Here is a 56648-nt window from a genome sequence, read left to right as displayed (position 1 = left end):
TCTACGCGTACGCGCATGCGCCGGACATGTTCCATCACCGGGCCTGGGCGGTCGTCAACCGCAAGGAGCGGGCCGGGAAGGCGCGCGGGCATGTCGGGCTGTGGCACGAGAGCTATGTCGTGCCGGAGGGGTCGTACGAGGCGATCTACGCCGACATGCCTGCCTTCGGGCTCGCGGCGGCGCACGGTCAGGTGCCGGTGGAGAAGCGGGGCAGGCGGGCCCAGGACCGGTTCGCCTACCGCTCGCCGACGGCGGACGCCGACTGACTCGTCCCTCGTCCGGGTCCGTGCCCGGACATGAAGGAGGGCCTGCCGCGGCGTTGGGGCAGGCCCTCCTCCACGTGTGGGCGGGAGTTCAACCGGTGCGGCGCAGCGCCTCGGAGAGGCGGGCGGCGGCGTCGATGACCGCCTGGGCGTGCATCCGGCCCGGGTGGCGGGTCAGCCGCTCGATGGGGCCGGAGACGGAGACGGCGGCCACCACGCGGTTCGAGGGGCCCCGGACGGGCGCGGAGACGGACGCGACTCCCGGCTCGCGCTCGCCGATGGACTGGGCCCAGCCCCTGCGCCGTACGCCGGAGAGGGCGGTCGCGGTGAAGCGGGCGCCCTGGAGGCCCCGGTGCAGACGCTCCGGCTCCTCCCAGGCCATCAGGATCTGCGCGGACGAGCCCGCCTTCATCGTCAGTGTCGAGCCGACCGGGACCGTGTCCCGCAGGCCGGAGAGGCGCTCCGCGGCGGCGACGCAGATGCGCATGTCGCCCTGGCGGCGGTAGAGCTGGGCGCTCTCGCCCGTGAGGTCGCGCAGATGGGTCAGGACCGGGCCCGCCGTGGCGAGCAGCCGGTCCTCGCCGGCGGCCGCGGCCAGCTCGGCGAGGCGGGGGCCGAGAATGAACCGGCCCTGCATGTCACGCGCCACCATGCGGTGGTGTTCCAGGGCCACGGCCAGCCGGTGGGCCGTGGGTCGAGCCAGCCCGGTCGCCGCGACCAGACCCGCGAGGGTGGCCGGACCGGACTCCAGAGCGCTCAGGACAAGGGCTGCCTTGTCCAGAACGCCGACGCCGCTACTGTTGTCCATGCAACGATACTCGCGTCTCACTCTGTGAAACGCAAGTTCAATTTCCGGGGGAACGCGCCACTCTTGAATGCACAACGGCCCGCAGTACCGACGGGCCCGGTGGCGGACGCCCGATCACAGGGGCGAGGGCGCCGCCTCCCAAAATCTCTAGATGCGCCGGCGCACCTTTGCCGGCCGGAGGGAAAGCGATGGGTAGGACACTCGCGGAGAAGGTCTGGGACGACCACGTCGTCCGGCGCGCCGAGGGCGAGCCCGACCTCCTCTTCATCGATCTGCACCTGCTGCACGAGGTGACCAGCCCGCAGGCCTTCGACGGCCTCCGTCAGGCGGGACGCCCCGTTCGGCGCCTCGACCTGACCATCGCCACCGAGGATCACAACACCCCGACCCTCGACATCGACAAGCCCATCGCCGACCCGGTCTCCCGCGCCCAGTTGGAGACCCTGCGCAAGAACTGCGCGGATTTCGGCGTGCGTCTGCACTCCCTCGGCGACGTCGAGCAGGGCGTCGTGCACGTCGTCGGCCCCCAGCTGGGTCTGACCCAGCCCGGCACGACGGTCGTGTGCGGTGACTCCCACACCTCCACCCACGGCGCCTTCGGCGCGCTCGCGTTCGGCATCGGCACCTCGCAGGTCGAGCACGTGCTGGCCACCCAGACGCTGCCGCTGGCCCGCCCCAGGACCATGGCCATCACGATCGACGGCGAACTGCCCGACGACGTCACCGCCAAGGACCTGATCCTCGCGATCATCGCCCGGATCGGCACCGGCGGCGGCCAGGGCTACATCCTGGAGTACCGGGGCTCCGCCATCGAGAAACTCTCGATGGAGGCCCGGATGACCATCTGCAACATGTCGATCGAGGCCGGTGCCCGCGCGGGCATGATCGCCCCCGACGAGACCACCTTCGCGTACCTCAAGGGCCGCGCCCACGCCCCCGAGGGCGAGGAGTGGGACGCCGCCGTCGCGTACTGGAAGACCTTGCGGTCGGACGCGGACGCGGAGTTCGACGCGGAGGTCGTCATCGACGCCGCCGCGCTCGCGCCGTTCGTCACCTGGGGCACCAACCCGGGCCAGGGCGCGCCGCTTTCGGCGACCGTCCCCGACCCCGCCTCGTACGCGGACGCCTCGGAGCGCCTCGCCGCCGAAAAGGCCCTGGAATACATGGGGTTGACCGCCGGACAGCCGCTGCGTGACATCCGGGTCGACACCGTCTTCGTGGGTTCGTGCACCAACGGCCGGATCGAGGACCTGCGGGCGGTGGCCTCGATCGTCGAGGGCCGCAAAGTCGCCGACGGCGTACGGATGCTGGTCGTGCCGGGCTCCGCGCGCGTCGGTCTCCAGGCCGTCTCCGAGGGCCTGGACGTCGTCTTCAAGGAGGCCGGCGCCGAATGGCGGCACGCGGGCTGCTCGATGTGTCTGGGCATGAACCCCGACCAACTGGCCCCCGGTGAGCGCTCCGCCTCCACCTCCAACCGCAACTTCGAGGGCAGGCAGGGCAAGGGCGGCCGTACGCACCTGGTGTCGCCGCAGGTCGCCGCCGCGACCGCCGTGCTGGGCCACCTGGCCTCGCCCGCCGACCTGTCCGACGCCCCCGTGCCCGCTGGAGTCTGAGAGTCATGGAAGCATTCACCACGCACACCGGCCGGGCCGTTCCGCTGCGCCGCGGCAACGTGGACACCGACCAGATCATCCCCGCCCACTGGCTCAAGAAGGTGACGCGGGACGGGTTCGAGGACGGGCTGTTCGAGGCCTGGCGCAAGGACCCGTCGTTCATCCTCAACCAGCCCGAGCGCGCGGGCGCCACGGTGCTGGTGGCCGGCCCCGACTTCGGTACCGGCTCCTCCCGTGAGCACGCGGTGTGGGCGCTGCAGAACTACGGCTTCAAGACCGTGATCTCGTCCCGCTTCGCCGACATCTTCCGCGGCAACTCGCTCAAGAACGGCCTGCTCACGGTGGTCCTGGAGCAGAGCGTCGTGGAGCAGCTGCAGTCCCTCACCGAGCAGGACCCGACGGCCGAGATCACCGTCGACCTGGAGACCCGCGAGGTGCGCGCCGAGGGCATCACCGCCTCCTTCGAGCTCGACGAGAACGCCCGTTGGCGGCTGCTGAACGGACTGGACGACATCTCCATCACGCTGCGGAACGAGGGTGACATCGCCGCCTACGAGGCCAAGCGCCCCTCGTACAAGCCCCGGACGGTCCAGGTCTGACCCCGGGCGGGAGGCGCCGCGAGCGTCTCCCCGGGTCGGTATCCGGCCACCGCGACACCCTGTCCGTACCCCCGATCGCCACGATTGGGGGTACAGCCATGTCCGCACCCGAACAGCCCCGCAAGGCCCGGAAGCGGCTGCCAACTTCCCATGTTAGATGGGGTGTTGACCGGGTACGCGGTGGTTGCAGGCAGGGCCTTCGACGGCGTCGGGAAGGCCGCCCGAGGGGCCAGTTGCGACCCCCGCAGGCGACAACTCGCCCCAGATGGCACAATCTGTGCATGGAACACGACGGCCAACTCAAGCTCTATGCGGCGGTCGCGGACCAGCTCAAGGAAGCGCACGCAAGGGTGCGCGCACTGCAAGTCCCGGAGGGCGTACGGATGGCGCTGGCCCGGAAGCTGCTGGTCATTACGGCCGCGGCCAAGCACGATCTCGCCGATGCGACAAGGCGGCTGGAACGGTTCACGGCAGACCTCGACGCGGGTCGATTCCCCGAAGGGGAACGCTGAACAAGTTCAGGACAGCCGAGTCCGTTGCGGCACAAGGGTGATTAGCCCGTTTCGTGTTTGATTTGCGGTATATATCTGCCTAACGTGCGAAAACGCTTGAACACTTTCGTTCTGGCAATGTCTCCGAAGGGGAAGACGTGAACAAGGCGCAGCTCGTAGAAGCGATTGCCGACAAGGTCGGTGGCCGTCAGCAGGCCGCCGAGGCGGTCGACGCGGTACTGGACGCCGTGGTCCGCGCGGTCGTCAGCGGAGACCGGGTCTCGGTCACCGGTTTCGGTTCGTTCGAGAAGGTCGACCGTCCGGCCCGTTACGCCCGCAACCCCCAGACGGGTGAGCGGGTTCGGGTCAAGAAGACCTCCGTGCCGCGCTTCCGCGCGGGCCAGGGTTTCAAGGACCTGGTGAGCGGCTCGAAGAAACTTCCGCGCGGTGGCGAGGTCGCCGTCAAGAAGGCGCCCAAGGGCAGCCTGAGCGGCGGGGCTTCGGCGACGGTCAAGAAGGCCGCGGCGAAGAAGACCACCGCCCGGAAGGCCACCGGCACCGCCAAGAAGGCCACGGCGAACAGGGCGACCGCCAAGAAGACCACCGGCACCGCCAAGAAGGCCACGGCGAACAAGGCGACCGCCAAGAAGACGTCGGCCGCGGCGAAGAAGACCACGGCGACCACCGCCACCGCCAAGAAGGCGACGGCCAAGAAGGCCCCGGCGCAGAAGGCGACGGCCAAGAAGGCCCCCGCCAAGAAGTCGACGGCGCGCAAGACCACCGCCAAGAAGGCCACCGCCCGCTAGGACAGCGGAGCACAGGGCACTCACGCGCCGGGCCGGACTCCCCACGGGAGTCCGGCCCGCGGCGCGTTCGGGGCCGTACGTGAGGCGGTCAGAAGGTCTGGAGGGTCACGAGCGTGATCCGCGGCGCGTCCTTGGGACCCTCGGTCTCGATCCGCACCCGCTGCCCCGGCCGCAACAGCCGCAGCCCGCCCGCCTCGAACGCGGGGGCGTCGAACGGCACCGCGGTGCCGTCGTCGAGCAGCACACTGCCGGTGCGCGTCCCGGCGTCGTAGGTGTAAGCGGTCGCCTGCATGCGCGCAGCCTACTGCCCGGGAATCAGCAGCCGCGCCGCCACCGCCGCCGTGCGCGGGCCCACCCCGAGGGCCAGCGCCGCCCGCAGATCGTCCCCGGTGTCCACGTCCTGCCGTACGGAATCCACGGCGTCCAGGGTGAGTTCCGCGGCGCCCGACGCCCGATGGCGCGCGCGGGAATCCGGGCCGAAAGCCGGGTGCAATTCCCGGCCCTCGTGCGCCGAAAGCAACGTGGTGCCGATATCGGCCGCGTCCGGGAGGAAAGCGCGCGGGAATTCACCGGCCGCGTCCAGCACCCGGGCCAATTCCAGGGGCCGCAGGGCCGGCAGATCGGCGTTCAGGGCGGCCACGCGGCTGTCGGGGCGCGGACCCCGCACGGCCGCCGCCGCGTGCCGCAGAGCGGCGTTCAGGCCGCCTCCCGGCTCCTCCTGGACGATGCGGGCACCCAGCGCGGCCAGCTCCCGCCGGGCCAGGACGTCGTCCGTGACGACCGCCACAGCACGCACCGCCGGGCAGGCCAGCGCCGCCGTCACGGTGTCCTGGGCGAAGGCGAGGGCGAGGCCGGGGCGCAGTCCGTCGCCGGCGGTGTCCGACAGCCTGCTCTTGGCGCGCGCCAAGGACTTCACGGGTACGACGAGGGTCCACTGCACGGGCGTTCCGCCCCTCTCTTGTCGCGGCCATTGTCACCCGGCGCCCCTGGCGGTGCGGGCGGCGGGGCGTACGGTGTTCTCGACAGACCGGCGGCCTGGGGCGACACTTGGGCGGCTCCAGGTCCAAGAGGAAGGTGTTCGCGTGCCCCGCCGCAGAATCGGCTTCTGGTACCGCTTCGCGGCGGTCCTCTGCAAACCGCCGTTGCTGGTTCTGATCAAGCGGGACTGGCGGGGAATGGAGCACATTCCGGCCGAGGGCGGGTTTATCACGGCGGTGAACCACAATTCACACGTGGATCCCCTGGCATACGGGCACTTCCAGTACAACACCGGGCGGGTTCCCCGATTTCTGGCGAAGAGCAGCCTTTTCCGTTCGGGATTCGTCGGCGCCGCGATGCGCGGCACCGGACAGATCCCGGTCTACCGCGAGACCACGGACGCGCTCAGCGCCTTCCGCGCCGCGATCGGGGCCGTGGAGCGCGGCGAGTGCGTCGCGTTCTACCCGGAGGGCACCATCACCCGGGACCCGGACCAGTGGCCCATGACCGCCAAGACCGGCGCCGCGCGCGTGGCCCTGGAGACCAAGTGCCCGGTGATCCCCGTCGCCCAGTGGGGCGCCAACGAACTGCTGCCGCCCTACGCCAGGAAGCTGCACGTCCTCCCGCGCAAGACCAGCCAGGTGCTGGCCGGCCCGCCGGTGGACCTCTCGCCTTTCTACGGGCGGGAGATGACCCCGGAGCTCCTCAAGGAGGCCACCGAGGTCATCATGGCCGCCATCACCCGCCTGCTGGAGGAGATCCGCGGCGAGAAGGCCCCCGACACCCCGTACGATCCGCGCCTGGAGCGGATCGAGCAGCGGCAGCGAACGGCCGCGCAGACACGGCAGTTGGAGCCGGGCGCCGAGCAGGAACAGGAACAGGAAGAGGAGCAGGGCACGTGAGCAAGCCGGTCAAGGCGGCGGTCTTCAGCGCCGGTTCGTGGGGCACGGCCTTCGGGATGGTGCTCGCCGACGCGGGGTGCGAGGTCACCCTGTGGGCGCGCCGTCCGGAGGTGGCCCAGGCCATCAACTCCGGCCGGACGAACCCCGATTACTTCCCCGGCGTCGAACTGCCGGAGAATCTGCGGGCCACCACCGATCCCGCCGAGGCCGCGGCCGACGCCGACTTCACGGTCCTGTCGGTCCCCTCCCAGACCCTGCGCGCCAACCTCGCCGTCTGGGCCCCGCTGCTCGCGCCGCACACCGTCCTCGTCTCCCTGATGAAGGGCGTCGAACTCGGCTCCACCATGCGGATGAGCGAGGTGATCGAGGACGTCGCCAAGGTCGGCGCCGACCGCGTCGCCGTGGTCACCGGGCCCAACCTCGCGCGGGAGATCGCCGCCCGGATGCCGGCCGCCGCCGTGGTCGCCTGCACCGACGAGGTGATCGCCCAGCGGCTCCAGGCCGCCTGCCACACGCCGTACTTCAGGCCGTACACCAACACCGACGTCGTCGGCTGCGAACTCGGCGGCGCCGTGAAGAACGTGATCGGGCTCGCCGTCGGCATCGCCGACGGCATGGGGCTCGGCGACAACGCCAAGGGCTCGCTCATCACCCGCGGCCTCGCCGAGACGACCCGGCTCGGCCTCGCGATGGGCGCCGACCCGCTGACCTTCTCCGGACTCGCCGGGCTGGGCGATCTGGTGGCGACCTGTTCCTCGCCCCTGTCGCGCAACCACACCTTCGGCACCAACCTCGGCAAGGGCATGACCCTCCAGGAGACCATCGCGGTCAGCCGGCAGACCGCCGAGGGCGTCAAGTCCTGTGAGTCCGTGCTCGATCTGGCCCGTGGCCACGGTGTCGACATGCCGATCACCGAGACGGTCGTCGGCATCGTGCACGAGGGCAAGCCCCCGGTGGTCGCCCTCAAGGAGCTGATGTCGCGCAGCGCGAAGCCCGAACGACGCTGAGCAACGCCCGTCCGCGGACGCTGCGACACGGCACTACCACCGGGTACGCTCAACGCGATATGAGCACCGAGAACCTCTCCCAGAGCCCCGAACAGCCGCCACGCAAGCCGCGTGTGGCCGTCGTGTTCGGCGGTCGCAGCTCCGAACACGGGATCTCCGTGGTCACCGCCGGCGCCGTCCTGCGAGCCATCGACCGGACCAAGTACGACGTCCTGCCGATCGGCATCACCCGCGACGGCCGCTGGGCGCTCACCGCCGACGAACCGGACCGCATGGCGATCACCGAGCGCCGTACGCCGAGCGTCGACGAGCTCGCCGAGTCGAGCGAGGGCGTCGTGGTGCTCCCCGTCGACCCCGCCAACCGCGAAGTCGTCTACAGCGAACCGGGATCGGTCCCCAAGGCCCTCGGCGAGGTCGACGTCGTCTTCCCCGTCCTGCACGGTCCCTACGGCGAGGACGGCACCCTTCAGGGGCTGCTGGAACTGTCCGGAGTGCCGTACGTGGGCGCGGGCGTGCTCGCCTCGGCCGTCGGCCAGGACAAGGAGTACATGAAGCGGGTGTTCACCTCGTTCGGTCTCAACGTGGGCCCGTACCTGGTGATCCGGCCGCGCGAGTGGCAGGGGTCCGCGCCGGACGGGGACGCCGGCGCCGCCGTCCGCGGGAAGATCGTCGACTTCGCGGGCGAGCACGGCTGGCCGCTGTTCGTGAAGCCCGCGCGCGCGGGTTCCTCGATCGGCATCACCAAGGTCGACGGCCTGGCCGGCCTCGACGAGGCGATCGCCGAGGCCCGGCTGCACGACCCCAAGATCATCGTGGAGGCCGCGCTGCGCGGGCGCGAGATCGAGTGCGGGGTGCTGGAGTTCGAGGACGGCCCGCGGGCGAGCGTGCCCGCCGAGATCCCGCCGCCCGAGGCGCACGCGTACTACGACTTCGAGGCGAAGTACATCGACTCGACACCGGGCCTGGTGCCCGCCCCGCTGACGCCGGAGGAGACCGCCGAGGTCCAGCGGCTCGCGGTCGACGCCTTCGAGGCGGCGTCCTGCGAGGGGCTCGTGCGCGCGGACTTCTTCCTCACCGAGGAAGGGGAGTTCGTCATCAACGAGATCAACACGATGCCCGGCTTCACGCCGATCTCCATGTATCCCCAGATGTGGCAGGCCACCGGCGTCCCGTACCCGGAACTGGTGGACCGCCTGATCGAGGCGGCGCTGCGCCGGCCCACCGGGCTGCGCTGATCAGAAGGCGATCCCCGCCGGGATCGCCTTCTTCACGGCGGGCGCCAGATCCACCAGCGGCGCCACCCCGTCCCCGGTACGGCTCTTGGGTATCGCCACCTCCACATACGCCTCGCGCAGCGTGGTGGTGAACCGGAAGGAGCCGTCGTCCCGTTTCTCCAGCAGCCAGCCGACCCCGTTCACGTCGACTCCGTCGGCCTCGGGGTCGGTCATCTTCGCGGGTCTGACGACACCGCAGCGCAGTATGATCGCCGGGTCCCCCCAGCCCGCGGTCAGTGTCGACGCGGGCTCGGGATCCCGGCGGCCCAGGCCGTCGACCCTGGACGGCAGCACCTTGTCCAGGTCACGGCAGAGCCCGGCCACCTTCGCGCCCGGCGAGGGAACCGCCGCCGACGCGCTGTCGTCTGCTGAGGAGCAGCCCGCGACCGTGACCAGCAGAGCCAGCACGGTCAGACCGATCGAAGTGCGGTGCCGGCGGCGGAAAGAGTTCACCGGCCAAGGGTAGACGGGGGCTACAGATGCACCACCGGGCAGGTCAGGGTGCGGGTGATCCCGTCCACTTGCTGGACTTTGGCGACCACCATGCGGCCGAGATCGTCGACCGTGTCGGCCTGGGCGCGCACGATCACGTCGTACGGTCCCGTCACGTCCTCGGCCTGGATCACTCCGAAGATCTTGCTGATCGTCTCGGCGACGGTCGACGCCTTGCCGACCTCCGTCTGGATCAGGATGTACGCCTGTACCACGGAACCTCCAGGGCGGCCACGAGGATCATGTGGGGAAAAGGAACGCCACGGTATCGCGTCGCCGCTCGCCGCGGGGAGACCTGTGAGGGACCGGGCTCGCGCGCCAGGGTGCGGGCACCGCAGAAGTTGACGGTCACCTCGACCGTACCGACCACGCCGACGGCTCGCGACCGGGCGCCGTCGGCAGGAGAAGAGGACGAACGATGAAGGGCACCGTCGGTGAGTTGGGGGAGTTCGGGCTCATCAAGGAGCTCACTTCCCGGCTCACCACCACCCCCGCGGTCCGGGTCGGCCCCGGCGACGACGCCGCGGTGGTCGCCGCGCCCGACCGCAGAGTCGTGGCGAGCACCGACATCCTGCTGGAGGGGCGCCACTTCCGCCGTGACTGGTCCACCGCGTACGACGTGGGACGCAAGGCCGCCGCGCAGAACCTCGCGGACATCGCCGCGATGGGTGCCGTACCGACGGCGCTGCTGCTCGGTCTGGTCGTGCCCGCCGAACTCCCGGTCACCTGGCCGGCCGAGATGATGGACGGGCTGCGCGACGAATGCCAGGTCGCGGGCGCCTCGGTGGTCGGCGGCGATGTCGTACGGGGCGACCTGATCATGGTGTCGATCACCGCGCTCGGCGACCTGCGCGGCCACGAGCCGGTGACCCGGGGCGGCGCGCGGCCCGGTGACGTCATCGCGGTGACCGGCTGGCTGGGCTGGTCGGCGGCCGGCTACGCGGTGCTGTCCCGTGGTTTCCGCTCGCCGCGCGCCTTCGTGGAGGCGCACCGGCGCCCCGAGCCGCCGTACCACGCGGGACCGGCGGCGGCGGCGCTCGGCGCGACCGCGATGTGCGACGTCAGCGATGGACTCATCGCCGACCTGGGGCACATCGCGGAGGCGAGCAAGGTACGGATCGACATCCGTTCCGGCGCGATCGACATCCCGACCCAGATGAACGACATCGGGCAGGCGGTCGGCGTCGACCCCATGCAGTGGGTGCTCACCGGGGGAGAGGACCACGCCATCGTGGCGACCTTCCCGCCGGAGGTGAAGCTGCCCGCCCGCTGGCGGGTGATCGGGGAGGTGCTCAACCCGTCGGCGCTGCCGCAGGTGACGGTGGACGGCGCGCCGTGGACCAGCAAGGGGGGCTGGGACCACTTCGGGGACATCGAGTCCTAGTCACGCCTACGACAAGGGGGGCGGGTGTTCCGGTGGAACGCCCGCCTGACGCGGTCCCGGCCGCGCACAGCAGAAAGCCGGCCCACACGAGGTGGACCGGCTCAATGCAGCGAACCAGCTGTGGCCGCGCGCTTAGCTAGGCGTCAGCGCGTGACCTTGCCGGCCTTGATGCACGAGGTGCAAGCGTTGACGCGCTTCGGCGTCCCGCCGACCACGGTACGAACGCGCTGGATGTTCGGGTTCCAGCGACGCGGCGTACGGCGGTGCGAGTGCGAGATGTTGTTGCCGAAGCCCGGCCCCTTGCCGCAGACGTCGCAGTTGGCAGCCACGGGTCACTCCAAAGACTTCAGATGCACAGATGCACTTACGGATGATCCCGGCATGCCGGGATCGAGATCTAGGATCTGAAGTGGCACTGCCAGGGGGGAAGAGGCCCGATCGGGATCGGGCAACCGGAGCAGCATACAACGACCGCGCCAGTACAACGAAACTACCATGCCTGGTCGAGGCCCCGCGCCCAGCCCTGATCCAGCCGGTACCGCCCCGGGGTCTACGCTGCGTCCCAGTCCAGCAGCTCAGGGAGGGGCGGGTGCCGCAGGTGCCGCAGACTTGCTTCGACGCTCTCGCGGTGCGTACCTGGTGCGGACTCGCGCTGGAGGCGCTGGGGCGGGCGCGCGAGGAGATCGACGCGATCAACGTCTACCCGGTCGCCGACGGGGACACCGGCACCAACCTGTACCTGACCGTGGAGTCCGCCGTCACGGCGGTCGAGGCGGTCTTCGCCGGGCACGGCACCCTGACCGCGGAGCGGCCGCAACTGGCCGACGCGGCCCGGGCGATGGCGCACGGCGCCCTGATCGGCGCCCGCGGCAACTCCGGGACCATCCTCGCGCAGCTGCTGCGGGGCATGGCCCAGGTGCTCGCCGCCGACGGTGAGACCGCTCACACCGACGGGGACGGCCTGCGACGGGCCCTGCGGCACGCGGCCGACTCCGCCCGCCGGGCCGTGGCCCACCCGGTCGAGGGCACCGTCCTCTCCGTCGCCTCGGCCGCCGCCGACGCGGCCGACGGCACCGGCGGCGACTGCGCAACGGTCGCGCGGGCCGCCTACGAGGGGGCGTGCGCGGCGCTGGCCGCGACCCCGGGCCAACTGGCCGTCCTGGAGCGGGCCGGCGTGGTCGACGCCGGCGGCCGGGGGCTGGTGGCGGTCCTGGCGGCGCTGGTGCAGACGTTCACCGGCGAGAACCCCGCCTTCGTCCCGCACGCGCGCGTGGACACCGGGCGACCGGGAGCCGACCCGGCCGCGTCCGCGGAGGAAGCGATCACCGTCGGCCGCGAGGACGGCGCCGCGGACCACCGCGAGAGCGCCCCCGCCTTCGAGGTGATCTACCTCCTGGAGGCCGACGACACGGCCGTCACCCGGCTGCGGAACCGGCTGGACGCCCTGGGCGACTCCCTCGTCGTGGTCGGCGGCGACGGACTGTGGAACGTCCATGTGCACGTGGACGACGCGGGCGCCGCCGTCGAGGCGGGCGTCGAGGCGGGACGGCCGCACCGCATCCGGATCACCCACTTCGGACTCGGCGACGTCCACACCACCGGCGCCGAACGTCCGCCCCGGGAGCGCGCCCAGCGCGCGGTCGTCGCCGTCGTACCGGGCGAGGGCCTGGCCGGTCTCTACGGCGAGGCCGGCGCGACCACCGTGCTCGCGCGCCCCGGGGAGCCGCCCGCCAGCGGGGAACTCGTCCAGGCCGTCCGGCGGGCCCACGCGCGCGAGGTCGTGCTGCTGCCCAACGACCCCGACCTGCGCCACACCGCGGCCGCCGCGGCCGAGCAGGCCCGCGCGGAGGGCATCCGGGTGGCTCTCATCCCGACCCGCTCGGCGGTCCAGGGCATCGCCGCGCTCGCCGTGCACCAGCCCGAGCGCCGCTTCGACGAGGACGTCGTCGCGATGACCTCGGCTGCGGGCGCCACCCGCCACGCCGAGGTGGAGATCGCCGAGCGCCAGTCCTGGACCATGGCCGGCATCTGCCAGGCCGGTGACATCCTGGGCCTCGTCGACGGCGATGTGGCGGTCATCGGGGCCGACGTCACGGCGACGGCCCGGTCCGTGCTCGACCGCATGCTGTCGGCCGGCGGCGAACTCGTCACGCTGGTTCTCGGCGACGAGACCCCCGAAAACGTCGCCGGCCACCTGGAAGCGCATGTCCGGGAGACCTATCTGGCGGTCGACACGGTGGTGTACCGGGGCGGCCGGCAAGGCGCCCTGCTGCTCATCGGCGTCGAATAGCCGGGCCCATTTACGGGGCCTGTTCCCGCTCCTCCTTGAGCTGGAGCAATTGTTCCGCCTCGGCTCGGCGGGCGGCCACGGTCTCGTCGTCCGGGCCGGCGTTCTCGTACGCCCGGAGCACCACGCGCGCGCGTGCCGCCGCCGCGTCGGGACGGCTGAGGTCCGCCTCCAGCCAGCCGGCGGCGAGTTCGGCACCGGTGCGGTGGTGGAGGGCGGCCTCGCCGAGGAGCGCGAACACGGCGGCGGCGCGGGCCGTTTGAGCCAGGGCCTCCTCGAACGCCCCCTGGATCGCCGCGTCTTGCGCTTCCTCGGTCACCGACCGCGCCAACAGCTCACCGAACTGCCGGTGTGTGTCGCCGAGTTCGCCGGTCAACCGCTCCCGGGTCTCCTCGTCACCGGCCGCGGCCAGTGCCGCCTCGCACTCGCCGATCGCGCCGGCCATCAACTCCCTTGCGCCCGCCACTCCTTCATCGCCGCGCAGCGCGAGCCAGGCGCGGGCGCGCAGCGCGCGGATCAGCCCGTGCACGTTGCCGACGGTCCGCCACAGCTCGCCGGCGCGCGCGTACGCCCGGTCCGCCTCGGCGGGCAGCCCGGCGTGGCCGAGGGACTCGGCGGCGAGATGGGCGAGCGTCGCGTGGTCGTGCTGCTCGGGCCAGTGCCGGGCGATCTCGGCGGCCTGCATCCGGCGTTCGGCGGACGCCCGGTGTTCTCCCAGCTCGCTCAGGCAGTCGCCCACCCACCACAGCGTCTGGACGACCGCGCCCTCGCCGTGCGTCTCGGCGGTCAGGTCGGGCAGCGCCGACTCGAGGACCTCGGCGGCCTCCGCCCAACGCCCCTGCCGCAGCAGGAACCCGCCGAGCTGATGCCGCGCCCAGGCGCCCAACGTCGGCCCGGCACCTGCCTCGTCGGCCCAGTGCGCGGCCTCCAGGGCGTGCTCCGCGGCCTCCTCGGCCCGGTCGAGACCCCCGACCACCTCGGCGAGCTGGAGATGCAGCTGGGCCCGCCCCGGCGCCTCCAGATACGGCCCGCCGTGCTCCAAGGCCGCCCGCAGCGCCCGCTCCGCCTCCGCCATGTCGCCCAGGTGGTGGGCGAGTCCGGCCAGCCGTGCCTCGTACTCCACCGCGAGCCACGGCAGGCCCACGGCCGCGTACATGGCCGACGCCTTCGCCAACAGCTCGGCCGCCGCCCCGGCGTCCCCGCCCTGCGCCGCCAGCTCGCCCAGCATCGCCTGCGCCTCGGCACCCCGTGCCGCCAGCCGGACATCGTCCCCGGTGTGCCCCTCGACCAGCGCCGACACCTCCCGTACGGCGGACCCGGCGTCGGCGAGGACCCCGTCGTCGCCCTCGGCCTCCTGCACCCGGCGCATCAGGATGCGCGCCCGGCTCATCAGCACGGCGGCCGTCTGCCGTATCCCCGTGCCGCCGTCGGCGTACAGGGCGAGGACCGCGTCGTAGGGTCCGGCCACGGCCGCGAGGGCCTCGTCCACCTCGCCGCCGAGCGCGCGCACGTAGGCGGCACGCGCGCGTGCCGCCAGCGCCTCGCCGGGATCGCCCGCCTCCGCGTACAGTTCGGCGGCGCGCTCGAACAGGGGGACACCCTCCGGGCCGAGGCCCATCGCCCGGTGGTCGGCGATCTCGGCACGGTCGCGGGCGGCGAGTTCGGCACCCTCGGCGGCCCGGGCGACCGCCTCCCACGCCTCCACGGCGTGCGGACGCAGGGCGTCCGACAGCCGCCGCGCCGCGGCGAGCAGGGCGTCCAGATCGGTCGGATCGGTCACGGGGGACGCCTCCGGCACGGCCGTCGGCACCGCCGGGGAAGGCGGCCGGACCGAGCGGACGCCCAGGGGCAGCCGTTCGGCCAGGGGGCGCCGGTCCATCCGCGCGCGGGCCCGGTCGCCGACGTACGGCGTGCCGTTGCGCTCGTCGAAGAGGGCGGCCAGCCGGAGGGTCTCCACGCGCGCGTGCCCGGCGAGTTCGCGCGCCGTCCACTCCCGTCCGGCCGGACCGGGCACCCGGGTCTCGCCGAGCCCCCGTTCGGTCAGCCGGTCCATCAGCAGCGCCACCACGGAGAGGAAGTCCAGCCCGCTGCGCGGATTACCGGAGTCCGTGAAGTACGCCGGCCGCTCCGCGAGCAGTTCGAGACCGCGCGCCTCGTTGCCGCTCAGGGCGCAGAACTCCACATGGTCCGCGTACGCGCCCCGCATGCTCTCCATCGGCCGTACGAGGCGGAAGCCGCGCAGGTGGTGGGCGCGCGCCTCGTCGGGACGGCCCAGGCGCAACAGCGGGAGCAGGGAGGACGCGAGAACGGTGTGCGGTTCGTGCGCGCACGTGAACTCGCCCTCCAGGACCGGCCGCCACAGCTCCAGCGCCTCCTCGTCCCGGTCCCGCTGCGCCTGCCACGCCCCCTGCGCCTGCAGCTCGCAGGCGTGACAGTCGGCCATGGCGTCCCGGTCGGCGGCCAGCCAGGCCGTGTACGCGCGCTCGGCCCGCGCCAGGTCCCCGACGTGCGCCGCCACGCTGAACTCGGCGCCGCGCACCGCCCGTTCGGAGTGGCCGGCCAGCCGGTAGCGGTGCTCCATCTCGCCGAGCCACTTCTCGATGGACGCCAGCGGCACGTGCGGCTGGCCGAGCATCCCCGCCGACATCCACTTGAAGACCCAGTGCAGCGTGTGGATCTCGTACTCGTCGAAGTCCTCGGGCCGTTCGTCCCACATGCGCAGCAGCCGCGCGAAGGGGACGAACATCTTGTCCTTCTCGGAGCTGTAGTTGTAGACCTTCAGCTGGTGCCCGAGCGCCTCGATCACCGCGAGCGGGACGTTCAGCTTCTCCGCCTCGGCGAGCAGCAGTTCGGCGCGCGCGTTGCGGGCCGGCCCCTCCGGCTCCTCGGAGTTCTCCGCCATCGCCCGGCGCAGCGCGTCGAGGTCCGTGATCCCCGTCATCAGTGGTCTTTCTCCCCGTGTGTGGCCCATTCCAGGAGGCCGATGAACGCTCGGTTCAGCAACGCCGAGTCGGCGGGCCGCAGTGGGCGCTGAGCCATCAACAGCGCCTGTCCGTACAGCGATTCGGTCGCTGTCCCGATCAGTTCCGGGTCGCCCAGTGAACCGATGCGCCGGACCAGCGGATTGAGATGGTTGAGCACGAGACGCGCGCGGGGGGCGCTGCCGCGCAGCGAGCCGAGAATGCCGGCCCACAGGTCGTCTGCCCGCTCCTCGGCCTCCGCGCGGGCCTGTTCGTGCCGGGCGGCCCGGTCGTCCAGGTGCAGCGCGGGCACCGACAGCGGATGGAAGGCCCGCAGGACGACATCGCAGCCCAGCGGTTCCAGCTTGGCCCGCGCGGCCACCAGGAAGCCCGTCAGGGCGAGTTCCTCCGCCGGGTCGACCGCGTCCAGGTGCGCGGTCACGGTGTCCGCGTCGAGTTCCGCGACCACCGTCCCCGGCCGCACCGAGGGCAGCGCCTCGACCAGCTCACTGTCGTACGTGTAGCCGCCGTTGACCACTCCGACGCCCTGGGCGGACGCGATCGGCGCGACCTGCCGGTACTCCTCGACGGTCCGCGTGAAGTGCACCACCGGGTGCCGCTGCGCGAACTCCTCCAGGGAGAGCCGTCCGTCGGTCGTCTCGAACGGCAGCCACGGCAGCATCGTGCGCAGCATCTCCCGGTCGTGCCGCGCGAGGGACTTCACCCCCAGGTGGTGCACGGCCAGGAACGCCGACAGCCGCTCCGGATCACCGGCCGCGAGCCCGGTCAGCCACGAGCGAATCCTTTCGCCGAGCGCCTCCCGTACGGCGGCCAGCGTCTCGTCCTCGTACAGCGACTCGCGCGAGGCCGTCGGCCGCAGACTGTCCGTGTCCAGGACGCAGCGCACGAAGAACGCCCAGTCGGGCAGCAGCTGTTCGGCCCGCTCGGTCAGCAGCATGCCCTTGAGGTGCACCCGGTGACCCGCGCGCTGCGCCGGACTCACCGCCGACGGCAGCACGTACGCCACGCCCCGGATCCCGGCGAGCGGCACGGAGAGCTCGACCGAGTCGAGCGGAGTGAAACCGAACAGCTCATGGCAGTGCCGTGCCAGCGCCACCCGCCGGGCCGAGGGACTCGGGTACGGCCGGTCCCAGGGCGCCGGCAGATCGGTGACCGCCTCGTCGCCCACGCGCACGTCGTAGGGCAGCAGCGACCCGAAGTCCCGTGCCAGCGCCCGGACCCGCTCCGGGGAGAGCCACTCGGCCGCTCCGGCGCGCGCCACCAGGTGCACGGTGGTGCCCGGTTCGGGGTGCTCGGCGTCGGGCAGCGTCCGTACGGTGTACGAGCCGTCGTCGGCCGCCGTCCACTCCACGGGCGGCGCCCCGGGCGTACGGGCGCTGCGGCTGACCACCCGGATCCGCTCGGCGACGACGAAGCAGGCGAGCAGTCCGATGCCGAACTGCCCGAGGAAGTCGGAGCGGACCTCCTGGAGCCCGTCGGCACGCTTGGAGCTGCGGCCGATCGTCGCCAGCAGCTGGTGCACATCGGTCTCGGTGAGCCCCACCCCGGAGTCCTCGACGCGCAGGGCACCCCCTTCCGCGTACAGCCGTACGCGGGCCGGGGCGTCGGGCTGCTCGGCCCGCCGGGCGGTGATGGCGTCCACCGCGTTCTGCAGCAGTTCCCGCAGATACACCTTGGGACTTGAGTAGAGGTGATGGGAGAGCAGGTCCACCAGACCGCGCAGGTCGACCTGGAACGTATGGGGTGACTGAGGCGGCTGGGGTGACTGGGATGGCTGTGAGGTCTGGGAGTCCATCGTCGCAGCGCCGGCGGGAGGAGCGTCCGGACGGCGCGGGGTCGGGCGGTCCCGGGTTTGGCGGTGACCGCGGAGGATGGCCGGAGCGCGCCATCCTAGGGCCCGAACCAACTGTCTGACCAGGGGTTTCCCCGGACATCTAGGGGATTGTCAGTGGCGTGGTGTGCAATGGATCTCGTGCCCGCACTGGAAGAACCACTGAAACAACCCCTCAAGTCAGTGCTCGGCCCCGCCACCGCGAAGGTGATGGCCGAGCACCTCGGCCTGCACACCGTCGGCGACCTGCTGCACCACTATCCGCGCCGGTACGAGGAGCGCGGCCAGCTCACCCACCTCGCCGACCTGCCCATGGACGAGCACGTCACGGTGGTCGCCCAGGTCGCCGACGCGCGGCTGCACACCTTCGCCTCCGCCAAGGCGCCCCGGGGCAAGGGCCAGCGCCTGGAAGTGACGATCACCGACGGCAGCGGCCGGCTCCAACTCGTCTTCTTCGGGGCGGGCGTGCACAAGCCCCACAAGGACCTGCTGCCGGGCACGCGCGCACTCTTCGCGGGCAAGGTCTCGGTCTTCAACCGCCGGCTGCAACTGGCGCATCCCGCATACGAGTTGCTGAAAGCCGACTCCGAGGAGACCGTCGAGAGCTGGGCCGGCGCGCTCATCCCGATCTACCCGGCGACCGCCAAACTGGAGTCCTGGAAGATCGGCAAGGCGGTGCAGACCGTGCTGCCCAGCGCCCAGGAAGCCGTCGATCCGCTCCCCGCCTCCCTGTGCGAGGGCCGCGGCCTGGTCTCCCTTCCCGAGGCCCTCCTCAAGATCCACCGCCCGCACACCAAGGCGGACATCGAGGACGCACGCACCCGCCTCAAGTGGGACGAGGCCTTCGTCCTCCAGGTGGCCCTGGCCCGCCGCCGCCACGCCGACGCCCAACTCCCGGCGGTGGCCCGCAGAGCCGCTCCCGACGGCCTCCTCACCGCCTTCGACGACCGTCTCCCCTTCACCCTCACCGACGGCCAGCAGAAGGTCTCCCAGGAGATCTTCGACGACCTCGCCACCGAGCATCCGATGCACCGGCTGCTCCAGGGAGAGGTCGGTTCCGGCAAGGCCCAGCCGCTCGACTCGCTCGTCCTGACACCCACCGGGTTCCGTCGCATGGGCGAGGTGGGGGTGGGGGACGAGATCGTCGTGCCGGACGGCGGGATCGCGCTGGTCGACGGTGTCTTTCCGCAGGGGGAGCGCGAGGTCCGGCGTCTGGTCCTCACCGACGGAAGCTCCGTCGAGTGCGACGACGAGCACCTGTGGATCGTCGGCACGCGGGAGGACTGGGAGCGCGGCCGGCCCCCGAGAACGATGACGGCGCGCGCGATCCGGCTCGACACCCTCGGGGCCGACGGAGCCCCCAAGTGGTACCTCCCGGCGGCCACTCCGGCCGACCTCGGGGACGACTCGGGGCCGCCCCTCGATCCCTACGGTGTCGGCGTCCGACTGGCGGGCGGCCCGGAGGGCGTGCCGTCGCCCGGCACCTCCGTACCCGACGCGTACCGGAACACGTCGGTCAAGAACCGTCTCGCCGTACTCCAGGGACTGATGGACACCGCGGGCACGGCCGGGACGGACGGCCCCGGGGCCTCGTTCCGCTCCGCCTCACCGACGCTCGCGGAGGACGTCGCCTGGCTGGTGCGCTCGCTCGGCGGCCGGGCGGAGGTCCGGCCGGAGCGGGCCGGGTCCGACGCCTGCGTCGTCTCCGTCCGCCTGCCCGGCCGGTACCCGCCGTTCCGGCTCGCCGACAAGGCGGAACGGGCGGGCCCGCCCCCGGCGGACCACACCTTCCGGCGGGGGATCCGGGCGGTCGAGTACGTGGGGCGCAAGCCCGTGCAGTGCATCAGCGTGGCGCACCCCGGACATGCCTACGTGACCGACAACTTCACGGTCACCCACAACACCATGGTGGCCCTGCGCGCCATGCTCGCCGTCGTCGACTCGGGCGGCCAGGCCGCGATGCTCGCGCCCACCGAGGTGCTCGCGCAGCAGCATCACCGGTCGGTCACCGAGATGATGGGCGAGCTGGCCGAGGGCGGCATGCTGGGCGGCGGCGAGCGGGCCACGAAGGTCGTCGTGCTCACCGGCTCCATGGGCGCCGCCGCCCGCCGCCACGCCCTGCTCGACCTCGTCACCGGCGAGGCCGGCATCGTGATCGGCACGCACGCGCTGATCGAGGACAAGGTCAAGTTCCACGACCTGGGCCTCGTCGTCGTCGACGAGCAGCACCGTTTCGGGGTCGAGCAGCGCGACGCCCTGCGCGGCAAGGGCAAACAGCCACCGCACCTGCTGGTGATGACCGCCACACCGATCCCGCGGACCGTCGCCATGACCGTCTTCGGCGACCTGGAGACCTCCGTCCTCGACCAGCTCCCGGCCGGCCGCTCCCCGATCGCCAGCCATGTCGTCCCCGCCGCCGACAAGCCGCACTTCCTCGCCCGCGCCTGGGAGCGGGTGCGCGAGGAGGTCGACAAGGGCCACCAGGCCTACGTCGTCTGCCCCCGCATCGGCGACGAGGAGGACGACCCGAAGAAGGGCGCCAAGAAGAAGTCCGCCGAGGACGAGGCCGAGAAGCGCCCGCCCCTCGCGGTCCTCGACGTGGCCGCCCAGCTCGCCGGCGGCCCGCTCCAAGGGCTGCGGATCGAGGTGCTGCACGGCCGTATGCACCCCGACGACAAGGACGCCGTCATGCGCCGCTTCGCCGCCGGGGACACCGACGTCCTGGTCGCCACCACGGTCATCGAGGTCGGCGTGAACGTGCCCAACGCCACCGCGATGGTCATCATGGACGCCGACCGCTTCGGCGTCTCCCAGCTCCACCAGCTGCGCGGCCGGGTGGGCCGCGGCTCGGCGGCCGGCCTCTGCCTCCTGGTCACCGAGATGCCCGCGGCGAGCCCGGCCCGCCAGCGCCTCGACGCGGTCGCCGCCACCCTCGACGGCTTCGAACTCTCCCGCATCGACCTCGAACAGCGGCGCGAGGGCGACGTCCTCGGCCAGGCCCAGTCCGGCGCCCGCTCCTCCCTCCGGGTCCTCGCCGTCATCGAGGACGAGGAGGTCATCGCCGAGGCGAGGCAGGAGGCCACGGCGCTCGTCACCGCCGACCCCGGCCTGGACCGCCTCCCCGGGTTGCGTACGGCGCTGGACGCCCTGCTGGACGAGGAGAGAGAGGGGTACCTGGAGAAGGGCTAGCGGAGGTCGGGCGGGTCCCCGTACCGGCCGACGGTGACCGGGCAGCCCCGGTGGATGCCTGCCAGACTGACCGCACACCGGAACCCCGGTACCTGATTGACCCGTTGGACGCGTTGGAACCGATGAACCCCATGAACGAGGACCCCAGATGACCCGCGTGATCGCCGGTACAGCCGGCGGACGTCGCCTCGGCGTCCCGCCGGGCAACGGAACCCGCCCCACCTCCGACCGCGCACGCGAGGGCCTCTTCTCCACCTGGCAGTCCCTCCTCGGCACCCCTCTGCGGGGCCACCGCGTCCTGGACCTCTACGCCGGCTCCGGCGCCGTGGGCCTGGAGGCGCTGTCCCGCGGCGCGAGCCACACCCTGCTGGTCGAGGCGGACGCCAGGGCCGCCCGAGTCATCCGGGAGAACGTGAAGGCCATCGGCCTCCCCGGCGCGGAGGTCAGGGCGGCCAGGGCCGAACAGGTCGTCCGGACACCGGCGCCGGCCGAGCCGTACGACATCGTCTTCCTGGACCCGCCGTACGCGGTCACGGACGACGATCTCCGCGAGATCCTGCTCACACTCCGGACCGAGGGGTGGCTCGGGGACGAAGCCCTCGTCACCGTGGAGCGCAGCACCAGAGGCGGCGAATTCGGGTGGCCGCAGGGGTTCGACCCGATCCGGGCCCGTCGCTACGGCGAGGGGACGTTTTGGTACGGTCGCGCCGCCTCTACGTGCGAAGACGCACGATGACCGGACCGGAGAGCGAGGGAAACCAGTTGCGCCGCGCCGTCTGTCCGGGGTCGTTCGACCCCATCACCAATGGACACCTCGACATCATCGCCCGTGCCTCCCGCCTGTACGACGTCGTGCACGTCGTCGTGATGATCAACCAGTCGAAGAAGGGCCTGTTCTCCGTCGACGAGCGGATAGAGCTGATCCGGAACGTCACCGCCGAGTTCGGCAACATCCAGGTCGAGGCCTACCACGGCCTGCTGGTCGACTTCTGCAAACAGCGCGACATCCCCGCCATCGTCAAGGGCCTGCGCGCGGTGAGCGACTTCGACTACGAACTCCAGATGGCCCAGATGAACAACGGTCTCTCGGGCGTCGAGACCCTGTTCATACCCACCAGCCCCACCTACAGCTTCCTCTCCTCCTCACTGGTGAAGGAGGTCGCCACCTGGGGCGGCGACATCTCCCACCTGGTGCCCCCGGTGGTCCTCGAAGCGCTCAAGGACCGCATCGGCAAGAGCTGAGCAACTGACGCCGCGTCAGCAGGTGTCGGCCGGGGCGGGTGTGGTCGTACAGTCGACCCGTCCGTCTCCAACACAGCTGTAGAGAGTGGCGAGCACACGGTGGACGTGCAGAAGAAGCTCGACGAGATCGTCGCCTCGGTCTCCGGCGCCCGGTCCATGCCCATGTCCGCCTCGTGCGTGGTCAACCGCGCCGAGCTGCTCACGCTGCTCGAAGAGGTGCGCGCGGCGCTGCCGGACTCGCTGGCCGAGGCACAGGAGCTGATCGGCGGCCGGCAGGAGATGGTCGAACAGGCCCGCCAGGAAGCCGAGCAGATCATCCGCACCGCGCACGCCGAGCGCGGCTCCCTGATCTCCGACACCGAGATCGCCCGCCGCTCGCAGAACGAGGCCGACCGCATCCTCGCCGAGGCCCGCCAGGAGGCCGAGGAGATCCGCGCGGAGGCCGACGACTACGTCGACTCCAAGCTCGCCAACTTCGAGGTCGTCCTCACCAAGACCCTCGGCTCGGTCGGCCGCGGCCGGGAGAAGCTCCTCGGCACCGGCCCCGGCCTCGACGACCAGGGCTACGAGGACGAGGACGCCCCCGAGCGCAGCCACGACCCGGAGACCCTGCGCCGGGACGCCGACACCTACGTCGACGTCAAGCTCGGCGCCTTCGAGGCGGTGCTCGCCAAGACTTTGGAGGCCGTCGGCAAGGGCCGCCAGAAGCTGCACGGCCGGCTCGCCAGCGACGACCTCGGCGCCCTCGCCCTCGACGACGACGGCAGCCCGGTCCAGCACACCAGCGACGCCGACTACCTGGCCGGCCTCGCCGCCATCCACGAGACCCCGGCCGCCCCCGCCGAGACGCCCCAGCAGCAGGAGTACGCCCCGCAGGCCGCCTACGACTACCAGCAGGCCCCGCAGCAGCAGCCGGACCCCTACGGCTACCAGCAGCAGTACGCCCAGCAGCCCGACCCCTACGGCTACCAGCAGCAGCCGGACCCGTACTCCGCCGCCGGCTACGCCCCGGCGACGGGCGACGCGTCCTTCCAGGGCTACGACGCCCAGCAGACCCCGTACGACCCCCAGCACCAGCAGCACCAGGCCCAGCAGGGCTACGCGCTGGACGAGACGAGCCTCTTCGACACCGGCATGATCAGCGCCGAGCAGCTGAGGGCGTACGAGCAGGGACGCGGATCGCAGTGATCCGGGGCGGGCCCGGGTCGGGTGGCCGGGAGCGCGCACCGGATTGGGCCGGGAGCGAAAGGTCCAGTATCCTGGCTCTTCGGTCGCGTGTACGTCCGTGATCAGCGCTGCCCCCGGAACACGGTGGGCCGCGTCTCCCCCTGAGAGCAGTCCGAAAGCAGGAATGGTTCTGAACGCCCGCCTCGACCACCGCAACCCTCTCGTGTTCGACACTCACGAGCTGGGCCGGCGTCCTGGTGCGCTGCGGCGCCTGACCCGCTCGATCGACGCTCCCCGGGACCTCGGGATCCAGGGGGTCATCGGAGTGCCGGAAGGCGCACCGGTGGAACTCAGGCTCCGCCTTGAGTCGGTCATGGAGGGTGTGCTCGTCACAGGCACCGCCCGTGCACAGGCCAAGGGGGAGTGCGTAAGGTGTCTGGAGCCGATCGAGCAGAAGCTCGAAGCGGACTTCCAGGAGATGTTCTCGTACCCTGACGCCGACGACCGTGGCCGCGCAAAAGCGGAAACGGCCGACGACGCCGGGGAATCCGCGGATGACGAGGACAGGCTCTACATCGAGGACGGCCTGTTCGACCTCGAACCCGTGCTGCGCGATGCGGTAGTGCTCGCACTGCCGATGCAGCCGGTGTGCCAGGACGACTGTCTGGGCCTGTGCTCCGAATGCGGGGCGCGGCTCACGGACGACCCGGACCACCACCACGACGCCGTCGACATCCGTTGGGCGGCACTGCAGGGACTCGCCGGTTCACTCGGAGACGGCGAGAAGGACGAGTTGAGCGGCGAGGCGCCTGAGTCACGCGCCGCCGAGAAGCAGGAGAAGTAGCCGTGGCTGTTCCGAAGCGGAAGATGTCGCGCAGCAACACGCGCCACCGCCGGTCGCAGTGGAAGGCTGCGGTCCCCACCCTGGTTGCGTGCGAGCGCTGCCACGAGCCCAAGCTGCAGCACATCGCGTGCCCGTCTTGCGGCACGTACAACAAGCGCCAGGTCCTCGAGGTCTGAGCGGCTGGTGAGAGGCACCATGTCTGACGCCAATGAAGTTGGTTCCCGCCAGCGCGGGGGTGCCCCGGCGGACACGGCCTCGTCCCACACACTGTTGGAAGGGCGGCTCGGGTACCAACTCGAGTCCGCCCTTCTGGTGCGTGCGCTGACCCACCGTTCGTACGCGTACGAGAACGGCGGTCTGCCGACGAACGAGCGGCTGGAGTTCCTCGGGGATTCCGTGCTCGGCCTCGTCGTCACGGACACGCTGTACAACACCCACCCCGACCTGCCCGAGGGCCAACTGGCCAAGTTGCGGGCCGCGGTGGTCAATTCGCGTGCGCTGGCGGAGGTCGGTCGCGGCCTGGAACTCGGCTCCTTCATCCGGCTCGGCCGGGGCGAAGAGGGCACGGGCGGCCGGGACAAGGCGTCCATCCTCGCCGACACCCTGGAAGCGGTGATCGGCGCGGTCTATCTCGACCAGGGTCTCGACGCGGCGGGCGAACTCGTCCACCGGCTCTTCGACCCCCTGATCGAGAAGTCCTCGAACCTCGGTGCCGGCCTGGACTGGAAGACCAGTCTCCAGGAGCTCACCGCGACGGAGGGGCTCGGCGTGCCCGAGTACCTGGTCACGGAGACCGGCCCCGATCACGAGAAGACCTTCACTGCTGCCGCCCGCGTCGGAGGCGTCTCGTACGGCACCGGCACCGGCCGCAGCAAGAAGGAGGCGGAGCAGCAGGCCGCCGAGTCCGCGTGGAGGTCCATCAGGGCCGACGCGGACGAGCGGGTCAAGAAGGCGAAGGAGGCGGTCGAGCAGGCCGTCGAGGTCGCCCCGCCCGCTGAGCAGGCCGCTGCCGAGGAGAGCGTCGACACCACGTCGGCGTCCGCCTGACCGCACAGCGCAGCCCGAGCGCCCGTCCCCGTCCAGGGGCGGGCGCTCGGCTCATCCACCGGTTGCCACAGGGGATCGCATGCCCGAGTTGCCCGAGGTAGAGGTCGTACGACGAGGTCTGCGCAGGTGGGTCGCCGAGCGCACCGTCGCCGACGCCGAGGTGCTGCACCCGCGTGCGGTACGCCGTCATCTCGCCGGTCCCGACGACTTCGCGCACCGCCTCAAGGGCCACCGCATCGGCACCCCCAGCCGGCGCGGCAAGTACCTGTGGCTGCCGCTGGCGGACTCCGGGCAGGCGATCCTGGCGCACCTCGGGATGAGCGGCCAACTCCTGGTCCAGCCGCACGAGTCGCCCGACGAGAAGCACCTGCGCATCCGCGTCCGGTTCGCCGACACCCTCGGCACCGAACTCCGCTTCGTCGACCAACGCACCTTCGGCGGGCTGTCGTTGCACGACACCACGTCCGACGGACTGCCCGACGTCATCGCGCACATCGCCCGCGACCCCCTCGACCCGCTCTTCGACGACGAGGCCTTCCACCAGGCGCTGCGCCGCAAGCGCACCACCATCAAACGGGCCCTGCTGGACCAGTCGTTGATCAGCGGAGTCGGCAACATCTATGCGGACGAGGCCCTTTGGCGCTCCCGTGTGCACTACGAACGGCCGACGGCGAACTTCACCCGTCCGCGTACCGCCGAACTCCTGGGCCACGTACGGGAGGTGATGAACGCGGCCCTCGCCGTCGGCGGCACCAGCTTCGACAGCCTGTATGTCAACGTCAACGGTGAGTCGGGCTACTTCGACCGCTCGCTCGACGCCTACGGCCGCGAGGGCCTGCCGTGCCGGCGGTGTGGCACGCCGATGCGCCGACGGCCCTGGATGAACCGGTCCAGCTACTTCTGCCCGACGTGTCAGAGGCCGCCGCGCGTCTCGTCGTAGCGGGCGCGGGCTTCGAGCACCTCGTCCATGCGGCCCTCCACGAAGTGGATGAGGCCGGTCAGGCGCCGGGCCAGTTCGCGGCCGAGCGGGGTCAGTTCGTAGTCGACGCGGGGCGGGTTGGTCGGCTGGGCCTCGCGGTGCACCAGGCCGTCGCGCTCCAGCGCGTGCAGCGTCTGGGACAGCATCTTCTCGCTGACGCCGTCGACGCGGCGGCGCAGCTCGTTGAAGCGGAGCGCGCCGTCGTACAGCGCGCCCAGGGTCAGCGCGCCCCAGCGGCCCGTGACGTGCTCCAGCGTGCCGCGCGAGGGACAGGTCTTGGCGAACACGTTGTACGGAAGCTCCTGCTCCTGCGTGCGCTCCTGGGTGGTGTCCATGCCGACAGCTTACGCGACCACGGCGCTAACCAACAGGTTGCACTAACTCCGAGTTAGTGCTTTCCTTTCCTCACCGTTGCTGAGCTGTGAGGAGCACTCATCGTGACCATCCCCGTTGTCTCCATCGCCTACCACTCCGGCTACGGCCACACCGCCGTCCTCGCCGAGGCGGTCCGCTCCGGAGCCGTCGAGGCCGGCGCCGAGGCGCGGCTGATCGCCGTCGACGCGATCACCGACGAGCAGTGGGCCCTGCTGGACGCCTCGGACGCGATCGTGTTCGGCTCGCCGACCTACATGGGCACCGCGTCCGGCGCCTTCCACGTGTTCGCGGAGGCGTCCTCGAAGCGCTGGTCCGCCCTGGAGTGGAAGGACAAGCTGGCCGCCGGCTTCACCAACTCCGGCTCCAAGAGCGGCGACAAGCTGCACACCCTGCAGTTCTTCCAGATCCTCGCCGCCCAGCACGGCATGCACTGGGTCAACCTCGGGCTGCACCCGGGCTGGAACAACAGCGAGGGCTCCGAGCACGACCTCAACCGGCTCGGAGTCTTCGCGGGCGCCGCCGCCCAGACCAACGTCGACGAGGGCCCGGAAGCCGTCCACCCCGCGGACGTGGCCACCGCGGAGCACCTCGGCCGCAGGGTGGCCGAGACGGCCGCGGTGCTCGCCCGGGGGCGCGTCGCCGTCGCGGTGTGAACGGGCGGCGGATCAGTAGCCGAAGTCCTGCGTCCACCAGGGGCCGCCGGTGCCGAAGTGCACACCGACGCCCAGGGTCTTGAAGTCGCAGTTCAGTATGTTGGCCTTGTGGCCGGGGCTGTTCATCCACGCGTCCATGACGGCCGCCGCGTCGGCCTGGCCGCGGGCTATGTTCTCGCCGCCCAGGGCGGTGATGCCGGCCTTGGCCGCCCGGTCCCACGGGGTGGCCCCGCTGGGGTCGGTGTGGTCGAAGAAGTCCTCGGCGGCCATCTGCTCGCTGAAGTCCTCGGCGAGGCTCGTCAGCGAACTGCTGGCGGAGAGCGCGCTGCAACCGACCGCGGCCCGCTGCTCGTTGACGAGCTTGAGCACCTCGGCCTCGGCGGCGGCCACCGCGGAGACCGTCACCGGGGCGGTGGTCTTCTGCGCCGCCGGGGGAGCGGTGGTCTTCCGCGACGGGGTCGTCACCGGCTTCGTGCTGGGCGGCGTGGCGGACGGCTTCTTCACCGGCGCCTTGGGCGGCGCGGTGGTGGAGGCGGCGGGGGCCGAGGCGGAGGCCGAAGCGGACGGAGTCGCGGAGGGCTTGGCGGCGCGGTCGGCGCCGCGGCTCGTCGAGGAACCGCCGTCGCGGGACTGGGCGCTGCCGGAGGTGCCGCCCTGCTCGGTCGCCGAGTTGCTGGGCGACCCCGCGGCCTGCACGCTGTCGCTGTTTCCGGTGCCGCCGCCCAGCTTGTAGTTGTCGAGCCCCGGCACCGCGCCCGCGGCGACCGCGACCGTGCCGATCGCGACGGCCGCCGAAACGCCGAGCAGCCCGGTGCGGACCGGTGTCGCGGCCTTCTTCCGGCGCCGGCGCCCGCCCCGCGCGTCGTTCGACGTGCCGCCCGCGTCGGGGAAGACCACGGCGTAGTCCTCCTCGGTGGCGAAGAGGTAGGCCTCACTCTTCACCCGGGCCTGCGAGTGGCCCTCCGGAGCGAGGTGGGGCGCCCGCCCCACGGTGTCGCCCGCGTGCCAGTCGTACGAGTCGTGCGGGTCGTAACCACCCGTGTAAGAGCCGTGCGTCTCTGTGATCCCCGTGGCGCGGCCCGTGGCGGCGCGGCCGGCGGCGGAGCGTCGGTGGCGTCCCATGTCCTTGCCTTCCTCGTGCTTGCGGTCAGCTCGTCCCAGCGGTGACCCGGCTCACTCGATGGAGTGAGTTTCATATGAGATTCACTGGGTGGGGACGGTACCTCATGGCACGAGGGGAGCAAGTGTCGCGAGTGACATTGGCCGGTTAGGTTGCAGCCATGAGCGAGGATGTTCGGCTGGTCGCCTGGGTGCGAGGGCGTGTCCAAGGTGTGGGTTTCCGGTGGTTTACCCGCGCCAAGGCGCTGGAGATCGGGGGCCTGAGTGGTTTTGCTCTCAATTTGGGGGACGGACGCGTCCAGGTGGTCGCGGAGGGGTCGCGCGAAAGGTGTGAGGGACTCCTGGAGTGGCTCCAGGGAATCGACACGCCCGGTCGCGTGGCCGGCGTCACGGAGATCTGGGACACACCGCGCGGGGGCTACGACGGGTTCGCCATCCGCTGACCGCTCTCCGACGAGGGACACGGGGAACCCCCGCTGCCGGCGGAGGATCATGCCGTCGGCGGGCGCCCGGAGCGGAAAGTACCTGGTGGTTGCCGATAACCGCTTGCGCCGGCAGGCTCCGCGGGTAAAGATGATCGCCACGCCCCCAGGGGTCCCGCAGGAGAAGCAGCGCCGCCCGCTCCGGGCCGCGCGCCCCCGGGTTGCCCGCCAGTACGGGGCGTGATCGTGTTGACCGTCAAACTTTTTGGTGAGACTCTGAAAGCCCCGCGCACCTTAGCTGTTTGGCATGGAAGAACGGCAGAGCAACACTAGAGCGTGTCAAGCACGACGGGTGCGATTCCCTCACGACCCAAACCGCTTCGGTCGGTCACTCAGTGTGGAGGACCATCCATCATGGCAAAGGCGCTTCTCGGATACGTCGGCGGCTCCGACCCGCGACTCCTCGCCGAGATGCGACGGCTGCAGCAGCGCGTCCAGGATCTCGAATCCGAGCTCGGCCGCATCCAGGCCGAGAACGAGGCGCTCACGGCTGCCGTTTCTCACGACTCGCTTCTTGAGAGCATCGACGCACGCCAGGCGGAGCCCGCGCTCACCTGATCACTGCGGCGCACCACGAAAGACAGCGCAGTGGTCGGGCGGCCCGTAACAACCGCTACGTCCGTATCAACCGCATAGTTGCCGAAGTTTGCAAGGGACGCTTCGGCGTCCCTTCTTTCTTTCCCCCGTCACCGCCACCACTCTCTTCAACGTCTGGTGTGCCCTGCACCTTCATCCGCGAAACCGCGGGGGCACCGGGGTTCACGGTGTGAGACACCCCCGGAAGGTAGAGTCCGGCGGCGTGCACCTCAAGGCCCTGACCCTCCGAGGGTTCAAGTCGTTCGCCTCCGCGACCACGCTCCGGTTCGAGCCGGGGATCACCTGCGTCGTCGGACCGAACGGCTCGGGCAAGTCCAACGTCGTGGACGCGCTCAGCTGGGTCATGGGCGAACAGGGCGCCAAGTCGCTGCGCGGCGGCAAGATGGAGGACGTCATCTTCGCCGGCACCACCGGGCGTCCCCCGCTGGGCCGCGCCGAGGTCTCCCTGACCATCGACAATTCCGACGGGGCGCTCCCCATCGAGTACGCCGAGGTCACCATCACGCGGATCATGTTCCGCAACGGCGGCAGCGAGTACCAGATCAACGGCGACACCTGCCGCCTCCTCGACATCCAGGAACTCCTGTCCGACTCCGGCATCGGCCGCGAGATGCACGTCATAGTCGGCCAGGGACAGCTGGACTCCGTGCTGCACGCCGACCCGATGGGCCGCCGCGCCTTCATCGAGGAGGCGGCCGGTGTCCTCAAGCACCGCAAGCGCAAGGAGAAGGCGCTCAGGAAACTGGACGCGATGAAGGCCAACCTCGCGCGCGTGCAGGACCTCACGGACGAACTGCGCCGCCAGCTCAAGCCGCTCGGCCGCCAGGCCGCCGTCGCCCGCCGCGCCGCCGTCATCCAGGCCGACCTGCGCGACGCCCGCCTCCGCCTGCTCGCCGACGATCTCGTACGGCTGCGGCAGGCGCTGAAGGCCGAGGTCGCCGACGAGGCCGCGCTGAAGGAGCGCAAGGAGGCCGCCGAGCTGGAACTGCGCGGGGCCGTGCAGCGCGAGGGGCTGCTGGAGGACGAGGTCCGGCAGCTCGCACCGCGGCTCCAGCGGGCCCAGCAGACCTGGTACGAGCTCTCCCAGCTGGCCGAGCGGGTGCGGGGCACCGTCTCGCTGGCCGACGCGCGGGTGCAGAGCGCGACCTCGGCGCCCCCGGACGAGCGGCGCGGACGTGACCCCGAGGACATGGAACGCGAGGCCGCCCGGATCCGCGAGCAGGAGGCCGAGCTGGAGGCGGCGCTGGAGGCGGCCGAGCACGCCCTGGAGGACACGGTCGCCCACCGTGCCCGACTGGAGCGCGAACTCGCCGACGAGGAACGGCGGTTGAGGGACCTCGCCCGTGCCATCGCCGACCGCCGGGAGGGTCTGGCCCGGCTCAACGGGCAGGTGAACGCCGCCCGTTCGCGCGCCGCGTCCGCTCAGGCCGAGATCGACCGGCTGGCCGTCGCGCGGGACGAGGCGCAGGAACGTGCCGTCACCGCGCAGGAGGAGTACGAGACGCTCCAGGCCGAGGTCGACGGGCTCGACGCCGGGGACGCCGAACTCGCCGGGCGGCACGAGGCGGCGCGGGCCGCGCTGGCCGAGGCGGAGGCCGCCCAGTCCGCCGCCCGCGAGGCCGCCACCGCCGTGGAACGCCGGCGCGCCGCGACCCAGGCCCGCCATGACGCGCTCGCGCTGGGCCTGCGCCGCAAGGACGGCACCGGCGCGCTGCTGGGTGCGAAGGACCACCTCTCCGGGCTGCTCGGCCCGGCCGCCGAACTCCTCACCGTGGTCCCGGGACACGAGGTGGCCGTGGCCGCCGCCCTCGGCGCCGCCGCCGACGCCATCGCCGTCACCACCCCCGCCTCGGCAGCGGAAGCGTTCCGCCTCCTCCGTAAACAGGACGAAGGCCGGGCCTACCTCCTCCTGGCGGGCGCCCCGGAGGATACGGAGGCCCCGCAGCCGCACGCGTACGGCGGCGCGGAGTCCTCGCCGGACGCGCCGGGCCAAGCCGCAGGTACGGCCTCGCGGGAAGACACCGGACACCTGGGGGACGTCTCCGGTGCGCCCGCCGGCCCGGTGCCGGACGGCCTCCCGCCGGCCGGCACCCCGGGCGAGGACACCGGCAGCGGGCCTGCGCTCCCGACGCCCAGCCGGTCCGTCCCCCACGCCACGTCTCCCCACTCCGCCACCCTGCCCGGCGGTTCGGCTTCCAGCATCCCGAACGGCTCCGCCGTCGGGAATCGTCGTCCCGGCGCCTCGTCTCTCAACGTCTCCGAACCGCCGAACGGTTCAACGCCCGCCAACGGGTCTCCCCACATCCCTTCAGCGCGAGGCGGTCCTGTTTCCGGGACCCCGAACTGTCCCGCCGTCCCGCACCCGCATGCGGAGCCCACCCCACCCACCGCCTCCCTCCCCGCACCCCTCACCTACGCCGCCGAACTGGTCCGAGCCCCGGCCGAACTCCGGCCCGCGCTGGGGCGGTTGCTGCGGGGGATCGTCGTCGTAGGGACTCTGGAGGACGCCGAGGAGTTGGTGGACGCGCGGCCGGGGCTGACCGCCGTGACCGCTGACGGGGATCTGCTGGGGGCGCACTTCGCGCACGGGGGGTCGGCGGGGGCGCCGAGTCTGCTCGAAGTGCAGGCGTCCGTGGACGAGGCCGCCGCCGAGTTGGCCGAACTGGGCGTGCGGTGCGCGGAGTTGGCTGAGGCGCAGCGGCTGGCGGGGGTGCGGCGCGGGGAATGTGCGGCGCTCGTGGAGGAGTTGGGGGAGGCGCGGCGGGCCGCCGACCGGGAGAAGTCGGCTGTGGCCCAGCAGTTGGGGCGGCTCGCCGGACAGGCGCGTGGTGCCGCGGGCGAGGCGGAGCGGTCCGCAGCGGCGGCGGCGCGGGCGCAGGAGGCGCTCGACCGGGCCGTCGAGGAGGTGGAGGAGCTGGCCGAACGGCTCGTCGTCGCCGAGGAGATGCCGGTCGAGGAGGAGCCCGACACCTCCGTGCGGGACCGGCTCGCCGCCGACGGGGCCAACGCCCGGCAGACCGAGATGGAGGCGCGGCTCCAGGTCCGTACGCACGAGGAGCGGGTGAAGGGACTGGCCGGGCGGGCCGACGCGCTGGACCGGGGCGCGCGGGCGGAACGCGAGGCACGCGCGCGTGCCGAACAGCGGCAGGCCCGGCTGCGCCACGAGGCGGCCGTCGCGCGGGCCGTCGGCCTCGGCGCCCGGCAACTCCTCGCCCACGTCGAGGTGTCGCTCGGCCGCGCCGACGCGGAGCGGACCGCCGCCGACGCGGCCAAGGCACGGCGCGAGCGGGAACTGACCGCCGCCCGCGGCCAGGGCCGTGAACTCAAGGCGGAACTGGACAAGTTGACGGATTCGGTGCACCGCGGCGAGGTACTCGGTGCCGAGAAGCGGCTGCGGATCGAGCAGTTGGAGACGAAGGCGCTGGAGGAGCTCGGCGTGGAGCCGACCGGTCTGGTGGAGGAGTACGGGCCGCACCAGCTCGTGCCGCCCTCGCTCGCCGCCGAGGGCGAGGAGCTGCCCGACGACCCGGAGCACCCGCGCAACCAGCCCCGGACCTTCCACCGTGCCGAGCAGGAGAAGCGGCTGAAGTCGGCGGAGCGGGCGTATCAGCAGCTGGGAAAGGTCAATCCGCTCGCGCTGGAGGAGTTCGCGGCGCTGGAGGAGCGGCACAAGTTCCTCAGCGAGCAGCTGGAGGACCTGAAGAAGACCCGTACCGACCTGCTCCAGGTGGTGAAGGAGGTCGACGAACGGGTCGAGCAGGTCTTCACCGAGGCGTACCGGGACACGGCCCGCGAGTTCGAGGGCGTCTTCGGGCGGCTCTTCCCCGGCGGCGAGGGGCGGCTGATCCTGACCGACCCCGACCACATGCTCACCACGGGTGTGGACGTCGAGGCACGGCCTCCGGGCAAGCGGGTCAAGCGGCTCTCCCTGCTCTCCGGCGGCGAGCGCTCGCTGACCGCGGTGGCGCTGCTGGTCTCGATCTTCAAGGCGCGGCCCAGCCCGTTCTACGTGATGGACGAGGTCGAGGCCGCGCTCGACGACACCAACCTGCAACGGCTGATCCGGATCATGCAGGAGCTCCAGGAGGCTTCCCAGCTGATCGTGATCACCCACCAGAAGCGCACGATGGAGGTCGCCGACGCGCTGTACGGCGTCTCCATGCAGGGCGACGGTGTGTCGAAGGTCATCTCGCAGCGACTGCGCTAGACGGCGCGGACCGGGGCATCCGGTAGAGAGCGGAGGGAGATCGGTGCTAGTTACACCGGTATCACCCCGCATGCCGCTGAGTCGCGCTCGCTGAATGGGCAAAGACTTCAACTCTTGAACGCATGCGGCGCCATCGGTGGCTGAAAAATCACAGCTGGACGGCTATTGACTTCGAAACATGAAGGCATAGTCTCTGCAACGTTGTTCTTACCTTCAAGTGGTGGGCGGCTGGATGCTGTGCGCCACTGGAAGGGTCGCCCCCACACCGGCGGCGTTGCCGGTGGCCCGAGGAGTTACACGTGACCAGCACTGCGCAGGCACCTCAGTCAGGAGCCAGGCCGGCTCATCCCGAACATCTCGGGCACGTCATCTTCATCGCGGCGGCGGCCGCGATGGGCGGTTTCCTCTTCGGCTACGACAGCTCCGTGATCAACGGCGCCGTCGAGGCCATCCGGGACCGCTACGACGTCGGCTCCGCGGCCCTGGCGCAGGTCATCGCCATCGCCCTGATCGGCTGTGCCATCGGCGCCGCCACCGCCGGCCGGATAGCCGACCGCATCGGCCGCATCCGCTGTATGCAGATCTCCGCCGTGCTGTTCACCATCAGCGCCGTCGGCTCCGCGCTGCCCTTCGCGCTGTGGGACCTCGCCTTCTGGCGCGTCATCGGCGGCTTCGCCATCGGCATGGCCTCGGTCATCGGCCCGGCCTACATCGCCGAGGTCGCCCCGCCCGCGTACCGCGGCCGACTCGGTTCCTTCCAGCAGGCCGCGATCGTCGTGGGCATCGCGATCTCGCAGCTGGTCAACTGGGGCCTGCTGAACGCCGCCGGGGGCGACCAGCGCGGCAAGCTCATGGGCATCGAGGCCTGGCAGGTCATGCTCGGCGTCATGGTGGTCCCGGCGATCCTCTACGGACTGCTCTCCTTCGCGATCCCCGAGTCTCCGCGCTTCCTGATCGCCGTGGGCAAGCTGGACCGCGCGCACCAGGTGCTGCGTGAGGTCGAGGGCGACAACCTCGACCTGGACGCACGCGTCGGCGAGATCCAGCAGGCGATGAAGCGCGAGCACAAGTCCACGTTCAAGGACCTGCTGGGCGGCGGCTTCTTCTTCAAGCCGATCGTCTGGGTCGGTATCGGCCTTTCGGTCTTCCAGCAGTTCGTCGGCATCAACGTCGCGTTCTACTACTCCTCGACGCTGTGGCAGTCGGTCGGCGTCGACCCCTCGCAGTCGTTCTTCTACTCCTTCACGACGTCGATCATCAACATCCTCGGCACCGTGATCGCCATGATCTTCGTGGACCGCGTCGGCCGTAAGCCGCTGGCCCTCATCGGCTCCGTCGGCATGGTGGTCGGACTCGGTCTGGAGGCCTGGGCCTTCTCCTACGACCTGGTGGACGGCAAGCTGCCGGCCGCGCAGGGCTGGACCGCCCTGATCGCCGCCCACGTCTTCGTCCTCTTCTTCGCCCTCTCCTGGGGTGTCGTGGTCTGGGTCTTTCTCGGCGAGATGTTCCCGAACCGGATCCGCGCCGCCGCGCTGGGCGTCGCCGCCTCCGCGCAGTGGATCGCCAACTGGGCCATCACCGCGAGCTTCCCGTCCCTGGCCGACTGGAACCTCTCCGCGACCTACGTGATCTACACGGTCTTCGCCGCGCTCTCCATCCCGTTCGTCCTCAAGTTCGTCAAGGAGACGAAGGGCAAGTCCCTGGAGGAGATGGGCTGACCGAGCCCCCCGAACTCGGGGAGACGGGCCAAGTCCCCGCTGCCCTTCTCCCCGACACCTGTCCGCCGCCCCTGGCACGGCCAACTCCCGTGCCAGGGGGGGGCGGTTCCTGCACGCCCGGTGGGGCGCCTCAGTCCTTCAGCCGGGGCAGCACCTGTTCCGCGAACAGCCGCAGGCTCCGCCAGCCCTCCTCCACCGGCATGCCGCCCGCGAGCGGATGCAGTACGTAGTTGTCCAGCCCCTGGGCCAGGCACTCCTCCGGCGTGAGGATGCGGTAGACGCCCTCCGCGCGCAGCTCGTCCACCGTCGTGGCCGCCGACCTGACCGCCGAGCGGATGGAGCCGGACTGCCAGGACGCGTACGTACGGGCCTCGTGCAGGAAGCGGGCGCCGTGGTCGGCCCAGGCCCGGTCCGGGTCCTCGGCGAGGTGCAGCAGGGGCGTCTCCGCGGCCGGCATCATCGTCCAGCCCTCGGTGCCGTACTCGGTGAGCAGCTCCTTGTAGTGCGCCTCCAGCTCCGGGAGGTGCGCGCTGGGGAAGAACGGCAGGCCCAGCCGGGCGGCCCGGCGGGCGGCGGCCCTCGAGGAGCCGCCGACCAGGAGCAGGGGGTGCGGGTCGGAGAAGGGGCGCGGGGTGACCCGTACCGTACGGCCGCGGTACTCGAACTCCTCGCCGGTCCACGCCTTCAGCACGGTCTCCAGCAGCTCGTCCTGGAGCCGGCCCCGGCGCTTCCACTCCACGCCGAACTGGGCGTACTCCTCGGGCCGGTAGCCGATCCCGGCGACCGTCACCAGCCGGCCGCCGCTGAGCAGGTCGAGTACGGCGATGTCCTCGGCGAGCCGCAGCGGATCGTGGAGCGGGCCGATGACCGCCGAGACGGTCACTGCGATGGTCCGGGTCGCCCCGAAGACCGCGCCCGCGAAGGCGAACGGCGACGGCAGCCAGTTGTCGTCGACCCCGTGGTGCTCCTCCGTCTGCACGGTGGTGATCCCACGGTCGTCGGCGTACGCGGCCATCTCCAGGGCGGCCCGGTAGCGGGCGCTGAGCGAGGTGGGGGTGGCGCCGGGTTCGACGAGGTTGAAGCGTACGACGGTCACGGGCATGGGGGTCCCCTTACGGTGTGGGGACGGACGGTAACTGACGGAGTGTCAGGTAGCCATAGGTGAGCGCCTGTTGGGGTGCCGGCCGCCCGGCCGCGCGGGAGGCGTGACGGTGAGGCGGCGGGGCAGGGGCGGTGAGGCCCCGCCGGGGATACGCGCCGTACGGGGGCGGTCGTCAGCGGTGCGCCCGGGGTGAACGGTGGGGCGGCGGGGATTGACGGCGCCCCTGGTGGGCAGGAGGTCGCCGCTGCGCGGTGCGCCCGGCGTGGGGGGCCGGTGTCCCCCCGGACGGGCATCGCGGCATGGCCCCATTTGGTGGGGTAATGCTCACTTTTGTGCTGTCGGAAAACCTGAGCTGGGTCCCGTCCGGACCCATGGCTGATACTGGGGGCGTTATGGAAACCGTCATCCTTGCTGTAGTCATCGCCGTGGTCGTGCTCGGCGCGCTCAGCGGCCTCATCGTCGGCAGCCGGCGAAAGAAGCCGCTGCCCCCGCCGCCGCCCACCGCCCCCGACATCACCGCCCCGCCGACCGAGCCGCACGTCGGCGACGAGGCCGAGACCCCGCGCGACGAACCGCGCCGGACCATAGAGGAGGTGGACCTTCCCGACGGCTCGCCCGCCGTCGTGGTCGAGGAACCCGCCGCCGAAGCCCTCGCGATCGAGATCCCCGAGCCCACGGCCGGCCGCCTGATCCGGCTGCGCGCCCGGCTCTCCCGCTCGCAGAACGCGCTCGGCAAGGGGCTGCTCACGCTGCTCTCCCGCGAGCACCTCGACGACGACACGTGGGAGGAGATCGAGGACATCCTGATCACCGCCGACGTCGGCGTCGCTCCCACCCAGGAGCTGGTCGACGGGTTGCGCGAGCGGGTGCGGGTGCTCGGCACCCGGACCCCCGGCGAACTGCGCGCGCTGCTGCGCGAGGAGCTGCTCAAGCTGGTCGGCACCGAGGCCGACCGCGCGGTCAGGACCGAGTCGGAGACCGGCGGACCGGGCGTCGTCATGGTCGTCGGGGTCAACGGCACCGGCAAGACCACCACCACGGGCAAGCTCGCCCGGGTCCTGGTGGCCGACGGCCGCAGCGTCGTGCTGGGTGCCGCCGACACCTTCCGGGCCGCCGCCGCCGACCAGTTGCAGACCTGGGGCGACCGGGTCGGAGCCCACACCGTGCGCGGGCCGGAGGGCGGCGACCCCGCCTCCGTCGCCTTCGACGCGGTCAAGGAGGGCAAGGACATCGGCGCCGACGCCGTCCTCATCGACACCGCCGGACGCCTGCACACCAAGACCGGTCTCATGGACGAGCTGGGCAAGGTCAAGCGCGTCGTCGAGAAGCAGGCGCCGCTCGACGAGGTGCTGCTCGTCCTCGACGCCACCACCGGTCAGAACGGGCTGGTCCAGGCCCGGGTCTTCGCCGAGGTCGTCGCCATCACCGGCATCGTGCTGACCAAGCTGGACGGTACGGCCAAGGGCGGCATCGTGATCGCCGTCCAGCGCGAACTGGGCGTACCCGTCAAGCTCATCGGCCTCGGCGAAGGCGCCGACGACCTGGCGCCCTTCGAGCCGGAGGCGTTCGTCGACGCCCTCCTCGGAGACTGACCGGCCACCCGACCGGCGACCGGTACGAAGCAGCGCCCGCCCCCACTCGCGGTAGGGGACGGGCGCTTCGCCGTGTACGGGGGCCGTGCGCGGCGGCCGGGGGTGAGGCCGATGCGCGTGCTGCCTCAGCGGTATCAGTCGCGCGACCGGTGGGCCACGTACGCCAGCGTTCCCAGCAGCAGCCGGGCGGCCGGTGGTTTCGTCGCCGAGTCCAGGGCGGGGGAGCGCAGCCAGCGGACCGGGCCGAGGCCGCCGCGGTCGGAGGGCGGGGCGGTGATGTGGCGGCCGGGGCCGAGGCCGCGCAGATCGAGCGAGGCCGGGTCGTCCCAGCCCATCCGGTAGAGCAGCGCCGGGAGTTCGGCGGCGGCGCCCGGGGCGACCAGGAAGTGGGCGCGGCCGTCCGGGGTGGCGGTCACCGGTCCGACGGGCAGCCCCATCCGTTCGAGCCGCACCAGCGCCCGCCGGCCGGCCGGCTCGGCGACCTCGATCACGTCGAACGCGCGCCCGACCGGCAGCATCACGGCGGCGCCCGGGAACTCGCCCCAGGCGTCGGTCACTTCGTCGAGGGTCGCGCCGGCCCGTACCTCCGGGGCGAACTCCAGCGGATGCGCGCCGGGTGCCCGGCAGCCGCGGCGGCCACAGGAACAGCCGCCCCCGCCGGCCCGCGCCCCGGGTACCACGTCCCAGCCCCACAGACCGGTGAACTCCGCCACCGCCGTGCTCTCCGACGCCCGGCCGCGGCGGCGCGAGCCGGGCCGGATGTCGCGGATGCTCCGACTGCTGCCGATCGTGAAGCCCATGCCCCCTCCAACGGGTCAGACGCACCGGTGGTTACGAGACGGACGCGGGGTCGTCACTCTCTGTGGTCTCGGTTACCCAAGTGCCTCTCGATTCAGACGGCTTCCGGAAGCGCCTCGGGTGGTGTGTTCGAAGGTGCGCGCCCCCATGTGCACCGCTCCGCCCACTTCCGGCCGTCCTATGTCAAGTGAATCGTGCGCGGGCCACCAGGAGTTCATCCGAAGGGGTGGCGAAAGGTGGCGTTTCCGGGATTGCCATGGTGAGAGCGTGATCACAGGATTACTCTGAGTGCACGAACCTCGGGATGCGCGTTCTCGTGGGTATGCCGGAGGCAACGCGTCATCTCGTTCGAAGGGTGGCAAGTGGCGGACGGACGGCTGTATTCACGGGCATTCTGATAGGGCTTGGCGCACAGCGGCGCGGCGGTGGTTTCAGGGATGGGGGCGTTCCAGTGGGCGGCAACGGCGGAGACGGGACGACCGCGACCAGTGCTGAGAAGCGCCCCAACGAGCTGCTCGGCTCGTGGTTCGTGCGCAGCGGCTGGTCCAAGGGCGAGCTGGCACGCCAAGTGAACCGAAGGGCCCGGCAGTTGGGCGCCAACCACATCTCCACCGACACCTCCCGGGTGCGCCGCTGGCTGGACGGGGAGAACCCGCGGGAACCCATTCCGCGGATCCTCTCGGAGCTCTTCTCCGAGCGCTTCGGCTGTGTCGTCTCGGTCGAGGACCTGGGCCTGCGCGCCGCCCGCCAGTCGCCCTCCGCGACCGGCGTCGACCTGCCGTGGACCGCCCCCCAGACGGTGGCCCAGCTCAGCGAGTTCTCCCGCAGCGACCTCATGCTGGCCCGGCGCGGCTTCCTCGGCAGCTCACTGGCGCTCTCCGCCGGCCCGGGCCTCATCGAGCCCATGCAGCGCTGGCTGGTCCCCGGGCCCGGCGTCCCCCGGCAGGAGCCCGAGCCCCCCGGCGCGTCCCGGCGCGTCGGCCGGCTCTCCAAGCCCGAGCTGGAGCTACTGGTCTCCACCACGATGATGTTCCGGCAGTGGGACGCCCAGTGCGGCGGGGGACTGCGCCGCAAGGCCGTCGTCGGCCAGCTGCACGAGGTGACCGACCTCCTCCAGGAGCCCCAACCCGAGGCCACCACACGCAAGTTGTTCAAGGTCGCCGCCGAACTGGCCGAGCTGGCGGGGTGGATGTCGTACGACGTGGGGCTCCAGCCCACCGCGCAGAAGTACTTCGTCCTCGCCCTGCACGCCGCGAAGGAGGCGGGCGACAAACCGCTCGGGTCGTACGTCCTGTCCAGCATGAGCCGCCAGATGATCCACCTCGGCCGGCCCGACGACGCCCTGGAACTGATCCACCTCGCGCAGTACGGCAGCCGGGAGTGCGCGAGCCCGCGCACCCAGTCCATGCTGTATGCGATGGAGGCCCGCGCCTACGCCGGCATGGGCCAGCCCGGCAAGTGCAAGCGGGCGGTCCGAATGGCCGAGGACACCTTCGCCGACGCCGACGACTGGGACGAGCCGGAGCCCGACTGGATCCGCTTCTTCTCCGAGGCCGAGCTGCACGGCGAGAACTCGCACTCCTTCCGCGACCTCGCCTATGTCGCCGGCCGCAGCCCGGCGTACGCCTCACTGGCCGAGCCCCTGATGCAGCGCGCGGTCGACCTCTTCGCCAAGGACGACGAGCACCAGCGGTCGTACGCACTCAACCTGATCGGGATGGCCACCGTGCACCTCCTGCAACGGCGGCCCGAGCAGAGCACGGTGTTCGCCGCCGAGGCGATGACGGTCGCCAAGAAGGTGCGCTCCGAGCGCGTCACCACTCGTATCCGAAAGACCGTCGACACGGCGGTGCGCGACTTCGGTGAACTCGCCGAGGTCGTGGACCTCACGGACCGGCTGGCGACCGAGCTGCCGGAGACCGTCGAAGCGGTCTGAAACCCCAAGCCCCGGCCGCGGCCGGCCCTCCCGAACCGCCCGACTCGGCTCCCCCGTGCCAGGTCGTCGGAGGGCCGACCGCGGCCGGTTCGACGTCCCCGGGGAAGGTTGCGCCACGATAACGATCGCGCAGCGGGAGATCCGGCAGTTCATCGACGCGTAACACGCGGGGCGCCTTCGTCACTCCGGCGAAACAACGAGGGGCGTCGACCGAAACGGCGCTGCGCCAATCTCATGGCGCATAACCGGCCCACCCCTCACGACCGGACCGCTCATACGCTCCGACCCGCACGGGGACGTACAACCGACGAGGAGACGCCGATGGCATCAGCCGCCATCACGCTTGCGGCGGAGGCACCCAAACTGTCCTCCGCGAACACGGGCTTCATGCTCATTGCATCCGCTCTGGTGCTGATCATGACCCCGGGCCTCGCCTTCTTCTACGGAGGCATGGTCCGCGTCAAGAGCACCCTGAACATGCTGATGATGAGCTTCATCAGCATAGGGATCATCACGATCCTGTGGACGCTGTACGGCTTCTCGCTCGCCTTCGGCACCGACCACGGATCGCTCATCGGCTGGACGTCGGACTGGGTCGGCCTGAGCCACATCGGCCTGACGGAACTGTGGCCCGGCTACACCATCCCGGTCTTCGTCTTCATGGTCTTCCAGATGATGTTCGCGATCATCACGCCCGCCCTGATCAGCGGCGCCCTCGCGGACCGCGTGAAGTTCACGGCCTGGTCGCTCTTCATCGCGCTGTGGGCCACGATCGTCTACTTCCCGGTCGCGCACTGGGTCTGGGGCGCCGGCGGCTGGGCGTTCGAACTCGGCGTGATCGACTTCGCCGGTGGTACGGCGGTCCACATCAACGCGGGTGCCGCGGCGCTCGGCGTGATCCTCGTCATCGGCAAGCGCGTCGGCTTCAAGCGTGACCCCATGCGCCCGCACAGCCTCCCGCTGGTCATGCTCGGCGCCGGTCTGCTCTGGTTCGGCTGGTTCGGATTCAACGCTGGTTCGTGGCTCGGCAACGACGACGGCGTCGGCGCGCTGATGTTCGTCAACACGCAGATCGCCACCGCCGCCGCGATGCTCGCGTGGCTCGCCTACGAGAAGATCCGGCACGGTGCGTTCACCACGCTGGGCGCCGCCTCCGGCGCCGTCGCCGGCCTGGTCGCGATCACCCCCTCCGGTGGCGCGGTCTCCCCGCTGGGCGCGATCGCCGTCGGCGTCATCGCCGGTGTCGCCTGCGCCGCGGCCGTCGGCCTCAAGTACCGGTTCGGCTTCGACGACTCCCTCGACGTCGTCGGCGTCCACATGGTCGGCGGTATCGCCGGCTCGCTCCTGATCGGCCTCTTCGCCAGCGGCAAGGGCCAGTCCGACGTACAGGGCCTCTTCTACGGCGGCGGCCTGCACCAGTTCTGGATCCAGTGCGCCGGCGTCTTCGGCGTCCTCTTCTACTCCCTGATCGTCTCCGCGATCCTCGCCTTCCTCATCGACAAGACCCTGGGCATGCGGGTCTCCGAGGACGAGGAGATCTCGGGCATCGACCAGGCCGAGCACGCCGAGACCGCATACGACTTCAGCGGAGCAGGCGGCGGTATCGGCAGCGGCTCCCTCGCCGCGCAGGAGACGAAGAAGGTGGACGCATGAAGCTCATCACCGCCGTCGTCAAGCCCCACCGGCTCGACGAGATCAAGGAGGCCCTCCAGGCCTTCGGGGTACACGGTCTGACGGTCACCGAGGCGAGCGGCTACGGTCGTCAGCGGGGACACACCGAGGTCTACCGGGGCGCCGAGTACACGGTCGACCTGGTCCCCAAGATCCGCATCGAGGTGCTGGCCGAGGACGACGACACCGAGCAGCTGATCGACGTCATCGTCAAGGCGGCCCGCACCGGCAAGATCGGTGACGGGAAGGTCTGGTCCCTCCCGGTCGAGACGACCGTCCGGGTCCGGACCGGTGAGCGCGGACCGGACGCGCTCTAAGAACAGAAACAGGACGGGAGTCGCTGGGTGTCGAGTACGGACGTGCGCAAGGAAGCAGAGGACTCGGGACCCAGCGGTTACGCGGCGGCCCGGCTGCGCCTCCTCACCGAGGGGGCGCGGTCCGGGCCGCCGCGCCGTGCCGCCCTCGCGGAGCTGACCGACGACTGGCTCACCGGCCTCTTCGCCGCGGGAGCCGAGGGCCTCACCGGCGTCTCCCTCGTCGCGGTCGGCGGTTACGGCCGCGGCGAACTCTCCCCCCGCAGCGACCTCGACCTCCTCCTGCTGCACGACGGCGGCGCCTCCGGCGCCGTCGCCGCCCTGGCCGACCGCATCTGGTACCCCGTCTGGGACCTCGGCCTCGCCCTCGACCACTCGGTGCGCACCCCCGCCGAGGCCCGCCGAACGGCCGGCGAGGACCTCAAGGCGCAGCTCGGCCTCCTCGACGCCCGCCACCTCGCCGGCGACCTCGGCCTGACCGCCTCCCTGCGCACCGCCGTCCTCGCCGACTGGCGCAACCAGGCCCCCAGACGCCTCCCCGAACTCCAGGAACTCTGCGCCGAGCGCGCCGAGCGCCAGGGCGAGCTCCAGTACCTCCTCGAACCCGACCTCAAGGAGGCCCGCGGCGGCCTCCGCGACGCCACCGCCCTGCGCGCCGTCGCCGCCTCCTGGCTCGCCGACGCCCCGCGCGAGGGCCTCGCCGACGCCCGCCGCCGCCTCCTCGACGTACGCGACGCCCTGCACCTCACCACCGGACGCGCCACCGACCGGCTCGCCCTCCAGGAGCAGGACCAGGTCGCCGCCGAACTCGGCCTCCTCGACGCCGACACCCTGCTCCGCCAGGTCTACGAGGCGGCCCGCGTCGTGTCGTACGCCAGTGACGTCACCTGGCGCGAGGTGCGGCGCGTGCTGCGGTCGCGGGCCGTGCGGCCCCGGCTGCGCGCCATGCTCGGCGGGGGTGCCAAACCCGCCACCGAGCGCTCCCCGCTGGCCGAGGGCGTAGTCGAACAGGACGGCGAGGTGGGCCTGGCCCGCGCCGCCCGCCCCGAGCGCGACCCGGTGCTGCCGCTGCGCGCCGCGGCCGCCGCCGCCCAGGCCGGCCTCCCGCTCTCCCTGCACGCCGTACGGCGCATGGCGTCCGCCACCCGTCCGCTGCCCACACCCTGGCCGGCCGAGGCGCGCGAACAGCTCGTCACCCTGCTCGGCTCCGGCCACCCCACCGTCGAGGTGTGGGAGGCGCTGGAGGCGGAGGGCCTGATCACCCGGCTGCTGCCCGACTGGGAGCGGGTGCGGTGCCGCCCGCAGCGCAACGCCGTGCACATCTGGACCGTCGACCGGCACCTCATCGAAACCGCCGTCCGCGCCTCTGAGTTCGCCCGCCGGGTCAGCCGCCCCGACCTGCTGCTGGTCTCCGCGCTGCTGCACGACATCGGCAAGGGCTGGCCCGGCGACCACTCCGTGGCGGGCGAGATCATCGCCAAGGACGTGGCCGCCCGCATCGGCTTCGACCGCGCGGACGTGGCCGTGCTCGCCACCCTCGTACGCCATCACCTGCTGCTCATCGAGACGGCCACCCGGCGCGATCTGGAGGACCCGGCGACGGTCCGTTCGGTCGCCGAGGCGGTCGGCAGCACGAGCACCCTGGAACTGCTGCACGCGCTGACCGAGGCGGACGCGCTGGCCACCGGGCCGGCCGCCTGGTCGTCCTGGCGCGCCTCGCTCGTCAACGACCTGGTGAAACGGGTCGCGGCGGTGCTCCTCGGGGACGCGCCCGAGGAGCCCGAGGCCCTCGCGGCCACCGCAGAACAGGAGCGGCTCGCGATCGAGGCCGTCGCCACCGGCGGCCCGGTGCTCGCACTGCGCGCGCAGACCGAACCGCCCGCCGAGGCGGAGCCCGCCGGGGACCCCGAGCCGCTCGGCGTGGAACTGCTCATCGCCGTGCCCGACCAGCCGGGCGTGCTGCCCGCCGTGGCCGGCGTGCTGGCGATGCACCGCCTGACGGTCCGTACGGCGGAGTTGCGCGCCCACGACCTGCCCCACGGTGTCGACGGCTCGGTACTCCTGCTGAACTGGCGGGTCGCCGCCGAGTACGGCTCGCTGCCCCAGGCCGCCCGGCTCCGTGCCGACCTGGTCCGCGCGCTGGACGGCTCCCTGGACATCGCGGGCCGCCTCGCCGAACGCGACGCCGCCTATCCGCGCCGCCGGGGCGTCGTGGCGCCCGCCGCCCGGGTGACGGTGGCCCCGGCCGCCTCACGGCACGCGACGGTCATCGAGGTGCGCGCCCACGACGCCCCGGGCCTGCTGCACCGTATCGGCCGGGCCCTGGACGACGTGGGGGTACGGGTGCGGAGCATGCACGTCAGCACGCTGGGCGCCAACGCGGTCGACGCCTTCTACGTCACCACGGCGGAGGGCGTACCGCTGCCCGCGGACGAGGCGGGCGCGGCGGCACGGAAGCTGGAGGAGACGTTGCGGGGCTGACTCGGCCCCGCCGCACGCGCCGAGCGGGGATTTCCCCGGCCGCCGATCCCGGCGGGCGGGGACGATCGCCTTGCGCGGCCGGATACCCTGGAAGACGCTCACACCGCCCCCGACTCCGAGGACCGACGCCGCCGTGTTCGATACTCTCTCCGACCGCCTCAGCGCGACTTTCAAAAACCTCCGCGGCAAAGGCAGGCTGAGCGAGGCGGACATCGACGCCACGGCCCGCGAGATCCGCATCGCGCTGCTCGAAGCCGACGTCGCTCTGCCCGTCGTCCGCACGTTCATCAAGAACGTCAAGGACCGCGCCCTCGGCGCCGACGTCAGCCGGGCGCTCAACCCCGCCCAGCAGGTACTGAAGATCGTCAACGAGGAACTCGTGACGATCCTCGGCGGCGAGACCCGGCGGCTGCGCTTCGCCAAGCAGCCGCCGACCGTGATCATGCTCGCGGGCCTCCAGGGCGCCGGCAAGACCACCCTCGCGGGCAAGCTCGGCAAGTGGCTCAAGGACCAGGGCCACTCGCCGCTGCTCGTCGCCGCCGACCTCCAGCGCCCGAACGCGGTCAACCAGCTGAGCGTCGTCGCCGAGCGCGCCGGTGTCGCGGTCTACGCGCCCGAGCCGGGCAACGGCGTGGGCGACCCGGTGAAGGTCTCCAAGGACTCCATCGAGTTCGCGAAGTCCAAGGTCCACGACATCGTGATCGTGGACACCGCCGGCCGTCTGGGCATCGACCAGGAGCTGATGCGGCAGGCCGCGGACATCCGCGACGCCGTCTCGCCCGACGAGATCCTCTTCGTCGTCGACGCGATGATCGGCCAGGACGCGGTCAACACCGCCGAGTCCTTCCGCGACGGCGTCGGCTTCGACGGCGTGGTGCTCTCCAAGCTCGACGGCGACGCCCGCGGCGGTGCCGCGCTCTCCATCGCCTCGGTCACCGGCAAGCCGATCATGTTCGCGTCGAACGGCGAGAAGCTCGACGACTTCGACGCCTTCCACCCGGACCGGATGGCCTCCCGCATCCTCGACATGGGTGACCTGCTCACCCTGATCGAGCAGGCGGAGAAGACGTTCAGCCAAGAAGAGGCCGAGCAGATGGCCTCCAAGCTGGCGTCGAAGAAGGGCCAGGACTTCACCCTCGACGACTTCCTGTCCCAGATGGAACAGGTCCGCAAGATGGGCAGCATCAGCAAGCTGCTCGGCATGCTTCCGGGCATGGGCCAGATCAAGGACCAGATCGCCAACCTGGACGAGCGGGACGTGGACCGCACGGCCGCCATCATCAAGTCGATGACCCCGGCCGAGCGCCAGGAGCCGACGATCATCAACGGCTCGCGCCGCGCCCGTATCGCCAAGGGTTCCGGTGTCGAGGTCAGCGCGGTCAAGAACCTGGTCGAGCGGTTCTTCGAGGCCCGCAAGATGATGTCCCGGATGGCGCAGGGCGGCGGCATGCCGGGCATGCCGGGGATTCCCGGGATGGGCGGCGGCCCCGGCCGCAGCAAGAAGCAGCCCAAGAAGGCCAAGGGCAAGCAGCGTTCCGGCAACCCGATGAAGCGCAAGCAGCAGGAGCTGGAGGAGGCCCAGCGCCGCGAGGCCGGTGCCCAGGGCGGCAGCGCGCTCGGGTTGCCGCAGCAGGGCACCCAGGACTTCGAACTGCCGGACGAGTTCAAGAAGTTCATGGGCTGAGCACGCCTGCCGACGACCGGCTCCGCGATGACCTGACCCAGGACGACGTCAAGGCCACCGCGGAGCCGGTCGTCACCTGCCGCGGATCTCCGGCTGAGCCGGGAGTGGCGGCTGGGGCGTACGCGCGATCAGGTACCGGAACACGTTCGGCATCCACACCGTTCCGTCCCGGCGCCGGTACGGACGCAACGCCTGCGTCAACTCCTCGTCCACCCGCGCCCGGTCGGTCGCGGTGACCGCCGCGTCGAGGAGCCCCGTCGACAGCAGCCCCCGTACGGCGCTGTCGAGGTCGGCGTAGCCGAAGGGGCAGACCACCCGGCCCGACCCGTCCGGCCTCAGCCCCGCATGACAGGCGGCCTCCTCCAGGTCGTCGCGGAGCGCCGGGCGCGGGGTTCCCACGCCACGCGGCGGCTCCGCCGGCCCGAGGACCACCCGCAGCACGGCGGAGGTGGCGCACCGCTCCGGCGGACCCCAGCCCGCCAGCACCACGGGCGCCCCCAGGCGGGCGAGCGGGGTCGCGGCCGCGAGCTGGTCCCCGAGCCGCTCGGTGTCGCCGGTCAGACACCCGATCGGCTCGAAAGCGGTCACCAGGGTGTACGGGGGCGTCCGCGGTCCGGCCGCGTCGAGCGGTGAGCCGACCAGCCGGGCGGCGGCACGCGCGCGTGGACCGCGAGTGTCCGGCAGCAGCCGCTCCCGGGCGAGGGCCAGCCGTTCCGGTGAAGAGTCCACGCCGGTGACCGCGGCGCCTCTGTAGGCGGCCGTCAGAAGGGCGAGTCCCGAACCGCAGCCGAGGCCCAACAGCCGTGTCCCGGGGCCCACTTCGAGTCGTTCGTAGACGGCCTCGTAGAGCGGTACCAGCATCCGTTCCTGGATCTCGGACCAGTCACGCGCGCGTGCACCCGGGTCCACCCGGGGCGCCGGCCCCGTGTGAGGCGGGTACTGCCGCACGAGCACAGGTGTCATCGGAAACGCCCCAATCCGCTGCGAGTTGTCGCTGTGTCCGATCCATGGCCCCCCGAGGCGCGCGCTCGTACTTTCCCCGTAAGCCAGGTAACTCCGCACTCGCCATGGCGTCCAGGGGTTGCGGAGCCCGGCTTGGGGCCTGGCTGTGGGAGTGGCGAGAATTCACATACCGGCAACGTGGACCCGTACGATCCCGTCATGGCAAAGGCACCCGTTCTCACGCCCCAGGCGGACGACTTCCCGCGCTGGTACCAGGATCTGATCAGCAAGGCCGAGCTGGCCGACAACGGTCCGGTGCGCGGCACCATGGTCATCCGCCCGTACGGCTACGGGCTCTGGGAGCGGATGCAGGCCGAGATGGACGCCCGGATCAAGGAGACGGGCACGCAGAACGCGTACTTCCCGCTGCTGATCCCGCAGTCGTACTTCGCCCGGGAGGCCGACCACGTCGAGGGCTTCGCGCCCGAGCTGGCCGTGGTCACCCACGGCGGCGGCAAGGAGCTGGAGGAGCCCGCGGTCATCCGTCCCACCTCCGAGATGATCATCAACGACTACTTCTCGAAGTGGGTGCAGAGCTACCGCGACTTGCCGTTGCTGATCAACCAGTGGGCGAACGTGGTCCGTTGGGAGCTGCGGCCCCGGCTCTTCCTCCGGACCACCGAGTTCCTGTGGCAGGAGGGCCACACCGCGCACGCCACCTACGAGGAGGCCCGCGAGTTCGCCGCGCACATCCATCGCCAGGTGTACGAGGACTTCATGGTGAAGGTCCTCGCGATGGACGTCGTACCCGGCCGCAAGACCGTCAAGGAGCGGTTCGCGGGCGCCGTCAACACCCTCACCCTGGAAGGGATGATGGGTGACGGCAAGGCCCTCCAGATGGCCACCAGCCACGAGCTGGGCCAGACCTTCGCCAAGGCGTTCAACACCCGGTACCTGTCCAGGGAGGGAAAGCAGGAACTGGTCTGGCAGACCTCCTGGGGCTCCACCACCCGCATGATCGGCGCCCTGGTGATGATGCACGGCGACGACAACGGCCTGCGGGTCCCGCCGAACCTCGCGCAGATCCAGGCCGTCGTCCTCGCCATCAAGGGCGATGAGGCGGTTCTGGCCAAGGTCCGCGAGGTCGGCGACCGGCTGAGGGCGGCGGGCGTACGGGTCCACGTCGACGACCGTACGGACGTCCCGTTCGGGCGCCGCGCGGTCGACTGGGAGCTCAAGGGCGTACCGGTACGGATCGAGATCGGCCCCCGTGACCTGGAGAACGGCACCGCGATGCTGGCCCGCCGGATCCCCGGAGGCAAGGAGCCGGTGGCGATCGACTCCCTCGTCGGGCTGCTCCCCGCCGTCCTCCAGGAGGACCAGGCGCTGCTGCTGCGGCAGTCGCGCGAGCGCCGCGAGTCACGCACCTCGGAGGTGTCGACGATCGAGGAGGCCGTCGAGGCGGCCGCCGCCGGCGGCTGGGCGCGCATCCCGTGGGCGGTGCTCGGCGAGGAGGGCGAGGCCAAGCTGGCCGACCACGCCGTGACCGTCCGGTGTCTGGTCGCCGAGGACGGGTCGGTGCCGGACGACGACAAGGCGCCGGGTAACGTCGCCGTCGTCGCGCGCGCCTACTGAGGCGGGGCCGGCGCGCCAGAGCGACCGAAAGGCCTCTTGCGTACGTGCGGAACGTGCATCCCCCGGCGTGCGGACCTTGTCTACGCGCCGGGGCGTACGTCAGCCTACGCACCACCTTGGTACGAGCTGTGAGGCTTCTCCGCAGATCAGCGCACCCGCCCTCGTCGGGACACATCAGGGGCAACTGACGGGTACGTGCAAAATATTTGGGATGCCCCGGAATCGGAACACAGGGGCACTCCGGCTCGTTGTCATTACGTGAGCACGACACAGACACCACCTGTTCTCGCCGCAGAGCTGGCACAGGCGTGGGCCGACATTCAGCGGTACCACCCCGAGCTGCCCGATCTGGCCGCGCCCGAGTCCCTGATCGGAGAGTCGTCGTCCGCCTGCGGGCACGAGCTCTCCTTCGAGCGACTGCTCCATGAGGCAGTCCATGGCATCGCCGCCTCGCGCGGCGTGCGCGACACGTCCCGCGCCGGCCGGTACCACAACCGCAGGTTCCTCGCGATCGCCGAGGAACTGGGCCTGGACCACTCCGAGGAACCGCATCCCAGCAGCGGCTTCTCGCTGGTCACCCTCAACCCCGAGGCCAAGCGGCGCTACCGTCCGACCATCGAACGCCTCCAGCGCGCGCTGAAGGCCCACACGGCGGCCACCTCCGCCGACAACACCTCCAGCACCTTCCGCGGCCCGGCCGCCCGGCACGGTTCCTCCGGCGGTGGCGTCCGCGTCAAGGCCGTCTGCGACTGCGGCCGTAACGTACGGGTCGTCCCTTCGGTCCTGGCGCAGGCGCCGATCGTCTGCGGGGGCTGCGGCAAACCCTTCCGGATCCCGGAGGTACTGGGCGCGGCCTGAGACCGCGGCTGCTCGTGGCGGCCGCGTCCCCAGCGCGTCCCGGGAGCGCACCCGGCGCCGGTCACCCCCGGCGCCGGGTGCCGCTTCCGGCTGGTCGGGTACGTGCTTCCCCGGTGCGGGACGCCCGTCCGGGTGTGGCACAATGGCTAGCTGTACTCGACAGCCGCACAGGAACCCTCTCGCCTCCGGCTGACGCGTCCATCGGGCACTCGGGTGCCGCAACCCCACGCGGCTTTCTCGCCGTGCCCAACCACGTCAATTCCAGGAGAACCCACTCCCGTGGCAGTCAAGATCAAGCTGAAGCGTCTGGGCAAGATCCGTTCGCCTCACTACCGCATCGTCGTCGCCGACTCCCGTACCCGCCGTGACGGCAGGGCCATCGAGGAGATCGGTCTGTACCACCCGGTGCAGAACCCCTCGCGCATCGAGGTCGACTCGGACCGTGCGCAGTACTGGCTGGGTGTCGGCGCGCAGCCGACCGAGCCCGTGCTCGCCATTCTGAAGCTGACCGGCGACTGGCAGAAGTTCAAGGGCCTGCCGGCCCCGGCTCCGCTGCTCGTGGCCGAGCCGAAGGCCGCCCGCCCCCTGTTCGACGCCCTTGGTGGCGACGACGAGGGCAAGGGTGAGGCCATCACCCAGAAGAAGAAGGCGGAGAAGAAGGACGAGGCCCCGGCCGAGTCCGCTTCGTCTGAGTCGACCGAGGCCTGAGCATGCTCGAGGAGGCTCTTGAGCACCTCGTGAAAGGCATCGTGGACAACCCCGACGATGTGCAGGTCGCCTCGCGCGACCTGCGTCGCGGGCGCGTGCTGGAGGTCCGGGTCCACCCCGACGACCTCGGCAAGGTGATCGGCCGCAACGGCCGTACCGCCCGTGCCCTGCGCACCGTCGTGGGCGCCATCGGCGGCCGCGGTGTCCGGGTCGACCTCGTCGACGTGGACCACGTCCGCTGACGTACCGCAGCACCGGCTCGGGCCGGGGAGGGCCACTGGGCCGTCCCCGGCCCATAGTCGTAGATCAGGAGAAACAAGCACCGTGCAGCTGGTAGTCGCTCGTATCGGCCGGGCCCATGGCATCAAGGGCGAGGTCACCGTAGAGGTGCGCACCGACGAGCCCGAGCTGAGGCTCGCGCCCGGCGCCGTCCTTCTCACGGACCCGGCCCCGACGGGGCCCCTCACCATCGAGACCGGCCGCGTCCACAGCGGCCGTCTCCTCCTGCGCTTCGAGGGCGTGCGCGACCGCACCGGCGCCGAGGCGCTGCGCAACACCCTCCTGATCGCCGAGATCGATCCGGCGGAGCTGCCCGAGGAGGAGGACGAGTACTACGACCACCAGCTGATGGACCTCGACGTCGTCACCAAGGACGGCACCGAGATCGGCCGGATCACCGAGATCTCGCACCTGCCCTCCCAGGACCTCTTCATCGTCGAGCGGGCCGACGGCAGCGAGGTGCTGATCCCCTTCGTCGAGGCGATCGTCATTGAGATCGACCTCGTGGAGCAGCGGGCGGTCATCGACCCCCCGCCCGGCCTGATCGACGACCAGGCGGCGGACGACGGAACCGCCCCCGACGACGCGGCCCCCGACGAAGCGGCCGACGGGTCCAGCGCGTCGAACCGGGACGAGTCCTGATGCGGCTCGACGTCGTCACGATCTTCCCCGAGTACCTCGACCCGCTGAACGTCTCCCTTGTCGGCAAGGCACGCGCGCGTGGACTGCTCAACGTGCACGTGCATGATCTGCGCTCCTGGACGTACGACCGCCACAACACGGTCGACGACACTCCCTACGGCGGCGGCCCGGGCATGGTCATGAAGACCGGGCCCTGGGGTGCCGCCCTGGACGAGGTCCTGGCGGACGGTTACGAGAGCGGCTCCCGGGAGCCCGTCCTCGTCGTCCCCACGCCCAGCGGCCGGCCCTTCACCCAGGAGCTCGCCGTACAGCTCTCCGAGCGTCCCTGGCTGATCTTCGCGCCCGCCCGCTACGAGGGCATCGACCGGCGGGTGATCGACGAGTACGCCACCCGGATGCCCGTCCACGAGGTGTCCATCGGCGACTACGTCCTGGCCGGCGGCGAGGCGGCCGTCCTGGTCGTCACGGAGGCCGTGGCACGGTTGCTGCCGGGTGTCCTGGGCAACGCCGAGTCCCACCGGGACGACTCCTTCGCGCCCGGCGCCATGGCCGGCCTCCTGGAGGGGCCGATCTACACCAAGCCGCCCCGGTGGCGCGACCGGGAGATCCCGGACGTGCTGATCAGCGGTCACCACGGGAAGATCGCCCGCTGGCGGCGGGACGAGGCGCTGAAGCGGACCTCCGCCCACCGGCCCGACCTGATCGAGCGCTGCGAGCCCAAGGCGTTCGACAAGAAGGACCGCGAGATGCTGTCGATCCTGGGCTGGTCCCCGGACCCCGAGGGCGAGCCGTACGGCCGATTTTGGCGCAGGCCGGAGGGCGTGGAAGAATAGGCCGTTGTTGTGCGTCGCCCGGCGTGCGCCCCTGCCGCAGGGGGACATGACGCCCGCCCCGGCACGGCCGGCATCCTCTGGAACATCTAACTCCCGTTGATGACCTGTGGCATCAGCGAAGAAAGCAGACAAAATGTCTCACTTGCTCGACACGGTCGACTCCGCGTCGCTCCGCACTGACCTCCCGGCCTTCCGCCCGGGTGACACGGTCAACGTCCACGTCCGTGTCATCGAGGGCAACCGCTCCCGTGTGCAGCAGTTCAAGGGCGTGGTGATCCGTCGCCAGGGCGCCGGTGTCCGCGAGACCTTCACGGTCCGCAAGGTCTCGTTCTCCGTCGGCGTCGAGCGCACCTTCCCGGTGCACACCCCGATCGTCGAGAAGATCGAGCTGGTGACCCGCGGCGACGTCCGTCGCGCGAAGCTCTACTTCCTCCGTGAGCTGCGCGGCAAGGCCGCGAAGATCAAGGAGAAGCGCGACAGGTGATCGCGCGGTGCCGTGCGCGGGACGTGGGCCGACGAGCCCACGGCCCAGCGCACACGGCGGCCGGATAGCATCTGGCCTCGATGGACACCGAAGCACAGCCGACGGAGCGCGACCGCTCCTCCCGCCCTTCCGAAACGGGGAACACCCCGGAGACGAAGGAGCCGGAGGGACGGTCGCGTTTCGCGTGGGTGGCGCGGACGTCCGAGTGGCTTCCCGGCGGCCGGATCACGCTGACCGCCCTGCTCTGCCTGGTGTTCGTGCTGCTGCTCAACACCTTCGCGCTGCAACCGTTCCGGATTCCCAGCGGATCCATGGAGTCCGGATTGAGGATCGGCGACCGCGTTCTCGTAAATAAGTTGGCGTACCGTTTCGGTGCCCTGCCGCGCCGTGGCGACATCGTGGTGTTCGACGGCAGCGGTTACTTCGGGGACGCGGACTACATCAAGCGCGTCGTGGGTGTGGGGGGAGACCACGTGGTCTGCTGTGACGAGAAGGGACGGATCGAGGTGAACGGCCGGGCGGTCGACGAGAGCGCGTTCCTGTACCCGGGGGACAGCCCGTCCCGCGTGCCCTTCGACGTCGTGGTGCCCGGCGGCACCCTCTTCCTCCTCGGTGACCACCGCGGCGACTCCGCCGACTCCCGCGACCACCTCGGTTCCCCGGGCGGCGGCATGATCCCCGTGGGCGACGTCATCGGACGCGCCGACTGGATCGTCTGGCCGGCCGCCCACTGGACGCGCCTGCGGCAGCCCGACGCGTACGCGCGCGTGCCCGCCGCGGAGGGTGCCCATGGGTAACCGCGGCCGACCGCGCGGGACGGCACCGGGCAGCCCTGGCAGCCCCTTCGGCACCGAGAGCCTGCTGCCGACCGGCTCCCGGCGGGCCATCGCGCCGTCCGGCGGGCGCAGCCGGGCCGAGCGGCGCAAGCTCCAGCGCAAGGTCAAGCGGCGTCGCAGGCGCGGCGCGGTCAAGGAAGTACCCCTCCTTGTCGGGGTCGCCGTCCTCATAGCGCTCGTCCTGAAGACGTTCCTCGTCCAGGCGTTCGTGATCCCGTCGGGCTCCATGGAGGAGACCATCCGGATCGGGGACCGCGTCCTGGTCGACAAGTTCTCCCCGTGGTTCGGCTCCGAGCCGCAGCGCGGGGACGTCGTCGTCTTCCACGACCCGGGCGGCTGGCTGGCGGACGAGCAGACCACCAAGAAGAACGACCCCGTGGTGGTCAAACAGGCCAAGGAAGGGCTCCAGTTCATCGGCCTGCTGCCCTCCGACGACGAGAAGGACCTCATCAAGCGGGTCATCGGTGTCGGCGGCGACCACGTCAAGTGCTGTGACGCACAAGGGCGGCTGACCGTCAACGGCGTCCCCCTGACCGAGGGTGACTACCTGTTCCCCGGCAACGCACCCTCCGAGACCAAGTTCGACATCACCGTCCCCCAGGGCCGGTTGTGGGTGATGGGCGACCACCGCGGCAACTCGGCAGACTCCCGCGCCCACATGAACACCAGCTACGGAGGCACGGTCTCGCTGAAGTCCGTGGTGGGGCGGGCGAAGGTGATCGCCTGGCCGATGGGCCACTGGACGGGCCTCGACGAACCTAAAACCTTCGCATCCGTTTCCCCCGCCGGGTCGGGGACGACCGCCGGTCCCGAACTGTCGCATAGGGTTGCCTCCGACGATCCGAACGGAACGCTCCAACTCCCGACCCCTGCGGAACTCCCGCTCGTTATGGGAGTGGTGGGCCTGCGCCGCGCATGGGGCAGGCGGCGGCACAGAGTAAGGAGTTGGCGTGGGGGATGTGGCGGTTGGCGCACGGTCCGGACAAGACGGCGAGGACCGCGGACGCCCCGTGGAAGCGACTGTCCCGGCCGCGGACAGCGCCGTGACCTCGGCGAGTGACTCCGGAGCCGGTGAGGACGGCAGGGCGCCGGGCGAGGGGACGCCCACCGAGGGCCGGGGCGGGCCGGGCGACTCGGCCCCCCAGGCGAGGAAGCCGCGCTCCTTCTGGAAGGAGCTGCCGATCCTGATCGGCATCGCGCTCGTCCTGGCGCTGCTGATCAAGTCCTTCCTGGTGCAGGCGTTCTCGATTCCCTCGGACTCGATGCAGAACACCCTCCAGCAGGGTGACCGGGTCCTGGTGGACAAGCTGACACCCTGGTTCGGCTCCAAGCCGACCCGCGGCGAGGTGGTCGTCTTCCACGACCCGGACGACTGGCTGGCGGGTGAGCCCGTGGCCAACCCGAACGCCCTGCAGACGTTCCTCAGCTGGATCGGCCTGATGCCGTCGGCGGAGGAGAAGGACCTCATCAAGCGGGTCATCGGCGTCGGCGGCGACACGGTCTCGTGCAGCGGCACCGGCCCGCTCACGGTCAATGGCAAGGCGCTGAACGAGCCCTACGTGTACCCGGGCAACACCCCGTGCAGCAACGACGACCAGGGCGGCCAGTTCACGGTCAAGGTCCCCAAGGGCTCCATCTGGGTGATGGGCGACCACCGGCAGAACTCGCGGGACTCCCGCTACAACCAGTCGGACCGCCACCACGGCATGGTGCCCGTCAACCAGGTCGTCGGACGCGCCATCGTGCGCGCCTGGCCCGTCAACCGCTGGGGCACGCTGCCGATCCCGGACACCTTCGACCAGACCGGCCTGGGGAACCAGGCGGCGGCCGGTGCCCTGACGGTCGCGCCGCAGGGCGTCGCCCTCGCCGCCGTCGTGCCGGTGGCGCTGTGGCGTCGCAGGCGGCCGGCGCCGCCGGAGAAGCGGAACGAGACCAAGGTGGCCGCCGGCCGCTGAGGCCGCGGGTCCCGAAGAGGGGGCTGACCGGGCTCGGTACCGCCGGGTAGGGTGCGGACCCATGGGTGGCGAGAGCACGACACGTACGGCCCCGCGCAGCAGCGGCGGCACAGGCAGAGGCCCGGTGGGCAGCCGGACCGGACAGCGGTTGTCCGGGCTGGCCGTCGCGCTGGGCCTTGTGCTGTTCCTCGGCGGATTCGCCTGGGCGGCGCTGGTCTACCGGCCGTACACGGTGCCCACCAGCTCCATGTCGCCGACGATCGGCATCGGCGACCGGGTGCTGGCGCAGCGCGTCGACGGCGGCGATGTGCGCCGGGGCGATGTCGTCGTCTTCACCGACAAGAGCTGGGTGACGAACGCGCCGGTGGTCAAGCGGGTCGTCGCGGTCGGCGGGGACACCGTCTCCTGCTGCACCGCCGGCAAACTGACCGTCAACGGCAAACAGATCGACGAGTCCTATCTGAAGGGCGGCGAGGTCGAGGACAAGACGATCCCGACGGTGAAGGTCCCCGCGGGACGTCTGTTCCTGCTCGGCGACGAACGCCGCGGATCGCTGGACTCCA

At 71.5% G+C, this 56648-nt stretch carries 52 protein-coding genes and 1 pseudogene (2 of these 53 cut by a window edge); 40 read left to right on the top strand and 13 right to left on the bottom strand.

Features of this window, described 5'->3' with window-relative positions; all coding sequences use genetic code 11:
* Positions 1 to 266 carry the 3' portion of a DUF4188 domain-containing protein gene (locus ABZT12_RS14525; protein ID WP_356382764.1) on the top strand. It extends 247 nt beyond the left edge of the window, so 266 of the gene's 513 nt are visible here — the last part of the coding sequence; its start codon lies beyond the left edge, outside the window; it ends in the stop codon at positions 264 to 266.
* Between the two features lie 88 nt (positions 267 to 354).
* On the opposite strand, the gene ndgR is transcribed toward ABZT12_RS14525, so the two are convergent.
* Positions 355 to 1071 carry an IclR family transcriptional regulator NdgR gene (ndgR, locus tag ABZT12_RS14520; protein WP_210588063.1) on the bottom strand — a complete coding sequence of 239 codons (717 nt, stop codon included), beginning with the start codon at positions 1069 to 1071 and terminating at the stop codon, positions 355 to 357.
* A gap of 188 nt (positions 1072 to 1259) precedes the next feature.
* Here ndgR and leuC point away from each other — a divergent pair, with 188 nt between their 5' ends.
* From leuC to ABZT12_RS14500, 4 genes are all read left to right on the top strand, one after another.
* Positions 1260 to 2684 carry a 3-isopropylmalate dehydratase large subunit gene (gene leuC, locus ABZT12_RS14515; protein ID WP_356382760.1) on the top strand — a complete coding sequence of 475 codons (1425 nt, stop codon included), beginning with the start codon at positions 1260 to 1262 and terminating at the stop codon, positions 2682 to 2684.
* A gap of 5 nt (positions 2685 to 2689) precedes the next feature.
* Complete coding sequence (leuD, locus tag ABZT12_RS14510) at positions 2690 to 3283, top strand: 3-isopropylmalate dehydratase small subunit (RefSeq protein ID WP_356382757.1); 594 nt, start codon at positions 2690 to 2692, stop codon at positions 3281 to 3283.
* A 281-nt stretch (positions 3284 to 3564) separates the two neighbouring features.
* Positions 3565 to 3795 carry a hypothetical protein gene (locus ABZT12_RS14505; protein ID WP_356382755.1) on the top strand — a complete coding sequence of 77 codons (231 nt, stop codon included), beginning with the start codon at positions 3565 to 3567 and terminating at the stop codon, positions 3793 to 3795.
* Between the two features lie 137 nt (positions 3796 to 3932).
* Positions 3933 to 4580, top strand: coding sequence for an HU family DNA-binding protein (locus ABZT12_RS14500; protein WP_356382752.1), 648 nt, complete (start codon positions 3933 to 3935; stop codon positions 4578 to 4580).
* An 88-nt stretch (positions 4581 to 4668) separates the two neighbouring features.
* Here the strand turns inward: ABZT12_RS14500 and ABZT12_RS14495 are convergent, their stop codons facing one another.
* Positions 4669 to 4872: a hypothetical protein gene (locus ABZT12_RS14495; RefSeq protein ID WP_356382749.1), complete on the bottom strand. Its 204-nt coding sequence runs from the start codon at positions 4870 to 4872 to the stop codon at positions 4669 to 4671.
* Between the two features lie 9 nt (positions 4873 to 4881).
* Positions 4882 to 5520: a 2-phospho-L-lactate guanylyltransferase gene (cofC, locus tag ABZT12_RS14490; protein WP_356382746.1), complete on the bottom strand. Its 639-nt coding sequence runs from the start codon at positions 5518 to 5520 to the stop codon at positions 4882 to 4884.
* Positions 5521 to 5662: 142 nt separating this feature from the next.
* On the opposite strand from cofC, the gene ABZT12_RS14485 reads away from it, so the two are divergent.
* Genes ABZT12_RS14485 through ABZT12_RS14475 form a run of 3 tightly spaced genes read left to right on the top strand, consistent with a single transcriptional unit; the run spans position 5663 to position 8702 of the window.
* Positions 5663 to 6460, top strand: a complete 798-nt coding sequence (locus tag ABZT12_RS14485) for a lysophospholipid acyltransferase family protein (protein ID WP_356382743.1) — start codon at positions 5663 to 5665, stop codon at positions 6458 to 6460.
* On the top strand, positions 6457 to 7467 hold the full coding sequence (locus ABZT12_RS14480; RefSeq protein WP_356382740.1) for an NAD(P)H-dependent glycerol-3-phosphate dehydrogenase: 1011 nt from the start codon (positions 6457 to 6459) through the stop codon (positions 7465 to 7467). Before ABZT12_RS14485 ends, ABZT12_RS14480 begins: the two co-directional genes overlap by 4 nt.
* 59 nt (positions 7468 to 7526) lie before the next feature.
* Complete coding sequence (locus ABZT12_RS14475) at positions 7527 to 8702, top strand: D-alanine--D-alanine ligase family protein (RefSeq protein ID WP_356382737.1); 1176 nt, start codon at positions 7527 to 7529, stop codon at positions 8700 to 8702.
* On the opposite strand, the gene ABZT12_RS14470 is transcribed toward ABZT12_RS14475, so the two are convergent.
* Entirely contained in the window at positions 8703 to 9194 is a 492-nt protein-coding gene (locus ABZT12_RS14470) for a DUF3515 domain-containing protein (RefSeq protein WP_356382734.1), read from the bottom strand.
* Between the two features lie 20 nt (positions 9195 to 9214).
* On the bottom strand, positions 9215 to 9448 hold the full coding sequence (locus tag ABZT12_RS14465) for an Lrp/AsnC ligand binding domain-containing protein (protein ID WP_356382732.1): 234 nt from the start codon (positions 9446 to 9448) through the stop codon (positions 9215 to 9217).
* Between the two features lie 203 nt (positions 9449 to 9651).
* Here ABZT12_RS14465 and ABZT12_RS14460 point away from each other — a divergent pair, with 203 nt between their 5' ends.
* Complete coding sequence (locus tag ABZT12_RS14460) at positions 9652 to 10617, top strand: thiamine-phosphate kinase (protein WP_356382729.1); 966 nt, start codon at positions 9652 to 9654, stop codon at positions 10615 to 10617.
* 143 nt (positions 10618 to 10760) lie between these two features.
* On the opposite strand, the gene rpmB is transcribed toward ABZT12_RS14460, so the two are convergent.
* A complete protein-coding gene (rpmB, locus tag ABZT12_RS14455) occupies positions 10761 to 10946 on the bottom strand; it encodes a 50S ribosomal protein L28 (RefSeq protein WP_037625034.1) in 186 nt (61 codons plus the stop codon).
* A 260-nt stretch (positions 10947 to 11206) separates the two neighbouring features.
* Between rpmB and ABZT12_RS14450 the strand changes: the two genes are divergently transcribed.
* The gene (locus ABZT12_RS14450; protein WP_356382726.1) at positions 11207 to 12907 is read left to right on the top strand and encodes a DAK2 domain-containing protein; all 1701 of its coding nucleotides are present in this window, start codon (positions 11207 to 11209) and stop codon (positions 12905 to 12907) included.
* Positions 12908 to 12917: 10 nt separating this feature from the next.
* Here ABZT12_RS14450 and ABZT12_RS14445 read toward each other — a convergent pair whose 3' ends face one another.
* Positions 12918 to 15845: a tetratricopeptide repeat protein gene (locus ABZT12_RS14445; protein ID WP_356382723.1), complete on the bottom strand. Its 2928-nt coding sequence runs from the start codon at positions 15843 to 15845 to the stop codon at positions 12918 to 12920.
* On the bottom strand, positions 15845 to 17680 hold the full coding sequence (locus ABZT12_RS14440) for an HSP90 family protein (RefSeq protein WP_356382720.1): 1836 nt from the start codon (positions 17678 to 17680) through the stop codon (positions 15845 to 15847). The genes ABZT12_RS14445 and ABZT12_RS14440 overlap by 1 nt, the downstream gene beginning before the upstream one ends.
* A gap of 168 nt (positions 17681 to 17848) precedes the next feature.
* Here ABZT12_RS14440 and ABZT12_RS14435 point away from each other — a divergent pair, with 168 nt between their 5' ends.
* From ABZT12_RS14435 to mutM, 8 genes and pseudogenes are all read left to right on the top strand, one after another.
* Positions 17849 to 20905 carry a helicase-related protein gene (locus tag ABZT12_RS14435; RefSeq protein ID WP_356382717.1) on the top strand — a complete coding sequence of 1019 codons (3057 nt, stop codon included), beginning with the start codon at positions 17849 to 17851 and terminating at the stop codon, positions 20903 to 20905.
* A 145-nt stretch (positions 20906 to 21050) separates the two neighbouring features.
* Positions 21051 to 21641 (top strand): annotated as a pseudogene (gene rsmD / locus ABZT12_RS14430) (16S rRNA (guanine(966)-N(2))-methyltransferase RsmD); the annotation flags it as partial.
* A gap of 26 nt (positions 21642 to 21667) precedes the next feature.
* Positions 21668 to 22147, top strand: coding sequence for a pantetheine-phosphate adenylyltransferase (coaD, locus tag ABZT12_RS14425; RefSeq protein ID WP_356382830.1), 480 nt, complete (start codon positions 21668 to 21670; stop codon positions 22145 to 22147).
* Positions 22148 to 22246: 99 nt separating this feature from the next.
* Positions 22247 to 23335: an ATP synthase F0 subunit B gene (locus tag ABZT12_RS14420; protein ID WP_356382714.1), complete on the top strand. Its 1089-nt coding sequence runs from the start codon at positions 22247 to 22249 to the stop codon at positions 23333 to 23335.
* A 163-nt stretch (positions 23336 to 23498) separates the two neighbouring features.
* The gene (locus ABZT12_RS14415) at positions 23499 to 24158 is read left to right on the top strand and encodes a DUF177 domain-containing protein (protein ID WP_356382711.1); all 660 of its coding nucleotides are present in this window, start codon (positions 23499 to 23501) and stop codon (positions 24156 to 24158) included.
* Positions 24159 to 24160: 2 nt separating this feature from the next.
* Positions 24161 to 24334: a 50S ribosomal protein L32 gene (gene rpmF, locus ABZT12_RS14410; RefSeq protein WP_007493396.1), complete on the top strand. Its 174-nt coding sequence runs from the start codon at positions 24161 to 24163 to the stop codon at positions 24332 to 24334.
* 19 nt (positions 24335 to 24353) lie between these two features.
* A complete protein-coding gene (gene rnc, locus ABZT12_RS14405; protein ID WP_356382708.1) occupies positions 24354 to 25205 on the top strand; it encodes a ribonuclease III in 852 nt (283 codons plus the stop codon).
* 79 nt (positions 25206 to 25284) lie between these two features.
* Complete coding sequence (gene mutM, locus ABZT12_RS14400; RefSeq protein WP_356382705.1) at positions 25285 to 26145, top strand: bifunctional DNA-formamidopyrimidine glycosylase/DNA-(apurinic or apyrimidinic site) lyase; 861 nt, start codon at positions 25285 to 25287, stop codon at positions 26143 to 26145.
* Here mutM and ABZT12_RS14395 read toward each other — a convergent pair.
* Positions 26118 to 26519 carry a helix-turn-helix domain-containing protein gene (locus ABZT12_RS14395; protein WP_356382703.1) on the bottom strand — a complete coding sequence of 134 codons (402 nt, stop codon included), beginning with the start codon at positions 26517 to 26519 and terminating at the stop codon, positions 26118 to 26120. The two genes, mutM and ABZT12_RS14395, sit on opposite strands and share 28 nt — an antisense overlap.
* A 102-nt stretch (positions 26520 to 26621) precedes the next feature.
* Here ABZT12_RS14395 and ABZT12_RS14390 point away from each other — a divergent pair, with 102 nt between their 5' ends.
* Entirely contained in the window at positions 26622 to 27212 is a 591-nt protein-coding gene (locus ABZT12_RS14390) for a flavodoxin family protein (protein WP_356382700.1), read from the top strand.
* A 12-nt stretch (positions 27213 to 27224) separates the two neighbouring features.
* Here the strand turns inward: ABZT12_RS14390 and ABZT12_RS14385 are convergent, their stop codons facing one another.
* Positions 27225 to 28334 carry a CAP domain-containing protein gene (locus ABZT12_RS14385; protein WP_356382697.1) on the bottom strand — a complete coding sequence of 370 codons (1110 nt, stop codon included), beginning with the start codon at positions 28332 to 28334 and terminating at the stop codon, positions 27225 to 27227.
* 158 nt (positions 28335 to 28492) lie between these two features.
* Here ABZT12_RS14385 and ABZT12_RS14380 point away from each other — a divergent pair, with 158 nt between their 5' ends.
* The 4 genes from ABZT12_RS14380 to ABZT12_RS14365 all read left to right on the top strand — a co-directional run bounded on the left by ABZT12_RS14380 (position 28493) and on the right by ABZT12_RS14365 (position 35335).
* Positions 28493 to 28774, top strand: coding sequence for an acylphosphatase (locus ABZT12_RS14380; RefSeq protein ID WP_356382694.1), 282 nt, complete (start codon positions 28493 to 28495; stop codon positions 28772 to 28774).
* 393 nt (positions 28775 to 29167) lie between these two features.
* The gene (locus ABZT12_RS14375) at positions 29168 to 29371 is read left to right on the top strand and encodes a hypothetical protein (protein WP_356382691.1); all 204 of its coding nucleotides are present in this window, start codon (positions 29168 to 29170) and stop codon (positions 29369 to 29371) included.
* Positions 29372 to 29612: 241 nt separating this feature from the next.
* Positions 29613 to 33617: an AAA family ATPase gene (locus tag ABZT12_RS14370; protein ID WP_356382688.1), complete on the top strand. Its 4005-nt coding sequence runs from the start codon at positions 29613 to 29615 to the stop codon at positions 33615 to 33617.
* A 299-nt stretch (positions 33618 to 33916) separates the two neighbouring features.
* Positions 33917 to 35335, top strand: a complete 1419-nt coding sequence (locus ABZT12_RS14365) for a sugar porter family MFS transporter (protein ID WP_356382685.1) — start codon at positions 33917 to 33919, stop codon at positions 35333 to 35335.
* 130 nt (positions 35336 to 35465) lie between these two features.
* Here ABZT12_RS14365 and ABZT12_RS14360 read toward each other — a convergent pair whose 3' ends face one another.
* A complete protein-coding gene (locus ABZT12_RS14360; protein WP_356382682.1) occupies positions 35466 to 36437 on the bottom strand; it encodes an LLM class flavin-dependent oxidoreductase in 972 nt (323 codons plus the stop codon).
* 392 nt (positions 36438 to 36829) lie between these two features.
* On the opposite strand from ABZT12_RS14360, the gene ftsY reads away from it, so the two are divergent.
* Positions 36830 to 38029, top strand: a complete 1200-nt coding sequence (gene ftsY / locus ABZT12_RS14355; protein ID WP_356382679.1) for a signal recognition particle-docking protein FtsY — start codon at positions 36830 to 36832, stop codon at positions 38027 to 38029.
* A gap of 134 nt (positions 38030 to 38163) precedes the next feature.
* Here ftsY and ABZT12_RS14350 read toward each other — a convergent pair whose 3' ends face one another.
* A complete protein-coding gene (locus tag ABZT12_RS14350) occupies positions 38164 to 38829 on the bottom strand; it encodes a bifunctional DNA primase/polymerase (RefSeq protein ID WP_356382676.1) in 666 nt (221 codons plus the stop codon).
* Positions 38830 to 39278: 449 nt separating this feature from the next.
* Between ABZT12_RS14350 and ABZT12_RS14345 the strand changes: the two genes are divergently transcribed.
* The 5 genes from ABZT12_RS14345 (at position 39279) to ffh (ending at position 46913) form a co-directional block, all read left to right on the top strand.
* Positions 39279 to 40763: a hypothetical protein gene (locus ABZT12_RS14345; RefSeq protein WP_356382673.1), complete on the top strand. Its 1485-nt coding sequence runs from the start codon at positions 39279 to 39281 to the stop codon at positions 40761 to 40763.
* Between the two features lie 321 nt (positions 40764 to 41084).
* A complete protein-coding gene (locus tag ABZT12_RS14340) occupies positions 41085 to 42416 on the top strand; it encodes an ammonium transporter (RefSeq protein ID WP_356382671.1) in 1332 nt (443 codons plus the stop codon).
* Complete coding sequence (locus tag ABZT12_RS14335) at positions 42413 to 42751, top strand: P-II family nitrogen regulator (RefSeq protein ID WP_356382668.1); 339 nt, start codon at positions 42413 to 42415, stop codon at positions 42749 to 42751. Before ABZT12_RS14340 ends, ABZT12_RS14335 begins: the two co-directional genes overlap by 4 nt.
* A 27-nt stretch (positions 42752 to 42778) precedes the next feature.
* Positions 42779 to 45229, top strand: a complete 2451-nt coding sequence (locus ABZT12_RS14330) for a [protein-PII] uridylyltransferase (protein WP_356382665.1) — start codon at positions 42779 to 42781, stop codon at positions 45227 to 45229.
* Positions 45230 to 45362: 133 nt separating this feature from the next.
* Complete coding sequence (gene ffh, locus ABZT12_RS14325; RefSeq protein ID WP_356382662.1) at positions 45363 to 46913, top strand: signal recognition particle protein; 1551 nt, start codon at positions 45363 to 45365, stop codon at positions 46911 to 46913.
* 72 nt (positions 46914 to 46985) lie between these two features.
* Here ffh and ABZT12_RS14320 read toward each other — a convergent pair whose 3' ends face one another.
* Positions 46986 to 47876, bottom strand: a complete 891-nt coding sequence (locus ABZT12_RS14320; protein WP_356382659.1) for a methyltransferase domain-containing protein — start codon at positions 47874 to 47876, stop codon at positions 46986 to 46988.
* A gap of 198 nt (positions 47877 to 48074) precedes the next feature.
* Between ABZT12_RS14320 and proS the strand changes: the two genes are divergently transcribed.
* The 11 genes from proS to lepB (ABZT12_RS14265) all read left to right on the top strand — a co-directional run.
* On the top strand, positions 48075 to 49490 hold the full coding sequence (gene proS, locus ABZT12_RS14315) for a proline--tRNA ligase (protein WP_356382656.1): 1416 nt from the start codon (positions 48075 to 48077) through the stop codon (positions 49488 to 49490).
* Positions 49491 to 49748: 258 nt separating this feature from the next.
* On the top strand, positions 49749 to 50348 hold the full coding sequence (locus ABZT12_RS14310) for a hypothetical protein (protein ID WP_356382653.1): 600 nt from the start codon (positions 49749 to 49751) through the stop codon (positions 50346 to 50348).
* Positions 50349 to 50627: 279 nt separating this feature from the next.
* Positions 50628 to 51056: a 30S ribosomal protein S16 gene (gene rpsP, locus ABZT12_RS14305; protein WP_356382650.1), complete on the top strand. Its 429-nt coding sequence runs from the start codon at positions 50628 to 50630 to the stop codon at positions 51054 to 51056.
* Between the two features lie 2 nt (positions 51057 to 51058).
* Positions 51059 to 51298 carry an RNA-binding protein gene (locus ABZT12_RS14300; protein ID WP_005479813.1) on the top strand — a complete coding sequence of 80 codons (240 nt, stop codon included), beginning with the start codon at positions 51059 to 51061 and terminating at the stop codon, positions 51296 to 51298.
* Between the two features lie 82 nt (positions 51299 to 51380).
* Complete coding sequence (gene rimM, locus ABZT12_RS14295) at positions 51381 to 51977, top strand: ribosome maturation factor RimM (protein WP_356382648.1); 597 nt, start codon at positions 51381 to 51383, stop codon at positions 51975 to 51977.
* Positions 51977 to 52810, top strand: coding sequence for a tRNA (guanosine(37)-N1)-methyltransferase TrmD (gene trmD / locus ABZT12_RS14290; protein ID WP_356382645.1), 834 nt, complete (start codon positions 51977 to 51979; stop codon positions 52808 to 52810). Before rimM ends, trmD begins: the two co-directional genes overlap by 1 nt.
* Positions 52811 to 52943: 133 nt before the next feature.
* Positions 52944 to 53294 carry a 50S ribosomal protein L19 gene (rplS, locus tag ABZT12_RS14285; RefSeq protein ID WP_356382642.1) on the top strand — a complete coding sequence of 117 codons (351 nt, stop codon included), beginning with the start codon at positions 52944 to 52946 and terminating at the stop codon, positions 53292 to 53294.
* Between the two features lie 80 nt (positions 53295 to 53374).
* Positions 53375 to 54091 (top strand): signal peptidase I, encoded by a 717-nt coding sequence (gene lepB, locus ABZT12_RS14280; RefSeq protein ID WP_356382639.1) that lies wholly within the window; start codon positions 53375 to 53377, stop codon positions 54089 to 54091.
* Positions 54084 to 55190 carry a signal peptidase I gene (gene lepB, locus ABZT12_RS14275; protein ID WP_356382636.1) on the top strand — a complete coding sequence of 369 codons (1107 nt, stop codon included), beginning with the start codon at positions 54084 to 54086 and terminating at the stop codon, positions 55188 to 55190. Before lepB (ABZT12_RS14280) ends, lepB (ABZT12_RS14275) begins: the two co-directional genes overlap by 8 nt.
* A complete protein-coding gene (gene lepB, locus ABZT12_RS14270) occupies positions 55081 to 56085 on the top strand; it encodes a signal peptidase I (protein ID WP_356382633.1) in 1005 nt (334 codons plus the stop codon). The genes lepB (ABZT12_RS14275) and lepB (ABZT12_RS14270) overlap by 110 nt, the downstream gene beginning before the upstream one ends.
* Positions 56086 to 56146: 61 nt before the next feature.
* Positions 56147 to 56648, top strand: the 5' portion of a protein-coding gene (gene lepB / locus ABZT12_RS14265; RefSeq protein ID WP_356382630.1) for a signal peptidase I. It continues 275 nt past the right edge of the window; only the first 502 of its 777 coding nucleotides appear in the window; the start codon lies at positions 56147 to 56149; its stop codon lies beyond the right edge, outside the window.

Source organism: Streptomyces sp. NPDC005423, from assembly GCF_040606415.1.
Classification (GTDB): Bacteria; Actinomycetota; Actinomycetes; order Streptomycetales; family Streptomycetaceae; genus Streptomyces.
The sequence above is the reverse complement of the archived record's forward strand: the minus strand, read 5'-3'. Positions and strand labels throughout refer to the sequence as shown.

Bases quoted from the DNA above. Each gene is read 5' to 3' on its own strand.
- ndgR (WP_210588063.1), bottom strand. From the start codon at position 1,071: ATGGACAACAGTAGCGGCGTCGGCGTTCTGGACAAGGCAGCCCTTGTC.
- leuC (WP_356382760.1), top strand. From the start codon at position 1,260: ATGGGTAGGACACTCGCGGAGAAGGTCTGGGACGACCACGTCGTCCGG.
- leuD (WP_356382757.1), top strand. From the start codon at position 2,690: ATGGAAGCATTCACCACGCACACCGGCCGGGCCGTTCCGCTGCGCCGC.
- ABZT12_RS14505 (WP_356382755.1), top strand. From the start codon at position 3,565: ATGGAACACGACGGCCAACTCAAGCTCTATGCGGCGGTCGCGGACCAG.
- ABZT12_RS14495 (WP_356382749.1), bottom strand. From the start codon at position 4,872: ATGCAGGCGACCGCTTACACCTACGACGCCGGGACGCGCACCGGCAGT.
- ABZT12_RS14475 (WP_356382737.1), top strand. From the start codon at position 7,527: ATGAGCACCGAGAACCTCTCCCAGAGCCCCGAACAGCCGCCACGCAAG.
- ABZT12_RS14460 (WP_356382729.1), top strand. From the start codon at position 9,652: ATGAAGGGCACCGTCGGTGAGTTGGGGGAGTTCGGGCTCATCAAGGAG.
- ABZT12_RS14445 (WP_356382723.1), bottom strand. From the start codon at position 15,845: ATGACGGGGATCACGGACCTCGACGCGCTGCGCCGGGCGATGGCGGAG.
- ABZT12_RS14440 (WP_356382720.1), bottom strand. From the start codon at position 17,680: ATGGACTCCCAGACCTCACAGCCATCCCAGTCACCCCAGCCGCCTCAG.
- ABZT12_RS14435 (WP_356382717.1), top strand. From the start codon at position 17,849: ATGGATCTCGTGCCCGCACTGGAAGAACCACTGAAACAACCCCTCAAG.
- ABZT12_RS14415 (WP_356382711.1), top strand. From the start codon at position 23,499: ATGGTTCTGAACGCCCGCCTCGACCACCGCAACCCTCTCGTGTTCGAC.
- rnc (WP_356382708.1), top strand. From the start codon at position 24,354: ATGTCTGACGCCAATGAAGTTGGTTCCCGCCAGCGCGGGGGTGCCCCG.
- mutM (WP_356382705.1), top strand. From the start codon at position 25,285: ATGCCCGAGTTGCCCGAGGTAGAGGTCGTACGACGAGGTCTGCGCAGG.
- ABZT12_RS14395 (WP_356382703.1), bottom strand. From the start codon at position 26,519: ATGGACACCACCCAGGAGCGCACGCAGGAGCAGGAGCTTCCGTACAAC.
- ABZT12_RS14385 (WP_356382697.1), bottom strand. From the start codon at position 28,334: ATGGGACGCCACCGACGCTCCGCCGCCGGCCGCGCCGCCACGGGCCGC.
- ABZT12_RS14380 (WP_356382694.1), top strand. From the start codon at position 28,493: ATGAGCGAGGATGTTCGGCTGGTCGCCTGGGTGCGAGGGCGTGTCCAA.
- ABZT12_RS14375 (WP_356382691.1), top strand. From the start codon at position 29,168: ATGGCAAAGGCGCTTCTCGGATACGTCGGCGGCTCCGACCCGCGACTC.
- ABZT12_RS14360 (WP_356382682.1), bottom strand. From the start codon at position 36,437: ATGCCCGTGACCGTCGTACGCTTCAACCTCGTCGAACCCGGCGCCACC.
- ftsY (WP_356382679.1), top strand. From the start codon at position 36,830: ATGGAAACCGTCATCCTTGCTGTAGTCATCGCCGTGGTCGTGCTCGGC.
- ABZT12_RS14350 (WP_356382676.1), bottom strand. From the start codon at position 38,829: ATGGGCTTCACGATCGGCAGCAGTCGGAGCATCCGCGACATCCGGCCC.
- ABZT12_RS14340 (WP_356382671.1), top strand. From the start codon at position 41,085: ATGGCATCAGCCGCCATCACGCTTGCGGCGGAGGCACCCAAACTGTCC.
- ABZT12_RS14335 (WP_356382668.1), top strand. From the start codon at position 42,413: ATGAAGCTCATCACCGCCGTCGTCAAGCCCCACCGGCTCGACGAGATC.
- ABZT12_RS14320 (WP_356382659.1), bottom strand. From the start codon at position 47,876: ATGACACCTGTGCTCGTGCGGCAGTACCCGCCTCACACGGGGCCGGCG.
- proS (WP_356382656.1), top strand. From the start codon at position 48,075: ATGGCAAAGGCACCCGTTCTCACGCCCCAGGCGGACGACTTCCCGCGC.
- ABZT12_RS14300 (WP_005479813.1), top strand. From the start codon at position 51,059: ATGCTCGAGGAGGCTCTTGAGCACCTCGTGAAAGGCATCGTGGACAAC.
- trmD (WP_356382645.1), top strand. From the start codon at position 51,977: ATGCGGCTCGACGTCGTCACGATCTTCCCCGAGTACCTCGACCCGCTG.
- rplS (WP_356382642.1), top strand. From the start codon at position 52,944: ATGTCTCACTTGCTCGACACGGTCGACTCCGCGTCGCTCCGCACTGAC.
- lepB (WP_356382639.1), top strand. From the start codon at position 53,375: ATGGACACCGAAGCACAGCCGACGGAGCGCGACCGCTCCTCCCGCCCT.
- lepB (WP_356382636.1), top strand. From the start codon at position 54,084: ATGGGTAACCGCGGCCGACCGCGCGGGACGGCACCGGGCAGCCCTGGC.